The sequence below is a fragment of the Pseudoalteromonas sp. J2K-J979 genome (assembly GCF_058169715.2).
On sequence record NZ_CM200281.1, the window covers coordinates 3280001 to 3332500 of the forward strand.

The following is a 52500-nucleotide window of genomic DNA, read 5'->3' on the forward strand; positions in this document are numbered from 1 at the left end:
TAAGTAACTTAGCTGTTAGAACTCAACCTGTACGAGTGCCCACACAGATGATTGCTTTATATTGTTAAAGAACGTTGCAGCGCCAACTCTAGGAGCTTGCTGCGAAGTGGAGCGCCATAATAAACGTTTCACTTTTCAAGTCAACACTTAATTTTAAATTCTTTTTCAAAACCAAACTAAGTTTTATTTAACTCTCTGATTCGACCTTCGCCTCGCTAAGCGTTGCTGTCTGCCGTCTCAGTGGGGTCGCATTATAGGGAGATCCTTTTTTTGATCAAGCCTTTTTTTTTATTTTTTCAAAATAAATACTTCACTGAATAAAATACACTCTTTATGTTTATTTAATGACCTAAAACTCTCCAAAAATACACTTTATCCCATTAATATGGTGCTTTTCGTTTTGCTTATATAAGTGGGTGTGCGATCATTCTTAATGTGGTCAGGCCAGTATTTGGATCTGTACTATTTATTAATAGCTATTATTTGGGTAAATTTATGAAGTTTGTCACAGCCATGATCAATTTATTCGCAAAGTTAGGACACCGCTTCTTTGTAAGAACTAAACTACTGCCTAATGATCCCATTAGCCAATACCACTTAGATCCAACCCTGCCTACATTTTATATAAGCCGATTAAACTCAGCCGCTGATTTAGCTGCTTTGGCCAAATGCTGTGATGACTTAAATCTACCCAATCCGTTAAAGCATGAGCACTTTCATAATGATCTTGCTATACATCGCTTTATCGCTTTGCAAAATCCTACTCCTCTTTTCTCTAATCATGCCAATGCAACTAATGCATTAAAGCAAGGGGAAGCAATTTTCGATGTCTTGAAGCAAAACCCAGACCTAAAAATTCAAATCATCCCCGTTACTATTTTATGGGGTCGCAACCCTGGAAAGGAAAAAGCGGGTATTGGTACATTATTATCTCATTCTTTAGCGCCTAGTTGGTTACGGAAATTTTTTGTCGTGCTCTTTTCTGGTCGTGGCAACTTGCTAAAGTTTAGTCAGCCTCTCGACTTAGAAACTTTAATGAGAAGACGTGCTGAATCTGATGAATTACCGCAAACCTTACTAAGAGTTGCTCGCTTTCATTTTAAACGTCAAAAACTTGCTGCCACAGGTCCTAAACTCCCTTCACGTGAAGTGTTATTTCAAAGCTTGCTTGCAGCACCAAGTGTAAAGAATGCTATTGAAGATGAGGTCAAAGTTAAAAAGCTATCTCCCATTCAGGCAAAAGCAAATGCTCAGACATTACTAAATGAAATCGCTGCTAATTATAACGATGCGATGATAGGAATTGGTGATAGGGTTTTAACTTGGCTTTGGACAAAGCTATACAATGGAATAGAAGTTAAAAACGCACAAAGGATCCATGAGCTTACTGATAAAGGGCATGAGATAATATATGTACCTTGTCATCGCAGTCATATGGACTACTTACTTTTAACCTATGTCATTTTTCATCAAGGTCTAGTTCCCCCCCATATTGCTGCAGGTATAAACTTAAACTTCTGGCCTGCAGGTCCGATTTTTAGGCGTTCAGGGGCTTTCTTTATTCGTAGGACCTTTAAAGGCAATAAGCTTTATTCGACTATATTTCGAGAGTATTTATCTCAGTTGTTTATTAAAGGTTACTCTGTAAAGTTTTACACTGAAGGAGGTCGAAGCCGCACAGGTCGCTTACTTCCTCCTAAAACAGGCATGCTTGCAATGACTCTTCAATCAATGCTGCGAGGAATTGAACGACCTGTTTCGTTAGTTCCTGTGTATATTGGCTATGAGCATGTGATGGAAGTAAATACCTATTTAAAAGAATTAGCAGGCAGTTCAAAGACAAAAGAATCTGTATCAGGAATATTCAAAACGATTAAAAACCTCAAAAACTATGGTCATGGTTACGTCAGTTTTGGGGAGCCGATCAATATAAACCAGTACCTAAATAATCACCAGGGTGATTGGCGAGATAATATTCATCCGTACGAGGTTCAAAAGCCCCAATGGTTAGGTCAACAAGTGGCTAATATTGCAGATCAAGTTATGATAAACATTAATAAAAGTGCAGCACTTAATAGTGTTAATTTGCTTGCAATGGTCTTACTCATGACAGATAAACTTGCCTTAAACAAAAAAGAAACCCTTGAACAAATAGAGTTTTATCAAGCCCTCAATTTAGATGCTCCGTATAGTAAAGATATTTCTCAACCCTGTAATTCTGCCATCGAGTTATTAACACATGCCGTCAAGCTCTCTAAAGTCAATTTAGTTTCAGATCCTTTAGGGGAAATCGTCGAAATTGCTGAGAATGAAAAAGTTCTATTGAATTATTATCGAAATAATATCATCCACTTATTTGCTGTCCCTAGTTTATTAGCATCTCATATTCTTAGGTGCAGGCACACCAGCCAGCAAGCTTGTATTGATTTAACAAAGATCCTTTATCCTTTATTTGCAGCTGAATGGTTTATGCAAGAATTAGAAAGCGATTACATTGAAAGTATATTGACGCATTTCGCCAAACAAAACCTAATTGTTATTGATCCCCAAGGTAGTATTTCTCTTAGTTCAGAAAGCAAGAGTTACTTTAAGTTATCTTTACTTGCTAAAGTTCTTGATTGTACGCTACAAAGATACGCCGTTGTTATCGGTGTTTTAGATCATGAAAAACATATCGACCGCGCCAATTTAGAACTAAAGAGCCAATTACATGCAAGCCGTTTGAGTAAACTTCACGATATTAAAACACCTGAATTTTATGATAAAAAAGTCCTTTCTAGTTTTGTTTCAACCTTAAAAGACCTTTCATTCATTACTGTTAACGATCAAGGGCATTTAGATGCCACTGAACAGCTAGCCATATTAGACAAAACAATTAGCTCATTAATCAACCCACAAATCCTCGTTTCTATCGAACAAGATGTACTAAATTACAACGCTGCTATTTAGCAGTGTTGTAATTTCTAATCACCCCTTCTTGCATTGTAGAGGCGATAAGCTGACCACTCTGGTTAAAGAACTGCCCTCTTACTAACCCTCTAGCCCCACTTGCTGTTGGACTATCAACCGCATATAAAATCCATTCATCCATTCTAAACTCGCGATGAAACCACATGGCATGATCAATCGTTGCGACCTGCATATCGGGTTGAAGAAAAGACAATCCATGAGGCTGTAAAGCTGTCGGTAGGAACTCAAAATCAGATGCGTACGCTAATAAATATTTGTGAACACGTGGGTCAGCCGGCATTTCACCATTGGCTTTAAACCAAACATAGCGCTCAGGGTGAGTCACTTCTGGTTTAAATGGATTTTGAAAGTTGACAGGTCGCATCTCTATCGGCTTTTCACAAATAATTTTGTTTCGAATATTTTCAGGGATAAGATGAGCATTCTCACGATAAAACTCCAATGATGAGCGGAGTTTTTCTGGCCCAGGTACATTAGGCATTGCAGCTTGATGATCAACTCCTGGTTCATCACAGTGAAAAGAGACTGTCATGTAAAATATTGGTTTTCCGTACTGAATCGCACTCACTCGACGTGTACTAAAACTTTTACCATCACGGATTTTCTCAACGTCATAAACAATAGGCTTTGTAACATCTCCTGGACGTAAAAAATAAGAATGAAGAGAATGGACTTTGCGATCTTCTACAACTGTTTCTTTTGCAGCTGAAAGCGCCTGGCCCATTACCTGCCCACCAAAAACAGCTTTAAAACCTAAATCTTGGCTTGGCCCACGATATATCCCTTGTTCAATCGTTTCTAATTTTAATAATGCGAGTAAATCATCGAGTACTTGGCTCATAGTTGTGTTTCACTTTACTAATCATGGTAAATTTAATATATCAAGTCTACTCAATACGCTGCTACTAAAACTAGCACAATCTATAACTTAGGGCGAAAAATGGCATTTTGGCTTTTCAAAACAGAACCTGACGTTTTTTCCATTGATGATCTTTGTAAACAAGATATTGCTGATTGGGAGGGTGTTCGAAACTACCAAGCTCGTAATTTTTTACGCGATCATGTAGAAGTAAATGATGAAGTGTTTATCTATCATTCTAGCTGCAAAACTCCTGCTATTGCAGGCATTGCGACCGTCATAAAAAGCGCACACCCAGACCCAACACAATTTGATCATTCAAGCCCATACTTTGATTCAAAATCATCAGAGCTTAATCCTCGCTGGTATCAAGTCACAGTCCAATTTGACCAAAAATTTATCAAGCCAGTTCCGCTAGCTTTGCTCAAAGTTGATAAAGCCCTACATGACTTTAAGTTAACTCAAAAAGGAAGTCGGCTTTCGATTATCCCTCTCGAAAAAACTCATTGGGACCATATAATCGGTGCATACTTGAATAAAGAAAAACCTAAACTAGAATAGCATTGTTCGTTTTTATTTTAGGTTTTTCACGCCAGTTGTGTGTTGCTTCCATCAGCTAATGTACTCTGAACTATAGGTGTGAGTGAGCATAGCCAATCAAGCATTAATGACTGAGCAATCTCAATTCGAACATCATTTAACTGTATTAAAAAGTATCATTGAATCGGTCACATTTGTGATTATTGATAATCATTATGTTGTGGTCAATAATATAAGTGACATTAGATACAAGTCCGATTTGTAATTTACGAAATTAACGTAAAATATCGTCGAACTTTTAAATTTCAGGGAATAGCATGTCCGCTTTATTAAACGTACCACACCAAGAGCGCAGAAATGACACACTCAACTTTGATGCATTTTGGGATCTTTTAACGCTCGCCCAAAAACTTGCTTTAAATAAGCTAAATCAATATGGATACCAGTTAGCTTTTACTCGCGCTGAGTCAGGTACACATTTAGCAGTAGCTCAATGTGATACTGTATTTGCCACGATTGATTTCGAAGGTGAAGTTAACTTAAACCCAACTCTGACTTTAAGGTAACTACTTAATTAAATTGCTCCATTCAACTTCACCCGTTAATACACGTTCTGGTGCTATATAGTGTAAGATATCCCCTGAACTCACTGTATAGCCTAAAGGTGGATTCAACTCTAACTGATCAGCAATTCTTGAGTGGGCCACCCCTAATACGATTGCATCATGTGTATCTTTGAAATAATGAAAAATAGCTGAAAATGTCAAACCATTAACCCCATTAGGAATAACCAGACTAAACTGCGTATCCCCATATAAAGTTGACAATAGCTCTTCTTGTACTCTGCTTGAACCAGGATCTTGCATTGAACGAACGAGTATCTCTGCTGATTTAGAGCTACTGCATTCAACATTTTTACAATGATCTCGCAGCATCTCAATTTTAGAGTCATCGATAAAGTATGCACTAATATGGCACTGCGGCTTTACTAGTTTACTCACCCGCAGAGATGTCGTAAAAGTTTGATTATCATCCGTTCCATCAACAATAATTTTATCCGCTTGACTAATTGCAACCCTCTCTAATTCGTGCAAATCAGTAAAACTTGTCAATTTAGCAAAATCAACATAAGGATTGTTGTGAAATGGATGATGCATATCATCTGTGACAGCTAATAAAATACGTCGTTCTAAACGTTTGTTATCAGCCAAAATATGCTGAATAATTTTATTTGTACGAGTTTCATGCCAACCAAAAATAATAATATGGTCTTCAAAATGGCTAAAATTGTTTTCACCTGTCATAGAGCGCTTAATCGTTTGTGTAATTGATTGCCCAGTCTTCCCAAGAAAGACCCCAAATAATGCAAGACCAAAAGGTATTTGAAATAATGCAACACACCATTTGCCTAAATCTGTCGATGGACTGAAGTCACCATATCCTACAGTCGATGTTGTCACAATATAATAATAAATATAATGTTGAGCCTTAGTTAACTCAGTCTCACCTGCAATGACTAACATAACCCATGTTAATAATAAATGCCCGAGTACAGCGAGCATAACAAACTGCCAGCTCACTTTATCAATATGCGTTCTTACAACTAACACCAGCTTTTTTAATATCATACTCATTTAGTGACTCATAAAAATAACTGCCTACGATGGCAGAAGATGTTGCATATACTTATATAACAACATGATCCATTACATTTTAGAAAGCTTACAGCCCTAGCACTAATGACACAACCGCATTAAACAGCTAAACTCAATGTTGAACTGTTGAAAGTTCGACAAAGGCAAACTTAATGAAAGTTAAGGACGCAAAGCTATTGATCTAAGGGTGTTTTACCTATGATTGCAAAGCCGCCAACGATAACAGTATCGGGGGCTTGGCTGCTTCGAATGTACCTCCGAACTCATTTAAATCACTTGATTTCAAGCTTTTTTGAGTAAGGCGGAGCAGCCTATTTTCGACTCTATTTAGAGAGCAATGTTGTTTTCTCAATATACAAAGCTATTTGCTGCTCAAGAATAAAGAGTGGAACAGAACCATTTTTCAGTATTTCGTAATGAAATTCACGTACATCAAACTTATCCCCTAAAGCTTGCTCGGCTTGCTTCCTTAACCGCTTGATTGTTAGCTCACCGACTTTGTAAGAAAGTGCTTGGCCTGGCCATGAGATGTAGCGATCAGTTTCTGTTTTAATATTATGTAGCGAAAGTGCTGTATTTTCTTGCATAAATGCCATTGCTCGTTCACGACTCCAATCATACATGTGCATACCTGTATCAACCACAAGTCGAGCCGCACGCCACATTTCATAAGTTAAGCGACCAAAGTTACTATATGGGTCCTGATAAAAACCAGCTTCTAGTCCGAGCCATTCAGAATATAACCCCCACCCCTCACCAAACGCTGAAATATATGAATTGCGTCTATAACTAGGTAAGTGATCTAATTCTGCATTTAAAGAAATTTGTAAATGATGACCAGGAACCGCTTCATGTAACGTTAGTGCTTCAAGTACATAGAGTGGACGCTTATCTAAGCCATAGGTATTCACCCAATAATACCCGGGTTGATCATCTCGATTAGAGCCAACATAGCGGCCTGTTGTATATTTTGGCGCGATACTATCAGGAACCGGAGCCACACCATAAGGGGTTCTTGGTAAATATTTAAATAGTTTAGGTAATTGCGCATCCATTTTTTTAGCTATAAAAGAGGCTTCTTTTAACAGCTCTTCGGGTGTTTTTGCATAAAACTGTTCGTCGGTACGCAAAAAGTTTACAAAGTCAGCAAAACTCCCTTTGAAGCCTACTTGTGTAATCACCTCTTCCATCTCTTGCCTGATACGCGCCACTTCATCCAAGCCTAATTGATGGATTTGCGCAACCGACATATCTGTCGTAGTGTAATGCCCTGCGCGGTTTTCATAAAAAGCCCGGCCATTTGGTGTCGAGATTATTCCGATCTTTTTTCTTGCCGCAGGAAAGTATTCATTCACAAAAAAATCAAAATAGTTGTGCAGAGCCGGATTTACCTGCTCAGAAATGATGTGTTTAGCTCGCAGCTGTAATGCAGAAAAATCTGCATCGGATATATATGCTTTATTTTCTTTTAGTGGGGCAAAAAAGTCAGACTCTTCAACCTTATCATTAATCAACGCACTGATTGAAGATTCATAACCAACCAATACAGCCTGCGGTTGAGTGAAGCCAATTTTCATCCCTTCTCTCATCCAGCCGATATTTTGGTTAAAGAAACGAGGTACATCCGCTAAACGATTTAAATATAACTCGATACCATCACGAGAAGAAAAGTCAGAGCGTGCAACAATAAACGAGAGTTCAGAATGGAAACCAAATTCCGAAGTTAATGGCATCATATGCGCATTAAAGCGATATTCATCTATATTATTTTGTATTTGCGCTTTTAGAATTGCCAGATTGATTTGATTCTCAGCACTTAAGGCTGCTTTATTCAGATCATCAAGCTGCTGTAAAAACATGATTCGTTGCTGATTGGACTGCGCTAAAAAATCAGCCGATAAGTCAGCTAGAAAATATCCTTGTTGTTGTTTTTCATCAGAAGTCTCAAGACTATTTCTAAAATCAATAACTTGTTGTGCAACTTCTTCAAAAGATTGGTCTGCACTACGTGTCGTAGACTGACAAGCTGTTAAAGCTAATACAGCCGCCATTGCTAATAGTGATTTCTTCATTATGGTATTCATTTTATTTTTAATTCCACGAGGCTACCCCAGCGGTCTTAAATTGCCAACTAAATACGCTCAATCTAAGTAACAATTAGGCAACCTTTATAAGCAACCATCACTAGATTGCATCATTATTACCCACTTAAGTATGAATTTGATTGATATTCATCTAAAACAGTTTCAAATCGGGCTAATTTGTTTTTAAATGCAGGCACAGCCTAAGGATCAGGCTTGTCTTTTCGTGATACGGAAGTTGAGCATTTTTAAATTTATCGCTATTTCTCTCTCGGTGTTGATTATGAAATACCATGATTCCATGGCCATAGCCCAAGACAAAATGACACAAGTTTGTCTTTTTTTAGAACGTCATAACCTAGTTCCGATCCCTGCTAATTATCATGTTGCTTATGCTTATGTGTCCAACACCGAAGCAGCATTATCCAATATCATCGATAAAAATATTGCCAATAACATTTCATTAGACAACTTTTTGATGGAGTCTTGGTTTAATGAGTATTTATCATTTGATACAAAAAGCAACGATGCGTTGCTACAAGGGACGAAGAACGTGGTTGAACAAGTCAGTAAAGCAACTGAAGACAGCGCTGAGTCGGTAAACCAATACTTGGCTCAATTAGATTCGGGTTTAGTTGCCATTGATGAAACCAATATAGCCCAATCACGTCAAGTTATCTCTGAGTTAATCGAAGCAAGCTACGAACTAAAAGCTGAGCAACTCAAAATTCAAGAGCGCATCTTCCAAGCACAAGCTGAAGCGCTCAAAGCTCAACTAAAAATAGACGAGCTAAAAAAAGAACGATATAGCGATCCTTTAACTGGCCTATATCAGCATGCATATTTAAATCAGCAAATCACATTATGGCAACAAGATTCGCACTCTTTATGTGCGATCGCCATCAATATTGATCACTTCAACGAATTTAATCGTCGATATGGGCACCTTATTGGCGACATCGTCTTAAGTAAAGTAGCAAAAAAAGTACAATCTTATGTTCTTGAAAGCGGCTTACCTGTCAGAACAAAAAGCGAAGAGTTCATGGTGTTTTTGCCCGATATTGACATCAATACGGCCAGTGAAATAGCTGAAAAAATACGTGGAGGCGTAGAAAAACTCCGCTTTATAAGCTCGCGTAGTGGAAAAAGGCTCCCAACTATCACCGTTTCTGTTGGTGTTGCAAAAAATACCATTAAGGAAGACATCAACCACTTAACAACTCATGCCTCACAAGCCTTACAGCAAGCTAAGCTCAATGGCCGTAATACCGTTGTTAACTCTTTAAATTAAAATTAGTCATTGGATGAGCTATTTGAAACCCTTGTAGCCCATCCATCCCGAGCTGTCTTGCCCAACGCGCTTCTTTATCAGTCTCTATTTGCTCACATACAACTGTAATCCCCAAGCTATGCGCTAATTGCACGATTGTTTCTAAAAAAGACCAATTTGCTTGATCGGCATCCAAATCATGAATAAAACTGCCATCAATTTTTATGACATCGACATGCCACATACGAAGCATTTTAAGAGTATTGTCCCCCATTCCAAAATGGTCGACTGCAACTTTACTGCCCATTGACTGGAGACGATGGACGATCGCAGTCGCATTTTGAATTTGGCTTAAGGATGCCTCATCAAACTCCCAAATAACAGAACTAAAAAAGTCGCCATATGAATGTGATAATTCAGTCAGCCAACCACTGAATTTTTCATCTAACATACTATAAGGTGATAAATTAATACTGACTGGTAAAATTAGTTCGCTATTCAAATAAGCCTGTTTCACCATCTCAATGATTCGCTTATCAAAATATTCGACACAGTGAAATTTTTCAGCCTGGGCTTGAAGTAACCGAGCAGGTATAGCTTGATTTTGATATTCAAATGAACTCAATACTTCTGCAAACATATTATTTATCTCATCAGCTAACATCACTCTTTGCTGACAGAAATTTAAACTCGCCCCCTCAATCACGTTTAATACCGCAGTGCGTGATTTAAGTAGCGAGCTAACCTTACTTAACTCACTATTTTCACAATTAAAATGGTACAAATGAGGTTCTTTTGCTGCCAAACTCAATGCATCGTCGACACGAATTAAGATATCTGAGATGGACTCTTTTGGCTGAAATACAGTTGCACCTATCAAGACTTGCTTTTTGCGTTGATAGCGGTTTTGTAATTCTGTAAATTCAGCGGCTAATTGATGAATGCGATCAATCACATCATCTTGTAATACATCTTTTAAGATGCTTGCAAATTCGTACTCATTGACTCTATATAATTCAAAATTTGCATCTTGTTTAAGTGTTAACTGGCTGGTATGAATAATATCTTCAAGAAGAGAGCGGGCTATATTGAATCCTTCTTGTTGACGAATAAGTTCAAACTGATTCAATCGAATGAATACTAACGCACCATTATGGGCTTCTGTTTCAGATAACGCCTGGCTTAACTGGGCAATAAACAAACGTCGATTACCTAGCTGTGTTAACTCATCTTTGTATAGCGACTTTTTGGCATTTTCGAGTCGCTCACTCAATTCATTTATAAACGATTTCACCTGCTCAGTCATATCATTATGAACTTGCACAAGCCTCTCTACTTCTTTAACGCTCTTAATAGGCTTTAGGACGGGAAAGTGTTTATTTGTGACAGCATGTGATTGAGACTCTATCGCTGATAATGATTGTGTAATCGAACGCGAAAAGCGGCGAATATAAAAAGACAAACAAATAGTTAATAGTACATAGCCAGTAAAAAGCCCTACCGTTACTTGAGTTGCCAATTGCGTGAGACTGACATTTTGCAATTGAATTGTTAAAACGAATTTAATTCCTGAGCGGGTAGTAAATGGCTTTTTAATGGGTGGAGAGATTAGATTTAAGAATTTAAGCCCCTCAAGTCTCCCTGAACTTTGATTGCTCCGCTGGTAATATTGATGAATTAATTGATCATTGGATACGTCAGTTAGCGACAATAATTTTACCGGTCCTTTTGAGGCTGTACCGTTAATTACACTCGCTATATCAGTTGTAGACTCATCTTCAATACTATGCTGCACTTGGTTGACTATCATGTTCGCAATAAACTGCGTTTGCACAATATTATGTTGCTGAACGTGGTAGCGCGCTAAAAAGATAATCAGACACGCGCTGAGAAATAACAAGGTCAATAAAAATAAACTAAAAACACTCATCAAATGACGCGCAAGACCCATAGCCCCTCCAAAAAAAGACCAGTAACATAAATACACTCTATCCATAGTCTAGTGGGTATAAAATGAATCGCCTTAAAATGTGGAATTTTATAGGTAAATCAGTACGCGTCTCTGATCAGTTAATGGTATTGTGCCAAGCAATAAAGTAAACTAGCTAGGCAGCTAAATACAGAGAAAAACCATGGATAACAAGCAAGAAAACACCACTCACTTTGGTTATAAAACCGTTGAAGCAGAAAAAAAAGCCAGCTTAGTTGCTGATGTTTTTCATTCGGTTGCAGCCAAGTACGATGTCATGAATGACTTAATGTCGATGGGCATACATCGTTTATGGAAACGACAAACCATCGCAAGTTCAGGTGTGCGTAAAGGCCATAAAATTCTCGATTTAGCTGGCGGTACTGGTGATCTCACCGCCAAGTTTAGCCAAATAACTGGCGAAACAGGACAAGTTATTTTAGGTGATATTAATGACTCTATGCTCAAAGTTGGGCGAGAGAAATTACGCAATTTAGGGTTAGTCGGCAATATTGAATACGTTCAAATGAATGCTGAAGCCCTGCCGTTTCCTGATAATACATTCGATATCATCACCATTGCATTTGGTCTACGAAATGTAACAGATAAAGAAAAAGCACTTGCATCTATGTATCGCGTTTTAAAGCCCGGCGGCCGCTTACTTGTTTTAGAGTTTTCGAAGCCTAGCTCAGAAGCATTAGCTAAAGTATATGATTTTTATTCATTTAATATTTTACCGACCATGGGTAAAGTGATCGCCAATGACAGCGAATCTTATCAATACTTAGCAGAATCCATTCGGATGCACCCCGATCAAGACACGCTAAAAAGAATGATGGAAGATGTCGGCTTTGAACAAACAAATTATCAGAACTTAACTGGCGGGATCGTTGCATTGCACCGAGGTTTCAAATTTTAGGATTGCCATTTATGCTTTCGCAATTTTTAGTTGCCCTTGTTGAGCAAGCAATAAACCAAGTATTTAAACTGGATAATAAATTGCATCACTTATTACAGCCGACTAAACACAAGACGCTGTTAATTGAAGTACGCGACTGGCAACAAGCTTTTTCACTCACTTATACCGGTGAGAAAATACTAATATTTTGCACCGACGAACACCACGCCGAATGTGTAATAAGCTCAGATATGGCAACCCTGCAACAGCTTTCACAAGCGAATAAAATAACGCAACTTATCAGAGAAAATAAACTCGATTTAGATGGTGATTTACATCTTGCACAAGCCTATAGCGGTGCTTTTTCAAAAATTAATATTGATTGGGAAGAACATTTATCTGACTTTTTAGGAGATGCTGCAAGTCATAAGCTATTTAGTTTGATAACTAAAACCCAACAACAAGCAAACACCTCATTTGAAAAGTGTCAGCGCACTCTGACCTCTTTCATGCAAGATGAATTAAAGGTCGCCATACACCCCATAGAGCTGTCTCAATTCAAAGAGCAAAACCGTGCATTGAAAGCTCAATGCGCACACTTAGAACTTCGTATTGATAACTTACTCAAGCAAGTAAAAGGATAACCTTTCCGTGCGTACAGCCAGACTTTACAAAATAATCCACACTTTATTATATTTTGGCTTAGACACCCTTATCCCCAAGAAATGGCAACCCTGGTACTTAAAAGGATTCCGCTGGTGTTTTTTTTGGATTAAGAACCAACATAAAACAACACCAAATGGCCAAAAGCTGCGCTTAGCATTAGAGCACTTAGGGCCTGTGTGGATTAAATTTGGCCAAATGCTTTCTACTCGCCAAGATCTGCTATCAGTAGAAATGGCGCAAGAACTTGCCTTATTGCAAGATAAAGTACCGCCATTTTCTGGCTCCCAAGCACAAGCTATCATCGAGCAAGCTCTTGAGCTTAAAAGCATCAATGAGTTATTTGTAGAGTTCGAAAGTACCGCTCTTGCTTCAGCTTCAATCGCACAAGTTCACAGCGCTAAATTATTAAAAGACGATGGCTCAACTGATGATATTGTGATTAAAGTCATTCGTCCTGATATAGAAAAGACAATACATGCCGATCTACAACTGATGCACGATCTGGCCAAATTAGCGAACCACTTACTACCAGATGGTAAACGTTTACGACCCGTTGAAGTGATTAAAGAATATAAAAAAACACTGTTAGATGAGTTAGATTTAATGCGAGAAGGCGCTAATGCAATCCAGCTTAGACGTAATTTCGAAGGCTCAGAAAGCCTCTACATCCCCTATATTTACAGTGATTTAAGTCGTAAAAACGTATTGGTAATGGAACGAATTTACGGGATCCCTGTATCTGATTTAGCAGCCTTAAAAGCACAAGGGACAAACTTAGAACTGCTCGCTGAGCGCGGTGTCCAAGTCTTTTTTACCCAAGTATTCAGAGACAGCTTTTTTCATGCAGACATGCACCCTGGCAATATTTTTGTCTCCTACGATACCCCCAACAACCCAAAATACATTGGTATCGACTGCGGTATAGTCGGCACTCTTAACCGAGAAGATAAACGATATTTGGCAGAAAATTTCATCGCTTTTTTTAATCGAGATTATCGAAAAGTGGCCGAGCTGCATGTCGATTCTGGCTGGGTCCCTGCACAAACCAATGTTGAAGAGTTTGAATTTGCCATTCGCACAGTATGTGAACCCATTTTTCAAAAGCCTTTAGCCGAAATTTCCTTTGGCCATGTACTGGTTAATTTATTTAATACTGCGCGACGCTTCAATATGGAAGTACAGCCCCAGCTTGTTTTACTTCAAAAAACGTTACTTTATGTAGAAGGGCTTGGTCGCCAACTTTATCCTCAGCTCGATTTATGGAAAACAGCTAAACCATTTTTAGAGCAGTGGGTGAAAGACCAAGTAGGCCCGATGGCTGTCCTCAAGCATATCCAAGCTAATCTCCCATTTTGGGGAGAAAAGCTTCCTGAACTTCCTGATCTTATTTATAACTCTTTGAAAAATAACCAACGCCCGCACGCGAGCACCTCAGAGCGCAAACCGACATCAAGTAAGCCGATTTTGCTTGGGCTATTTGGATGCACAAGTTTTCTGACCGCCTGTTTATTTTACCTTGAGAAACAGCCTGTAATTGCACTCATTAGTTTAACCTGTTCAATTGGCTTCTCTTTAGGTGCGTGGTTAAAAACAAATGATGAAGTTTAAATAAATTGGGACGTGAACAGATCACACATTGCACAAATTAACACTACTGATTTTTCATATTTCGGGCGTATAATAATCAAAATTTTTAGAGGATAACATCATGGGTTTTGGCGGCATCAGCATTTGGCAGTTAGTGATTATTCTTGCAATCATTGTATTGCTATTTGGCACGAAAAAATTACGTAATATCGGCGGCGACTTAGGTAATGCAGTAAAAGGCTTCAAAAAAGCCGTCTCAGATGAGAATGCAACACCAGACTCAAGCACGCAAACACCCAACGTCACACAAAAAGAAGGTGAAGTAAAAGCAGTCAATACTCAAAAAGAGCAGGATAAGGTCTAACACATGGGAATGTGGGAGCTGGTTGTTGTTTTTGTCGTGGGCTTAATTGTGCTTGGCCCTGAACGTTTACCTGTTGCAGTTCGAACTGTTGCTCGCTGGTTTAAAACTGTAAAGCAATTTGGCAATACCATTCAAGCAGAAGTCAACGAAGAGCTCCGAGTGCATGAATTACATCAGAATCTCAAAAAGGCCGAAGAGCAAGGCATGGAGAATTTATCTCCTCAATTACAACGTTCATTAGACGAACTAAACCAAGCTGCACAATCAGTTACTCATAGTTTCAAACCGACTCCCCCTTCAGAACAAGATAAAAAAGATGACTAGCCAAGCGGCCCAATCCGGCTTTATTAGCCATTTAGTAGAACTTCGCAATCGCTTGATGCGTGCCCTTTTGTCTATTTTGCTAATATTTTTAAGCTTAGTTTACTTTGCCAACGATATTTATAGTTTCGTTGCTGACCCGCTGATCCAGCACTTGCCTGAGAATGCCAGTATGATCGCAACAGATGTCACAGCCCCCTTTTTTGCACCGTTCAAACTGACTTTATTTGCTGCGTTATTCCTCTCTTTCCCATTTATTTTGCACCAAATATGGGGGTTTATCGCGCCAGGTCTGTACCAAACTGAAAAAAGAATGCTCATCCCGATTCTGATCTCGAGTATATTGTTGTTTTATGGCGGAATAGCATTCTGTTATTTTGTTGTATTTCCGATAATTTTAGGTTTTTTTACAGGGATTGGCCCAGAGGTCATGACACTCACTCCTGATATTAGTAGTTATTTAAGTTTTGTGCTCAAACTCTTTTTCGCTTTTGGCATCGCTTTTGAAATCCCGGTTGCGATTATGCTGCTCTGCTGGAGTGGCGTAACCACGATAGAAAACTTAAAAGAAAAGCGCCCTTATGTCGTCGTCGGTGCGTTTGTTGTTGCCATGTTTTTAACACCTCCGGATGTACTATCACAAACATTGCTGGCTATTCCCATGCTTGCCCTATTTGAGTTAGGCTTAGTGCTGGCTTCTTTTTATTCAAAAAAGCCACAACCTCAAGAAACTGAAGAAATGGAATAAAAATGAAAAAAATAATTCTTAGTTTATCTGTACTCTCTTTATGTTCAACAGCCGCACTGGCAACAAGCACAATCGAAAATTGCCGAGCCGTTGAAAATGACCTACATCGTTTAATGTGCTACGACGCTGCCGTCGACTCACTCAATAAAAAGAAAGAGGTCACCCCTCCCGTTGTTAAAACAAACAGTGTAGAGCCAACAAAAATCCAAGCACCTCAAAATGTTGTTGTGCCGATAACGCCAGAAAAAGAAGTTGAGCAACATAACAATACGAACACTGAGTTTGGGCTTGAGCACAAAAATATTGCTAAAGATGATGATTCTCAAGAATTAGTGTCTGTAGTTTCAACGGTAAAAAAGGCCCCCAGAGGAGAGCTGATTTTAACTCTTGATAATGGTCAGGTTTGGCGTCAATTAGGCACAGATAGTTTTAGAGTTAAAGCTGGACAAACGGTGATTATTTCACGAGGAATACTCAACTCTTTCTTACTCAAAATTGTAGATAAGAACAAAAGCATCCGGGTAAAACGCACCTCATAATGAACGAGAAACTCATTGATGCAGGGGTAAATCTTACTAGCCATCAATTTTTGGCTGATTTACCCGATATTATCGCCAGAGCTCGCAACGCAAACATCGACAATATGCTGGTGATTGGTACGGATGTCGAACAAAGCACGATTGCACTGCAACTGGCTCAGCAGTACCAACTGTTTGCATCTGCCGGGGTGCATCCTCATTATGCGAATGATGTAGCTGATGATTTTATAGAGCAATTACGGCTACTTGCACACAACCCTTGGTGTAAAGCTATTGGTGAGTGTGGTCTCGACTTTAACCGTAACTTAAGTTCACCAGCCCAGCAAGAATTGGTATTTGACGCGCAATTGTCTCTAGCTGAGTCACTCGACATACCGGTATATATGCATGAGCGAGATGCCAGTGACGCTTTGCATCATTGTGTAAAAGCGCATTCAATCTCTGGCGTTGTTCATTGTTTTACGGGTAACAAACACGCACTTGAACGTTATTTAGACTTAGGTCTCTACATTGGCATAACTGGATGGGTGTGCGATGAGCGTCGTGGCGTACCGTTACAACAACTCATTCAGTATATTCCGGATGATCGCCTCTTGATCGAGACTGATGCTCCTTATCTAATCCCCAGAACAATCCAACCTAAGCCAAAAAAACATCGTAACGAACCTGCATATTTACGCTATATCTGCGAATTGATTGCACATTTAAAGCAGTGCAGCTCAGCACATATTGCTAAAACAACCTATGCTAATACCCAGCGCTTATTCAAATTGGAGCAAGACTGTTAATGTTGGCTCGTTATTGGGTGTGTATATTCGTTTGTATATTCATTATGCCAATCGGATCTGCTGCAGATCTAATTATTGATCACCAGTTTTCATCTGCGAAGCCACTTCATTTTTACTATACCCAATCAAATGCCACCATCAATGAGGCTATTCATCTCGATAGGCAATCTTGGCTGCAATCAACAGATGGCGCGCTTAATTTAGGCTTACAAGATCAGACAACTTGGGCCTATTTTTCACTTACAAACCCAACAAATACCGACAAGCAACTCTACCTGCTGCTTGCCCATCCATTAATTGATAGCGTGACACTTTTTCAATCTCACCTAGATTCGATACATCAATTTGACAGCATCGGTGACCGTGAGCCGCTTATAAATAGGCAGATCAAAGATGAAGCACTCATTTTTTCTATCACCCTTAAAGCAGGATCTGCAGACCAATTTTTTATTCAAATAAACAGCGAAGGCAACATCAAGCTACCACTTAGCCTGTGGACTCCTGAAGCTATGGTGCAAAGTAAAAGTAAAAACAATTTAATTACTGGGATATTTTTGGGTTTTTTACTTGCACTTGTTTTTAGTAACGCTTTGCTATTTGCACTCACACGTAAATCGCGATTTTTGCTTGGCGCATGTTATATTGCCAGTCTTTGGGCATTACTTACCGTAGTACTCGGTTTCAGTTATCGTTATTTCAACTTTAATAACCAATGGTTTCAAACAATCAATATTGCGTTACTCTTTTTATCCGCCACGCTTTTACTTAACCAGTTAACTGAAAAGCTGCTTCAACTCAAAAGTGAATTTAAAAAGTTACTGCGTATCCTACGAGTTATTTTTGTCAGCTGCTGTATTGCCTTACTATTTTTACCTTGGATGAGCTATGCCAATGGCTTAGCTCTGAGCTTATACGCAAGTGCGATTAACTTAGCAACTTGCTTCATAGTGTGTGCTTACTTAGTTTTCAAACAACACCACTATGCACGATTGCTTGCAGTCTCATTAGCGAGCTATCTTTTTGCGGTTATCTTTAGTCTGGCCGTTTTCAATGGTCATGATGCTTTTCTTCCCGAGATGGCAAAAATGTTAATAGGGACTTTTTTAATCAGCAGTATGCTAATTTCATATTTGTTAATTCAGCAATTTATTGATCGTAGAGATTTCAAAATGCATCGCCAGCAAAAGTTACTTGCTGAAGCCAAAATTAAAGACAATTTACAACTTGAAACCATAAAATTACAGCAAGATATGGAAGAGGATTTAGAACGTAGAATCCAAGAGCATACATTTGAGTTACAAGTTACATTACGCGAGTTAGAAGATAAAAATCGTGAGTTAGAAGAAAAAAATACCCTTGATGCATTAACCGGGATCCGTAATCGCAGTTATTTCGATAAAAAACTCACGATGGAGTTTAGGCGCTCACACCGCGAAGAGACACCTCTTGCAGTGATTATGCTTGATATCGATCACTTCAAAAAAATAAATGACAGTATTGGTCACTTAGCCGGTGATGATGCAATTCGTTTTGTCGCAAATAGCATCCAGTATTGTTTAAAACGCCCGTCTGACGAAGTCTGTCGCTATGGTGGAGAAGAGTTCGCCATTATTTTACCCAATACAGATACTAAAGGAGCAATGTTAGTTGCACAGGCCATCCGACAACGGATTAGCGCTCAACCAGTACAAACCGTCGCTGGCGTCGTTAACATGACCATCAGTGCCGGTGTATTTAGCGCTATCGCTCAACGCGATCAAGAGCCTAGTCAATATACCGCTTTTGCTGACAAGGCATTATATCAAGCTAAACATCAGGGGCGAGATCAAGTATGCAGCTTTCAATCCCCTTTTCCAAATCAATCTGAGTAGGATTTCATATGTCACAATCTGGTTTAGATCTTTTCCCATACACTCGCATGCGAAGAATGCGTCGTGATGACTTTTCACGCAGACTGATGAGCGAAAATCAGTTAAGTGTTAATGATCTCATTTTTCCTGTCTTTGTTCTTGATGGCAACAATCGCCGTGAAGCGATTGATTCGATGCCTGGTATCGAACGCCTTTCAATTGATTTACTCATCAAAGAAGCAAAAGAGCTAGAACAGCTTGGCGTTCCAGCTATTGCTATTTTTCCAGTAACCCCCAGTGATAAAAAGTCACTTTTTGCAGAAGAAGCATTTAACCCAGAGGGGTTAGCACAACGCACGGTCCGTGCATTAAAACAAGAAGTGCCAAATATGGGGGTGATAACTGATATCGCCCTTGACCCATTCACGACTCATGGTCAAGATGGCATCATCGATGACGAAGGCTATGTAATCAATGATACCACTGTCGATATCTTAATTAAGCAAGCATTATCTCATGCACAAGCTGGAGCAGATGTTGTCGCCCCATCTGATATGATGGATGGTCGGATTAGCGCCATCAGAGAGGCTTTAGAAGAACACGGTTTTATCCATACTCGAATCATGGCTTATTCCGCTAAATACGCTTCTAGTTATTATGGCCCATTTAGAGATGCCGTCGGTTCAGCTGGTAACCTAAAAGGGGCTGATAAAAAAACTTACCAAATGGATCCTGCCAATTCAGATGAAGCATTACGTGAAGTAGCGTTAGATTTACAAGAGGGAGCCGATATGGTCATGGTCAAACCAGGTATGCCTTACTTAGATATCGTCAGAAGAGTCAAAGATGAATTTGGTGTTCCGACTTTTGCTTACCAAGTAAGCGGTGAATACGCCATGCATATGGCAGCGATTAACAATGGCTGGTTAGCTGAACGCCCGTGTATAATGGAGTCACTCCTTGCATTCAAACGGGCTGGTGCTGATGGGATCCTCACCTATTTCGCTAAACAAGTGGCGATTTGGCTAAACGAAAAATAACACCGCATACCGCATTCAGTGCTGTCAAATTAACGGCATCACTAATGCGGCTTTTTACTGTTCAAGCAACACGATAACCAGTAAACTCAAACCGATCATGCACACACACGCTGTTGCTCTAATTAACCACTTTGGCTCAATCTTTTGCTGCAACCAAAAACTATAAAAAAACCGGACGAAATAAGTCGCAGTCATACCAAACAAAGCAAAAATTAATAAATAAATGACTAGCAAACTCTCTCCCATGCTTATTTGAAGTTAGTCAGGTTGACATCACATTATTAAGCATAGCAAGTAAAGGAATCGGCAGATAGATCTTTAAAAGGAAGGAAGTGTTGATAAGATTTTTAACATTCAGTTGGTTGCGGGAGCCGGATTTGAACCGACGACCTTCGGGTTATGAGCCCGACGAGCTACCAGGCTGCTCCATCCCGCGCCTGAATGTGTAAGAGTTATTTTAATTCTGTCTTAACATCAGAATACAGTAACCAAAGAATTGGTTGCGGGAGCCGGATTTGAACCGACGACCTTCGGGTTATGAGCCCGACGAGCTACCAGGCTGCTCCATCCCGCGCCTGAATATGTAAGAGTTATTTTAATTCTGTCTTAACAGCAGAATACAGTAACCAAAGAATTGGTTGCGGGAGCCGGATTTGAACCGACGACCTTCGGGTTATGAGCCCGACGAGCTACCAGGCTGCTCCATCCCGCGCCTGTAAAAAAGCTTTAAATCAACAACTTAAAAGCCCTTCTCTAAAAAAGTAAAATTAAGTAAACCTTAGATTTATTAACTTCCTCCCTAAGAGAGAGCGCTATAATATAGAAAAACTAAGATTATGCAAGCTAAATTTAACTAAGCCGCTAAAAATCACATTTTTATCAACGATGGTGGGGTTTTATCAAATTCGACCAATCCCAATCAGGGTGCCCCATAACAATGAAATCAGGGTTTTCAGTAGATTCTCGTTGATTGTATGAAAGAGGGTTAAACTCTGCATCAACAATCGAGCCCCCCGCCTGCTCAATGATTACTTGTGATGCGCCAGTATCCCACTCACCTGTAGGACCTATTCGCATGAAGAAATCAGCTTTACCTTCAGCTATTATGCATGCTTTCAATGAGCAAGAGCCCAATGGGATAGTATCAAATTGCGCTTCGATAAAGCAGCTCACAGCTTCTAGCTTTTGCCTTCGGCTGACAGCTAAAGTTAAATTATCAGGCTTTGCAACTGAAATTGCTTTATCATGGCCATTTTTTCGCTTAAATGCACCATGAGTATCAGCAGCAAAATAAGTTACCCCTTTAGTCGGCCAGTGTATCACCCCTAAAACAGGTTTATTGTTTTCTATCAATGCAATATTTACTGCGAAATCACCACTTTTTAGAATGAACTCACCGGTTCCATCCATCGGATCTAGAAGCCAATAACGAGACCAATCTTTACGTTGAGATAAAGGAGGGATAGGCGTTTCTTCAGACATAATAGGAATATTAGGCGCTAGTAATTGCAGGCCCGCCACAAGCACTTCATTTGCAGCCAAATCTGCTTTTGTCACCGGAGTATGATCACCCTTTTCTTGTTGACCAATATCATCTAAATCGTAAATAGCTAAAATGGCTTTACCTGCTTGCTCCGCTAAGGTAATACAAGGCTCAAGGAGTGACTTCATCTTATTCTCCTAGTTTGTCAAAATAATGTGTTGCCATCATCAAAGCAGCGACACTTCGCGCTTCAGTAAAATCAGCCTGTTCAAGTAAAGTTGGCCATTGAGCAATGGGCCAGTACACGACTTCTAAAGGCTCAGGCTCATCACCTTCTCGTTTCTCTTCATATAAATTTTGTGCAATTAAAATGTGCATAGTTGCATTGAAATAACTTGGTGCCATGCTCACTTGTTTTAAAGGCTGGAATAACTCCGCCCCAAAACCGACCTCTTCCATTAATTCTCTATTTGCAGCTTCCATAGGTGTTTCACCAGGGTCAATTAAGCCTTTAGGAAAACCTAATTGATAATCATGGGTACCAGCGCAATACTCTCGCACTAAAATAAGCTGATCGTCTGCAGTAATTGGCACAATCATCACCGCTCCACGACCAGACCCCTTAATCCGCTCATATTGGCGACGTTGGCCATTTGAAAAATTTAAATCCAATGACTCTATTGTAAATAACCGGCTCTGAGCAATGTTTGATGTCGCCAGTATTTCTGGCAACGGGTGATCCTTTTTCTGTGCCATCACACTTCTTTTGTTATCATGCTGCTAATATCTTAATCATAATAGTTTTATGGCTAAAAACCTATGTTAAATTGGCAGCAAATCGACACCGTATTATTAGATATGGATGGCACTTTACTCGACCTTCATTTTGATAATCAATTTTGGCTGGAGCTCATCCCGAAAAAGATATCAGAGCAAAAAGGGATCAGTTTTGAACAAGCAAAAGCTGAGCTATTTGCAAAATATCAAAAAGTAGAAGGGCAAATAGAGTGGTACTGTTTAGATTATTGGCAACAAGAGCTCAACCTGCCAATTGTCGCGCTAAAAGCAGAGATACAACATTTGATTAGTATCCGCCCTGACGTCCCTGAATTCTTAACTGCATTAAAAATGGCAGGAAAAGAGCTAATCATGTTGACCAATGCACACCCTGATAGCCTAAGTTTAAAAGTAGAGCGTACAAACATTGATAGATACCTCGATAAACTCATTTCTACCCATGAATTTGGAGTCTCAAAAGAGCATCAAGATCTTTGGTTAAATGTACAGAAAAGAATCGGGTTTGATCCTCAAAGAACTTTATTTGTCGACGATAGTCTGACAATTCTAAGGGCAGCTAAAGAATTTGGCGTCGCTCATTTACTTGCGGTTGCAAACCCCGATAGTCAAAAACAAGAAATACAAACCATGGAGTTTTTAGGCATTACCGACTATCGAGACTTACTGCCTATCGCGTAACGTTTAAATTTGACGAGCGAATTGAGAAGGAGTGTGTGGTGCAGTCGCAGAAAAATAGTGATTAGCAATACGCTCTGCACGCTGTTCGATTTCAGGGTCTCGCGGAACTTTTGTTTGTTCCATTATAGCTGAAAACTCCTCAAGCTCAGTTGAGCGACTCGCCTTAGCGGGTGAGTCTGTTTCGCTATCTTGACTCGTGTTTTTTGATGCTTGCAGCTCAGATTCTGTAGGATCTTCTTTTGATTCTTCAGCTTTATTTTGCTCTTGAAGCAACTCACTAGTTGCTTTGCTTAAGATCTGCGCAGCCTGAGCAGCAACTTTACGGTCTTGTGTAGAAGGCTCAGCAGGTGCCAACGCTGCTGCTTGAACTTGCTGCATTTTTTCAATAGTTGCCTGTGGGTCATTAGGCACTTCCGATACATCAATAGGCACTTCACCAGCAACTGCATAGCGATTACCATCAGGGCCTTTTTCATATTCATAACTTGGCGAACCGGCATAGCTACCACCCACAGCGGCATGTGCCTGTTCATGGGCTCTCACCTCTAAATCTCGAGATTTAAGTTGCTTGATCTGCTCTAACTCTTTTTGCTCTAGCTCTTGCTGCACTTCCTGTTGAGCTTGTTGCTGTTGCTCTTCTTTTTCTTGCTCTGCGTTTTGCTCACCTTGTTCAGGGCTTTGCTCTTGCTTAGCATTAATCGTTTTCGATTCGTTTTTATCAGTATCAGGGCTAAGAGATTCTTGATTTGACGCAACAGACAAGCCTGGTGTTTTAGCTTTTTCAGTGTCCGCAACCAAGCGCGCCTCAGGCGAAATAGCCGTCAGCTCTTTTGCTTGAGGAATTAACTCTCTATTTTGATTATCTTTTTTCGCGACCTCGGTTTGAACGTTCGCAGTGTTAAGATTAATCGTTGGGTAGCTAGTTACAATGTTCAAAATTAAACTCTAACATCGATTAATGTACCGAGCACCTCATCCGCGGTCTGGATGGTTCGCGTGTTTGCTTGTGCATTGAATTGCTCAACCCTTAAATTGACCACAGCCTCATCAACACGAGCCGGCGCTTGCCCTGTCGCAGCTTCAGGTGGTGCCGCTTGCAAAGTTTGAGATTCAGTGCGCTGTGGTTCAGTTATGGCTCGGCTAATATCAAGGGATGCTTTCTCAACACCTTGATTAGCACTATTAAAGCCTTGAACACCGGTATTAAAAGCGGAGTTAACATTCATAATAACTCTCCAAATGACCTGTGGATTACACTTTCATTATCGCTCAATAAACAGACAAAATAAAGTTTATAACAAGGATAACCAGCTGGAAACACAAGCTTAAAAGCTAAGCTGATGTTACACATACCTTTTCAGTGCAGTTATAAATTCATCAGGATGCGAAATAAAAGGTGCATGTGATGCTTTATCTAAAATTTGACTCTCAAAATATGGATTCAACTCATGCATGCAATCAATCGCCCCCCGCGGGACAAGTGAGTCCAAGCGGCCAAAAATACCATAAATTGGTTGTTTTAAAATCGAAAAATCAACTCTCAAATCATCATTTAGTAACATGGCTAAGCCCGCGTTTAATGCCTCGGGGTTAGGAACTGGTAAAGCATTAATACTTAATTTTAAAGTCTTAATATCTTCTTTGGCATGCTCACTACCTAATGCTTGAATAGCCAAAAAACGTTCAATTGTTTTTTGTGTATTATTCTGTAGTTGAACAACAAAATTTTCTAATACTTGAACTTTAATTCCTGGCCAGCCCTCACATTGAGTAAAATAGGGTGACGATGCCACCAAGACTACCTTTGACACTTTTTCAGGCCAATGTTTTGCAATATACAATGCCACGAGCCCACCAAGAGACCATCCAACAATACATGTTTGATCAGCTAACTTTTCGGCAATGCTTTTCGCAATACTCTCTAATGAATAAGGCTCGGGCAAAAAGTCATTTTCTCCAAAGCCGGGTAAATCAAGAGCTTTAAAAGCATAGTCAGACTTTATAGACGCCAATTTAGGTAATAATTGATTCCACACTCCCTGATTCATTCCCCAACCGTGTAGTAACACACATTCTTTTTGCATTTATTAACGCCTTTGCTATTAATTAGTGCACCATTTTAAATGACTGTGAATCACAAAGGAATGATCGATGTATTCAGGATTTTTTGATTGGCTTTTCCCCACTCGGTGCTTGCTGTGCCAAAGTGAATTGCAAAACAACCAACAGCTGTGTAAATATTGTCTAAATGACATCGATACAATCGCACTGCCTGAATCAAGAAATTTACTCCATAGACCTGATATATCTGGGTTATTTGACCCATGCTCTTTTGATTCGTTATTTGCTCTATCATGGTACAAGCCCCCAGTTGAGCACTGGATTACAGGGCTAAAGTTTCATGACAAGATCCACTATAAAACAGCGCTGATGCAATTGATTGACAAGCATTTAGCCGAACTTATAAAGCAAGAAGGGTTTGAGTGGCCCGATTTTTTTGTTGTTTTACCTCTTCACCCGAGCAGATTTAAACAGCGCGGTTTTAATCAAGTTGCTCAAGCTTGGCAATCAATTCTCCCCCAGCAGCTTGTTTCTAATAAGCTTTTAATCAGAAACAAAGCCACCCAAGCCCAAACAACCTTAACTAAACAGCAGCGACGAAAAAACCTAAAATCGGCCTTTAAATGTACTTCAAACCTTAGCGGAAAAAAGATCATCATCATTGATGATGTCATCACGACGGGTGCAACGATCAATTCAGCAACCGATTGCTTAAAGCAAGCTGGCGCAACCCATGTCAGCGTGTGGGCAACCAGCATTACCCCCTTAAAAAGTTAATTATTCTGCTTTCGCACTAAAGGCATGCCCAAAGAATAGCGCATTACTCAATAGTCGGCTCGTACCATACCAATACCCACGAAATACAGGGTTATCTGTCATCGCGATCACTCGTCCCTGTCCATAATTATGAGCAACAAGAGCAAGCCCACCAGCAATTTGAGTCACGTTGCGTTCATCTGCAAACCCTGCCAATAATGGCGTAGATTGATAGGTTGCGACATTTACAAAAGGTACATCCATAGGCTCAAGTAAAAAAGTACTATTTTTAAACATAGGTAAGGTATCACGCTGCAACGAAAAGCTGAGAGGGTGTGATAGATCAATTTGAGTATTAAAGATCGCACCAGCAATACGCTGCTGACCTGCTAACGAGTCTTTATCGCCGTAAGTCAACCCTTCGCGACTAAAGTTGTCGGCCATATCCTTGCTAGAAATATAGTTTGCTTGCAACAACTTATTTTGAGCCAGATACTTTGCCCCTCCTTTATGACCCCATATCACCCCGCCTTGCTTTACCCAATTGCGAATTTTATTTTTTACCGAATCGACAACATTACTATAGCGTCCATCAGCCAGAATAATATGGCTATAGCGTGATAAATCAACACGACCTAAGTCTGCCAAATCAATGATTGTAGGTGCTAATCCAACATGTTGATCTAAGTAAAACCAAACCTCACCCACTTCATATTGACTGGTTCTCTCACCACCAACTAACAAAACTTTTGGTTCCTTAATTGGCACTAACTGTCGAGAACCTAAGTCAACCCCACTTGGTGTTAAGCCTGACTCAATTGCCATCACTGGGATCGCATGTTTAGATGCTAAACGTTGCAGATCTTCAAACCAATTATTTGTTGTTTGCAACCCTGCAGGAATCACAATTGCTCCTGCGGCTAGTTGCTTATGACCAAAAGAGGTCTTTGCGGTCATCGGTTTTAAAGCGGCCCTAACTTTAATATCTTTAGCTAAAAGTGAACTGAGTAATTTAGGTGCTAGAAAATCATTCCACTCAAAAGCATATGCATATTTACCAGGTGAGATATCTATCGGTTCAATCGGCTTCAACTGCCATTCGATTGACGTAGTTTTTAGTCCTCTTTTTGTGTCAAGTGCGCTGAATGGTAAATTAAATGCATGTGCTAACGTCCAACCAGACACATCATAAAACGTATTATCTTCAAAAGTTTTTTGCTCGCTAAAAATAGCCTTGATCAATCGATACTGGGATTGTTCAAATGGAATATAATAACTGGTTCGTGCCGGGTAAACTTGCCCATCAACACTTAATTCTTTTGTTAGTGGATAAACATTAATTTGATGTTGCTTTAAGATTGAGAGGAACGCGTGTGCACGACTGCTATCTTCAGAGCCATCAACAAGGTAGCCATTGAAAGAATCGTTATCAGCTTCAATTAGCGCACTTTCATAAAAGTTTGTTTGATAATTTAACAACGCACCTTTATTGACTACTGCAGCATCAAATGTTGATAAAGAAGTGATCAACTGATTTTTAATTGTTTGTGGGAATGTCAGCAGACCATTGATTGTTTCTTGCTGATGCCCTCTGCTACTTGCCTGCTCAAAAAGAATCCCAACACTGCCATTGATATCTGGATAGGTCGAACCTTTACCATAATAAAAGTCATCAAAGCTTTCCTGTGTGAAATATAAGGACTGTTGATCATCAAGCATTTTTGCATGAAATTGGGCAATATTTTCTGTCAAAGTGACATTTTCAATCGGGGTTAGCGGGTGCTTTCGACTTGGGATCCCTGGCTGAAAAAAGAAAGTACTATGTGGTCCCATTTCATGAAAGTCCGTCAATATATTAGGCTTCCACTGATGGAACTGCGCTATTCTAGCTTTAGATTCGGGGTGCTGGAGCAATAACCAATCACGATTTAAATCAAACCAATAATGGTTGGTTCGTGCACTTGGCCATGCCTCGTTGTGCTCTATATGATTAGGATCTGGGTTCAATACTGAACCTTTATGCATATTTGCCCACTGAGAAAAACGAGCTAGCCCATCAGGGTTTAATGATGGGTCTAATAAAATAACTGTATTCTCTAATAATTGCTGAATTTTAGGGCCGGTCGCGGCCGCTAAATAATATGCGACAAGTAGGGCAGCATTACTACCTGAGGATTCGTTACCATGAACACTGTAACCCATCCACACAACAGCCGGACCTGAGTTATTTGGCTTTTTTGCATTAAGGCGATTCACATGAGCAGCTTGTATTTGCTCAATATTAGCCATTTTGTCTTCAGATGAAATTGTTAATAAAAGCAATGGCCGTTGTTCATGACTGTACCCCATGGTTTGTATTTTCACCCGGTTACTCGCTTGAGCTAACACATGTAAATATTTCACCAGCTGATCATGTCGAACATGCCATTCGCCCACTTCATAGCCTAATACTTTATCAGGCGTAGGAATCGCAGGATTAAATACAGTATCTGCTGGGAAATAAAAATCTATCGGTTTAGCATGCAAACTGTTTACGAGGCTTGCTATCGTTATAATAATAAATTGAAACAAACGCATAGGAGGGTCATTTAAAAATTTTAGTGATGTCTAAAAATTAACACTGCTCACTTTTATTACCAACTTTTTTCGGTGAGCACTAGCGAGAATAGGATGAGCGGAGTATGATACCTGAGTATTTTAGTCAACTATACCGTCTCTTATGATCACAATTTCAGAAACAGCTCAAAGTCACTTTGCTAAACTTCTTGCCGATCAGGCTGAAGGCACAAATATCCGCGTTTTCGTGGTTAATCCTGGCACCTCAAAAGCAGAATGTGGCGTCTCATATTGTCCAGCCGATGCAGTCGAAGATACTGATATTCATTTAGAATTTAACGGTTTTAACGCCGTTGTCGATGCCGAAAGCGCACCTTTTTTAAGTGAAGCCGAAATCGATTTTGTTACCGATAAAATGGGTTCGCAGCTCACACTCAAAGCGCCGAATGCCAAAGCGAAAAAACTATCAGATGATGCATCACTAGCAGAACGCGTTCAGCATATGATCGAAACTGAAGTTAATCCGCAGTTGGCGAATCATGGTGGTCAGGTGAGCCTAGTTGAGATCACTAAAGAAGGCATTGCTGTACTCCAGTTTGGCGGAGGCTGTAATGGTTGCTCAATGATTGACGTTACGCTTAAAGATGGTATTGAAAAAGAAATGCTAGCCAAGTTTGATGAAATCAAAGGCGTCAGAGATATTACCGACCATGATCATGGCGATCACTCTTATTACTAATCATGGGCGACTAACTTGTGCGTGTTAAGCATTATATCTACCGCTTGGGCAGTACGCCCAAGCTAAGCTTAAAACGCTTTTTGATAGGCTTGTGTCTATTTATACTTTCTGCTGTATTTATCATATATGGCTACTTTGAAGAACCTTTGTACCAACTCGTTGGTTTAGTCATTTTAGTGCCGGCATTATTTTTTGCAATTTATGGGTATATTGGGCTATTTGCTAACCGTTTTTCGCAAGTTATTTCAATAAATGACCTTGTCGAGACAAACGACTATACACAAAAATAAGTGTGACTCCTCTTAAAAGCATAAAGCAACTCATTGCAGCCCACAACGCATGATTTCCTTGATCTTTAAGTATATAAAAAACCGCAGCAAAGCCAAATAATGCAGAAACCGCCATTGAATCTCTCATTACTTTCGTTTTCATTAAGCCAACAAACACTCCATCGAAGATAAAGCTCATTGCAGCTAATATCGGCAATAAAATCAGCCAGGGTAAATACGAAATAGCCGTAGCTCTCACTACTGGAATATCAGTCAAAAGTGAAATCAAACTAGCGCCACAAATTAAAAAGAAAAGACTATAAACCACTGCGAATACAATGCCCCAGCATGCGCTAACCCGCACCCAAATATGAATGTCTCCTACACTTTTTTGCCCACTGGCATGGCCGACTTTAGACTCTGCCGCATACGCAATTCCATCTAACGCGAAGCTCACTAACATTAAAAAATTTAACAAAACTGCATTAGCCGCTAAATAGTGGTCGCCCATAACACCACCATAGTAAGTCATAAATCCAAAACAAAGTTGCAGACACAAAGAACGTAAAAAAATATTACCATTTGCTTGTAGTAGCTCCGAAACATTCGAAAGCGGCACTTGCAACGATCGCTTGAGGTTATAACCATGCTGTCTTGCCACTTGATTAGTTAAATACAAAGCAAAAAACAAGGTTAAATAATCAGAGATCGCTGAAGCGAGTGCAGCCCCCTCGACCTGCCATTGGAACAAAACCACAAAGACAATATCTAGAATAATATTGGTTATATTGGTAAATAAAACTAAATAGAAAGGGCCTCGGCTAAATTGCATCCCCAACATCCACCCTAATAAAACTAAGTTTATTAAGGCTGCTGGCGCACTAAACAAACGAATAGCCACATAGCTTTTAGCATGCTCAATTGCTTGAGGGCTGGCCTTGAAAAGCTCAACAATAAGAAGCTGAAACATGGGGAATAATAAAATTAAAATCACCCCCAAGACACATGCTATCGCTAATCCCTGTTTAAGAATTTGCATCTGGCGATTTACATCATTCGCACCATAAGCCTGAGCTATCAGGCCTGTAGTGCTCATCCGCAAAAACCCCACCAGCCAAAACGCGATACTGATTAACATTGATCCCAGCGCAACCCCCGCCAAAAAAGAACTATTATCAAGGTGACCTATGACGGCTGTATCGACTAATCCTAACAGTGGAACACTAATATTTGATAAGATCATGGGCCAAGCGAGAAACAATAGGCTTTTATGATGCTGCCAATCAGTTTTAAACAGTTTTATCATGCAATATTTGCTACCTTTGTATTATTACCACTCAATGTGACTGCTGCCGTTATTTTACAATACCACCATGTCAGCGACACTTTACCAAAAGTAACCAGCATTAGTGCATCTGATTTTGAACAACACTTATTGTATCTACGGAACAATCAATTTGAGGTTGTCTCACTTCCAGAATTAATAACCGCTCTTCAAGCAAACAAAAAGCTCAGTGATAAAACCGTTGCTATCACATTCGATGATGGTTTTCAGAATAACTACGAGAATGCAGCTCCGCTGCTGGAAAAGTATCAATTTCCATACACTATCTTTGTAAACCCCAAGTTGATAGATGAAAAAGCAGCGCATGTAATGTCATGGGAGCAATTAAGAGTTTTAACTAAAAATGGAGCCACCATTGCCAATCACAGTGCCTCGCATGATTATCTGCACCTTAAACAGGTTGGGGAATCTGATGCAGATTGGTTGACTCGGATACGCACTGACATCCTCGAGTCCGAACAACGCATCGCCGAAGAGACCGGGCACAATTTTAAATACCTTGCGTACCCTTATGGTGAATTCAGTCTAGACCTACAAAACTTAGTTGAAGAGATTGGGTTTGTCGGCATTGGTCAGCACTCAGGCGCACTTGCAAGTACGAATGACTTTACACGCTTACCTAGATACCCAGCGTCAGGAAACTACAGCGAGCTAACTACATTAGCGACAAAATTAAATTCCCTTGCCTTTCCTTTAAGTCAAAAAATTGCAGCGGACTCAGTGACAAAGATGCAAAACCCTAGTATTACACTACACTTTTCAAAGCTTGATTTTTCTCCTAATCAATTTCAATGTTTTATTTCTGGAGGGAACAGCGCTGAGCTTCAATGGAGTGAAGATAAAAAAAACGTAACAATTAAAGCTGTAAAACCACTTAAAAAAGGCCGGACACGTTACAATTGTACTGCGCCATCAAAACAAAAAAGTGGTCGCTATTACTGGTTTTCACAACCTTGGGTCGTAGTTGCAACACCTGATGGCTAGCGTTTAATCATTGAGCGCATTAAAACATCTGCAACCTGCTCTAAAGGAACTGTTTTTTCTGCAGCCCCAAGCTCAACCGCCGCACGGGGCATCCCCCATACAACCGATGTTTTTTCATCTTGAGCGAACGTTGTGGCCCCGGCTTCTTTCAAATTCAGTAACCCTTTAGCACCATCGGCCCCCATACCTGTTAAAATAATCGCGGTCGTTTTCTTCGGGGCAATGTTTACCAAAGAGTTAAACAAAGCATCAACTGCAGGGCGGTGACGATTAATTGGTGCACCTTTATCTAACCGGCATACTAATTTTGAACCTTCAGATTGTAATCTCAAGTGAAAATCACCTGGGGCGATATAAACAAAACCAGCTCTCAGAATATCGCCATCTTGTGCTTCTTTCACTGTCATTTTTGAAACTCTATCCATCCGCTCAGCAAATGACGTACTAAAGACTGGTGGGATATGCTGTGTAATAACAACGGGAACAAAATGTGCGGGTAAACGAATTAATACTTCTTTGATTGCCTCAGTACCACCAGTAGAGGCTCCAATTGCAACTAAATGATTCACTTTAAATTCTAAACTTTCAGGTGCATTGACTTTATTTGCATGTGCAGCAGTCGAAGCTGGCGAATAAATTCGGACCCTAGCCTTAGCTGCAGCACGAATTTTATCGTGTAGAATTTCAGCATACGCATTGAGCTCTGCTGCTACATTTTTAGTTGGCTTAGCTACGAAGTCTATCGCTCCTAATTCTAAAGCTTCTAATGTAGTTGGTGCGCCTTCTTGTGTTAATGTTGACACCATTACGACTGGCATAGGCCTCAATCGCATAAGGTTTTTTAAAAAGCTAATACCATCCATTTTAGGCATTTCTACATCCAGAGTTAGCACATCCGGATTTAACGATTTAATTAACTCTCTTGCATGAAAAGGATCTTCAGCTGCACCGACAACTTCAATATCATTTGCCTGCCCAAGGACTTGTGTCATTAAAGCACGAATTAAAGGAGAGTCATCAACAATCAATACCCGAATCATATTTTTCACTCCTAAAATAGCTCAATATCTGTATGCGACTTTTGCTGTTCAATTTCACTAAAGTAACGGATTTCGCGTTCTTTAATTGTATCGTTATGCATACTGCGTAATTTTTTAACTTGCGCTTTTCCTGTTGTAGGGTTGAACAACACTTTTCTTGGCCATGGCCCACCCACATCATGAGACTCGACTTTTAAACCTTCTTGCTTCAAAAACTCAGAGACAAAGCGAATATTACCTTCACCAACATCTGTCATTGAACTAATGATTTTACCACCACCAAACAACTTAACTTTCAGATTGTCACGGCTCCCACCATTTTTCAAAATTTCATTAATCAGAAACTCCATCGCCCAGTTTCCATAGCGACAACTGAGTGGGTCTTCAAAATCTCCCGCATGCCCTTTTTTGATTGGTAGCATAAAATGATTCATCCCACCTATACCCATCTTATAATCATAAATACACGCGGAAATACATGAGCCTAAAACCGTTGAAATTACTTCATCTTGTTTAGTCACATAAAATTCGCCTGGCAAAATTTTCGCAACGACACGATCACGTTGTCGATCCCAATATCGTTTAACGTGTTCAAAGCCTGTTAAGACGGGTTTAAAATGTTCGTGCAAGCTATACCTTCCTGTACATAGTTTTGCCTAAACTTTTGAATCGCTTTTGCTCTTTTCCCATACTTTCTGAGTGACCCAAAAATAAGTAGCCATCAGAAGCAAGAATATCAGCGTAACGGTCGAACAAATTTTCTTTTGTCGGTTTATCAAAATAAATAACCACATTTCGACAAAAAATGAGGTCAAAAGGGCCTTTCATTGGCCATTCCTGCAATAAATTTAGACGCTTAAAATGAATTTTGCTTTTCATTTGGTCTTTAACTTTGTATACATCAGCTGATTTACTTCTTAGAAAAAAATTCTCTAAATGAACTTTATCTAAACCTGTCACTGATGAAGCTGAATATTCACCTGTACTCGCTTTTTGTAATACATTTGAGTCTAAGTCTGTTGCTAAAATTTTCACATCCCAATTACTTGGAAATAAGCCTGAGAGAGTCATCGCTATCGAATAAGGTTCCTCACCCGTAGAGCAGCCTGCAGACCAGATACGGATTCGCTTAATCTTTTGGTTTTTTTGAATTAATTCGGGAATAATCGTGTCTTTTAAGAATTGAAAATGGTGATTTTCACGAAAGAATGATGTGAGATTCGTTGTTATTGAGTTTATAAAGTGGCTGAACTCCTCTTCTTTATGCGAATCCAAATAGCTCAAATACAATGAAAAAGAATCAAACCCTAGTTTTCTGACTCGTCTAGCTAAACGCGAGTAGACCATTTCTCGCTTATGCTCTCCAAGAACAATGCCACATGCTTTATAGACCGTTGCGACAATCTGTTTAAACTCATCATCTGTTAATAAAAATTCTTTCGCCACAATTTGGTCCTTTCTGTCCAGATACAGAAATAAAAGCCCACCACTTGGATGGGCAAATCATTTCTCAGTGCTTAAAACTCTTCCCACTCCTCAGAAGAATCAACGAAGTTATCGCCTACAGGAGGACTATTCAGCCGTGACGAACGACTTGGAATAGCTGGACGTTGTGGTTTTGAAGCTGGATAATCCATTTTTGTGGCAACACTTAATTGACTGCCAGCCACTATATTGAAAAAGCTTAATAGTTGCTTCATTCCATTTGCTTGTTCTGACATCGACTCACTCGCAGCTGACGCTTGTTCAACTAAAGCGGCATTTTGTTGTGTCATCTCATCCATTTGCGTAATGGCTTTATTGACCTCCTCAATGCCCGAGCTTTGTTCTTCTGAAGCTGTAGAAATATCACCGATCATTTCAGTTACTTTCTGCACCGCTGCGACTATTTCTTGGAGTGTGCTGCCTGACTCATTAACTAAAAGTGTACCATCCTCAACTTTACTGACACTGTCTCTAATCAACTCTTTTATTTCTTTTGCAGCAGCTGCTGAGCGTTGCGCTAAGTTTCTGACTTCACCAGCAACCACTGCAAAACCTCGACCTTGCTCTCCCGCTCTAGCCGCTTCTACTGCAGCATTGAGTGCGAGTAAATTAGTTTGAAATGCAATTTCATCAATGACTCCAATAATATCTGAAATCTTTTTACTCGACTCATTGATCTCAGCCATACTCGATACCGCTCGTTCAACCACTGCTCCACCCTGCAATGCTTTATCACGAGTATCAGCCGCTAACTCATTGGCAATTTTCGCATTATCGGCATTTTGCCGTACAGTACTGGTCATTTCTTCCATACTGGATGCAGTCTCCTCTAAAGAGGATGCTTGCTCTTCTGTACGCTGACTTAAATCTGCATTTCCTTGAGATATCTCTTCCGCACCACTTGCAACTAAATTAGAAGAAGAGTTAATTTTATCAATAACTTCTGTCAACTTATCAGCCGTAGTATTAATATCGCGTTTTAATTTATCAAATGAACCGTGATAGTCTTTTTCGATACGCTGAGTTAAATCTCCGTGAGCCATAGAATCAAGCATTTTGGCAGTTTCAGAGACGGCATCATCGACTATATCAACTAAAGTATTTAACCCTTGCGCTAGATTTAACGAGAACCCATCCTTGCCTTGCTCTTCAATCCGAGCATTTAAATCCCCTCGACCTGCGGCAGAAATCAACTCTGCTATTTCTTGTTCAATCACGACCTCAGCAGTTCGATCAACCCATTCCACTACGGTCCCAATCCGCACATTCTCATCTGAACGTATTGGATTAGCTATTAATCCAAAGGTACGTCCTCCAACTTCGATTTCTGTTTTATAGGTCGTTTTTAATTTATCTAACATCCCCTGCTGGTGAGACGGGTTTTTATGGAATTGATCAATATTTGCATTTAAGAGCTTTTGACTATCGAAGTTAGGTAAATCTTTTTTGAGATCACTCTCCGCATTTTGCATCATATTCAAGACGGCTTTATTCATGTAAACAATTGTATTTGTCGCATCAGCAATCATAGTATTCGTTGCGACAGTATCTAGCGCTTGCCTTACTCTTAAGTTTTCTTCCGCAATAGCCTTTGCTTGTTGCTCCTGGAATAACCGCTCGGTTTTATCTTCCCACTCAACAACCGTTCCTAATCTACTTCCATCTTCAGAAAATACTGGGGTTGCTGTCAGGCCAAACGTAAACCCTGCCAACTCTAAGTTTGTTGTATAAGTTGTAGTTAATTTTTCCAGCATTCCACGCTGATGACTTGGGTTTTTATGAAAGTCATCTACACAAGTTCCAATTAAGTTCGCAACACTGAATTTAGGTAGAACAGTACGAAGCTGAGCCTCATTAGCGCTTAACATTTCAACTACTGCTTTATTCGTATAAACAATATTGAGATCTGCATCCGCCATCATTACATTGGCTTTACAAACTTGAAGTGCACTAGCAATTCGAGCATTATTCGCTGCCTCTTCTTTAGCCAATGATTCAGCTTTTAGGCGTTCAGTTTTATCATCCCACTCTACAACAGTACCTAATCTGTCTCCATCATCAGAAAATACGGGAGTCGCTATTAATCCAAAAGTAAAACCTGCTACCTTAATGTCTGTTCTATACACAGAGTTAAGCGATTTGAGTAACCCTCTTTGATGTGCTGGGTTGACATGAAAATCATCAATACACGTGCCTATTACATTATCGATATCAAATTTTGGTAGAACCGTTCTGAGCTTCTCTTGATTTCCTCGCAGCATTTCCTCTACAGCTTGGTTTATATAAACAATATTTAAATCGTTATCTGCCATCATCACATTTGCTTGACAAACATCCAATGCGCTTGAAATTCTAGCGCTCTTAGCAAGTAGTTCCTGCTCGCGATTTTGTGCTGCAACTTCTTCGGTAAGATCTTGCCATTCAACGACCGTGCCTAGGCGCTCACCAGCGTCAGAAAACAAAGGAGTTGCAATTAAGCTAAATGTAAGGCCTGATAGTTCAAGCTTAGTTTTATATGGCTGTTGTAAGGACTGTAATAGACCTCTCTGATGACTGGGTGTTTTATGGAATTGATCTACGCATGTCCCAACTAGTGAAGAGACATTTAAGCTCGGAACGACTGTTCGCAATTGGCTTTCGTTGCTTTGCAGCATATTTACAACTGATTTATTCACATAAGTGATCGTGCAGTCACTATCTGCTAGCATCACATTTGCTTGGCAAACATCTAGTGCTTTTAACAAACTTTCAACTGATGCCTTTGTATCACTCGGTTTATCAGCGATAACTTGGCAGAATGGTTTCATCGCTTTAAAAAAAGCAGGAAATGGGCTGTGGTTAAGCTCGCTCAAAGATTCGAAATCTTTCTCTTTCAAAAGTGGAATAGCCTCTTCTACTACGCCTAGCTTTTCAGTAATTTGCTCAACTGTTTTATACAAAAACATCATTGCACCAACCGTAGCTATACTGAATACAAGTATTGCAATAATTGATGATTGTCCCATTACCACACCAGCAAGCTGCAAACTCACAATAAATGAGATCAATACAACCGAGGTCGCGATCAGCAGCTTATTCAACACTTTTGCCTTTGAATTGACAGTTTCCATCTTGCCCCCTTGCGGAAAGATCAACTAATTAATAACAACTTCTTGTTTTATTTCATTTGTGAGGTTTAGTACGCGCTCTAACTTAAGTAGCACGACCATTTTTTCTCCAACATTAACTAAGCCATGAACAAATTCTGCATTGTCACTGCGGTTAATATCGGGTACATCCGTTGCTTGCTCTTCCGCTATGCTATAAACATCTGATACCGCATCTACTACTAAACCCATAATTTTAGCTCCCTGCGCAAGCTCTACTTTAACTACGATGACGACAGTTAAAGGTCCGTAGTCAGCGACTTTTAAACCAAATCGTAATCGCAAGTCGATAATAGGCACTATAGTCCCTCTTAAGTTAATCGCGCCTTTTACATAACAAGGAGAATTCGGAATGGCGGTAATTTCTTCCCAGCCTCTTATTTCTTGTACAGTTAAGATATCCACACCATATTCTTCTTCATCCATAATGAAAGTTAGAAACTGACGAATTGACGTATCTTCTTTTGATAATGCATCCGACTCTAAAGTAGAATCATCCATTTAATGCGCCTCCACACCATCAATCACTAATTCTTGTCTTCCTGCTTTTTTTAATCCAGCAAGCTTAATAAGGCCTGTAATATCAACAATCAGTGAGACTCGCCCATCACCCAAGATAGTCGCACCAGATACTCCTTCAACTTTTTGATAGTTAGCTTCTAAACTTTTTATAACAACTTGTTGCTGAGCTAAAAGATCATCGACTAACAAACCTACTTTTTGGTTATCACTTTCAACAACAACAAGTAACCCTTTTTCTAAGTCTTCGATGGCACCACGGTGATTGAAAATTTGATGGAGACGTAAAATAGGGACGTATTCATCACGAAGTCTGAGTACATCTAATCCCCCCCCGACACTATTCACTTTTTTGATATCAACTTGCAGAGATTCAACAATAGAAATTAGCGGTATGATATAAGTATGCTGCCCAACCGTGACTAACTGACCATCCAAAATAGCTAATGTTAGCGGTAAGCGGATAGTGAATGTTGAACCGACCCCTTGCTCTGAAGTGACTTCGATCGATCCATTTAAAGCTTGAATATTCCTTCGAACGACATCCATCCCTACACCGCGCCCTGAAATATCACTTACTTCATCAGCTGTTGAAAAACCAGGCATAAAAATAAGCTCATTTATTTTGTCATCACTAAGCTCATCAGTTTCTGAAATTAGGCCATTTTGGAGGGCTTTACTGCGGATTTTGTGGGTATTTAAGCCATTACCATCATCCATGATTTCGATAACAATGTTGCCACCTTGATGAAAAGCATTCAGGGTGACCTTACCTACAGGATCTTTTCCTGCCTCTTCTCGCACATCTGGTTTTTCTAAACCATGGTCTAGAGAATTCCTAACTAAGTGAACCATTGGGTCAGAAATTTTCTCCATCACTGTTTTATCTAATTCAGTTTGCTCGCCAAGCAATTTAAGCTCAACTTGCTTACCTAATTTTTGCGATGTGTCCCTTACTAGTCTTGGGAATCGGCTAAAAACAAAACTAATTGGAAGCATTCGGATCCGCATAACACTCTCTTGCAGATCGCGAGTATTATGTGCAAGCTGCGCTAATCCTTCTTGAAGGGCCATCAACTTATGATCTGTCATCTCACCTTCACCAAGCTGAGTTAGCATGGCTTGTGTAATCACTAACTCACCAACCATATTGATCAAGGAGTCAACTTTATCAATACTGACTCGAATTGATGTAGATTCAGCTGTTTTTGCGACAGGCTTAGCTATTTCAACTTCGGCCTTAACTTCTTTTTTGCCTTCGGTTTTTTTCGTTGGCTGTGACTTTCCTTCTGGAACTGATGCTACAGGTACCTCGACCTGATCATCATCTTCAAACAACCCACCACATACCGTAATAGAAATTTCTGCATCATCTTCAACCCACTCAAACACTTCCTTTATTCTACTTTCCGATTCTGTCGTTTCTAAATAAAAAGTCCACGCGAGATAACAATCATCAGGCTGCATATCATGAATATCAAAAATACCATCGAGATTTGCTTTTACTTCAAGCTGACCCAGTTCTGATAGTTCACTAATCATAAATAAAGGCTCGTTTCCTGTTTTAAACAGGTGGTGAAGTGGTTTAAATATGATCTCAAAAGTGTCTAGTGATGAAGGCCCGCCTTGAGCTTGTTGCAAAAGCACTGAAGGTGCGGCAGACTGAGCTGAGGGTTGCTCATTATTAAGTATACTTTCAAACTCCTGCCTTAAAGCAATAGATTGAGATAAATCAGGTTCTTGCTCAGCTTGCAGAGCAGATAAAAGTAAGCGAAGGCAGTCTACAGACTGTAAAAGTAGGTTCACATGTTCCGGTTCAAGTGCACGCCGGCCATCGCGGATCTGATCTAATAAAGTTTCAAGAACATGTGTAAAATCAGCAACTGAAGAAAATCCAAACGTACCACTGCCACCTTTAATAGAGTGAGCAGCTCTAAAAATAGTATTGATAGTTTCTGAGTCTAGATCTCCGGGCTGTAAATTTAACAGCTCTGATTCCATGCTATCTAACCCTTCAAAGCTTTCTTCAAAAAAAACTTCAAAAAATTGGCTGAGATCGATACTCATAACATCTCCTTGTTAACGAATAACTTTCTTAATAACCGCCAATAACTGCTCTGGGTTAAATGGTTTGACAATCCAACCTGTGGCGCCAGCGGCTTTACCCTCTGTCTTTTTGTCTAAACCTGATTCTGTCGTCAGCATTAACATCGGGGTAAATTTATATTCAGGTAAACCTCTTAACTCTCTGATCAAAGTGATGCCATCCATAATCGGCATATTGACGTCTGAAATAATCGCATCAAATGAGTTTTGCTTAGCAATCGCTAAAGCTTCACTGCCATCTTTAGCCTCTGTAACATCAAAGCCTGCTTTTTTTAACGTAAAGCCAACCATCTGACGCATTGACGCAGAATCATCGACTGCCAAGATTTTTTTCATATCGACCTCATTTATACGTGTTCAAGTGATAAAAACTCATTTACCCCTAGGGTCTTAGCTGAGGATAGTAACGCTTTACTATTACCATGCCATTGAATGTGATGATCTGTGGAGTGCAAATGTTTTTGAAGAGCGCATAACATTTGTATTGAAGCAGTGTCAGCTTGAGTAACCTTGCTGATATCTAAAACAATATCACCACCATCATTCAACAAGCCAATTATTGATTGATAGAAAGTACTGATATTGTTAATCACAAGCTCTTCTGGCAACTGATACATATATGTTCAATCCTTGGATATCATCTAATAAAAAGCTTAGCCGCAGTTAACCGATTTGCCACATTTAGGCATGCTTTTTTTAATTTAATTAGAAGATTAGCTTTGAAGAGGAACAAAAAACCCAGTTAGAAATAAACTTTCCTAACTGGGTAACAAGCAGTGAAATCGGTTAATTTATTTTACTATGTGTTTAAAGTCAGTAATTAGAGAAGCTGTATTAATGGTGGGGATCTCACCGGCTTTGAATTCAGGTTTAAAAATAGCTTTTAATTTCCCTTCTGGCGAAACTAACGCTATGGAAGCACTATGATCAACGCTGTAATTTGTTAAATTTTCATCTGCCATCGCATACATTAAACCGAGATCTCTAACGAAGGGGAAAAGAGCTTTATGCTCCGCAGTCGCACCAATAAATTCAGGATCAAAATAATCGGTATATTGGCGCAACTTTTCTGCTGTATCTCTAGCTGGATCAACCGATATTAACCAAACTTTAATGTCATATTCACCTTGAAGTGACGACTTTACATATTTTAGTTTTGAAAGCGTCATCGGGCAGATATCTGGGCAGCTTGTGTAACCAAGAAACAATAAATTCCACCCGCCTAAAAACGCATCATTACTAATTTCTTCTTTATTTTTATTTATCAAAATAAAAGGTTTAAGCGTTCGTGGTTGCTCATAGACCAACGCATCTGTTTTGATCTCATCTTCTTTACAACCCAAAAGAAAAAGCAATAAGGTTAGAATTAAAACAATTTTTTTCATTAAAGGAACCATTTATCTAAAAATAAACCTATAAATAATAACATCAATTGCACAATTGAATATTTAAATAAATTCATTGCAGTCCCTTGATTAGCAAACCATTTCAATTGGATGGCCTTGAGGATAAACACCCCATTTAACATAATGGAGATAACCAGATATAGCCAACCTGACATACCGATTAAATATGGAATAACGCAAACCACACTAAGTAGGATTGAGTATAATAGTACACATGTTTTGCAAAAATCGATCCCATGAGTAACAGGAAGCATGGGGATATTAGCCCTTGCATAATCATCTTTGCGATGGATAGCTAACGCCCAAAAATGCGGAGGAGTCCAAGTAAAAATAATCATTACAAGTAACCAAGGTTCTGCTGCTAGTTGGCCAGTCTCAGACACCCAACCTAGTAACGGTGGCATCGCTCCTGCCAACCCACCGATTACGATATTTTGTGGTGTCGCTCGCTTTAAAAACATTGTATAAACAAAAGCATACCCTACTAAAGCCAATAAAGTTAAAACAGCAGCTAATACGTTTGAGAAAATACATAAAGCGAAAAATCCAACAGTGCCTATTAAGATAGAAAATAACACTGCATGTACTTCTGATATTCGCCCTTTAACTAAAGGTCTATGGCGAGTCCTAGCCATTTCGCTATCAATCCCACTATCAACAACATGATTGATAACAGCGGCACTACTAGCGAGTAAGCCAATACCAAATAAACTCATAAATTGTTGAAAAAGTGTTCTTTTAGAGATTAATTCTGGCGCCAGAGCTATTCCTACGAGCGCTGTTAAAACCAATAATGCAACGACTTTAATTTTACAAAGCACCAAATAATCTTTTGCTAAATCAATAACTTGATAGATGTTTGTTTTTACTTTTTCACTATACGATATTGCAGCCATCAAATATCCCCTTCTAACAACGTGACTTAACGTAATAACACAGACGAACAACACTTAAGAGCAAAAAAGCAGCCATAATATTATGCGCCAATGCAATTGAGATTGGGAATTGCCACATAATTAATAAAACCCCCAAAGATAATTGGGCGCTCAATGCAATCAGAACGGTTAAAACACAATCCTTTATTTTCCTTGAGTAACAATTTCGCCATAACTGAAACAACGTTAATAAAATCACAACACTTGTAATTACAGCCCAAATTCTGTGCAGAAAATGAATTGACATCCGACTATCTGCCGATAGAACACCATATTCATAAGTACTTTGCGCCAACGGTAAGTGAAAGACATCAAAAAATGAAAAACGCACCAAGGTATCGGGACCACATAATGGGAAATCAGCACAATGAGGAGCAGCATAATTAGCAGCCAGCCAACCTCCTAAAGCGATTTGTATAATCAACACCCAGAGAGCAATTATGCACATGCTTCCAAATCGCTTCGCTCCTGCATCGCCGCCCGGTATAGATTGACTAGTTATTCGCAGATAAAGCAAACCTGTCAGGCTGAAAATAGCAAACCCACCAAGTAAATGCCCCATAACAATTAATGGCTGTAATTGCATCGTGACGGTCAGCATCCCAAGCGTAGCCTGAAATATTACAAGTAAGACCAAAAAAATAGGCAAACGCAGCGGTGTAAGTTCTTTTTTATTAATGTGCGCGGCCCAAATAGCAATAGCCAAAATAAAAAGCCCTAATGCACCCGCAAAATAACGATGAATCATCTCTTTCCATGCTTTTGCCGTTTCAATTACCATCCCTGGGAAATTTTCAGCCACGATGTCAGCATGAATTTCATGGTGTGGAACGCTCAAAAATCCATAACACCCAGGCCAATCTGGGCAGCCTAACCCTGCGTCACTCAAACGAGTATATGCACCTAAGCCAACAACGCAGATTGAAAATAAACAGCAAATCAACACTAATTTTTTATATTTTTTTATCATGTTAATGATCCCTATTTAACTACTTCGCGCAAACTTCAATAACTTCTTAATATCTGTCAGTAACCCTTTAAATACGACTTCTTCACCACTGCCACTCGATAGTGGGTACTCCAAAACAATTAACCCCATATGGTCAACCAAGTAAATTGAGCCTTCACTTAAATTACGGAATGGTGCTTGAACTACCTCAACTTTATTAGTTATTGTTTGTTCATTACTTAAGAGAACTACACCTACATACTCATTATGCTTTCCTAATGCTAGATGAACTTTATTAACTGAATCAACCACCAATGAGCACTGCTCTTGGCATCCTTCTGGCGCCATGACGGCAATAGACCAAAGTTTCCTTTCTGGAACTTGCCAATCACTTATTATGATATTTTCTTTAACTAGCACACCATTATTGACTGTTGACTGAGGGATCCAATTACTTTGTAGAAATAAAAAAGCACTGATAATTGGGGTGATAAAACAAATACAGAATAAATAAACCACCACTTTTTTACTCATGTCTGTCCCTTACTTTTGATGCAAACACAAAAACTATTATTGCCGCTATACCAATTAAACCCCATTGCAATGCATAAGCTTTATGCTTTTGTGGAGTCATCACTACAGGCTTATAATGTGGCTTAATGTTAAGAATTGACTCTTCAGCGTATGCCATAAATGGTAATAAGAGTTCGCTCGATTGTTTTGCCAGTTTATCAAGATCAATATATTGAATTCTTTTTGGCCAATACAGTGATATTTCTTGCTCATGCGCCAGATAAAAACCAGCGAGATCTCCTTGTTTAATTTGAACTCTGATGCTGATATCTGTATCGGGAAGCTCTACAGACGGTAAGGAATTTCGATTAAAATCAGTAGGGATCCACCCCAAATTTACTAGCAGTTTTTTAGGTTCATTCGCTATTTCTATCATAGCCAAAACGTCATATCCCACCTGACCATTGAGTACCCGATTATCTAACAACCAATATTTATTCTGAGTTAAAGAGCCCTTCAGATGAACAATGAGCCCTGTTTTATTCCAATCTGCAGGCATCAACTGAATAGCTTCCCACTTCAACTCCCCTAAACTTGCCTTATCTGCTAGGTAATTCAATGTCAGTTGCTTTTCGGATGCGCGATAATATTGCCACCTAGCAAGTCCACCACAAGATAAGGCTATTAATAAAGTGATTAATAGTGCTATAAATGAGAAGTGAAATGACTGATGAAGCAATCTTATATCCATAAACACCTTTGGAAAGCCCATGGTAATCAAGCTAATTATTATTTTGTTATTATTGTTTATTCTATTTAGTCTTTTTAAAGCACTGCTAATAATGATACGCGCCGATCCAAAAGCACCTTCAATGTCCAAATACCTAGGTCGGCGTGTATTTACATCTGTTTTAATTTTAGTCGGTATTTTAGCCGCGATATCTTTGGGTTGGATAAGCCCTAATCAAAATCCATTTATAAAACATAAACAAACACAAACAGACATAACCACACTACGTCCACAAAATGCCAATACCAAGCCGCAGCTTGGAAAGCAAAATGGTTCTCGCAAGTGAAGTGCCCCTTATAAATACGTAATAACACAATAAATAAAATGAGCGTACCTAGAGTTACATGCAAGCCATGAAAGCCTGTCAATAAAAAGAAGGTATTTCCATAAATACCCGCATCAAGAGTCAGCCCTAAGTCTTGATATGCATGAACATATTCTTCTATTTGTAAGCCTAAAAAAATCACACCTAATACAACCGTTAGAGCTAAAAAAAGTTTTAATTGAGTGCGATTGTCTTTTTCTAAAGCTTGATGAGCAAAATGAATCGTTATTGATGAAGTTAGTAAGATAATGGTATTTATCAATGGTAAACCTGTCCATGGCATTGCCTGAGTTGTCTCGCCTGCTGGCGTTGTCACTAAAGGCCAAACAGCCTCAAAAGTCGGCCAAAGTAGTTCATGGGTCATTGCATTATTACTGGCCCCACCCAACCAAGGGACTGACAATACTCGGGCGTAAAATAAAGCCCCAAAAAATGCAGCAAAAAACATCACCTCAGAAAAAATAAACCAACTCATACCTTGTCGGAAAGAGCGATCCATCTGTTTCGAATAAAGCCCAGAAGCAGACTCATCAATCACATTTTTAAACCAACCGTATAGCATGTAAATGATGGTCGCTATACCTACATATAGCAGATACTGAGTTAACCCTGACGCTTCTTCTTTTGTCGAATTGATGACCGTACTCGCTGCACCAAGCGCGATAAAAAACATCCCAACTGCACCGACTATCGGCCAATGGCTTTGTGATGGGACGTAATATGTTTCATATTCTGGTTTCATTCACAGTCTCCTTAGTTGAGGCAGTTACTGCTTGCTGAATTTGCTCGCTGATATCAAAAACAGTATAGGATAAAGTTATTTCTTCAAACTTGTGTGGTAACGCTGTATCAACATAAAACATAAGTGGAAGCTCCGCCATTTCACCTGCTGATAAGGGCTGTTGATTAAAACAAAAACACTCAATTTTATGGAGGTATTTAGCTGCTAAGCCTGGGGAGACTGATGGAACCGCCTGTAAAACACGATCTGTATCACTAATATTTTTAGCCTTAAATACAACCTTATGCATCGCTCCTGGTTGGACTGTAATTCGCTGAGTTTCAGCTGATACTTTAAATGGAGCAGAACCCTGAATATGAGTAATAAAGCCCACATCAACTAACCGTTTATTATCAATCTCCGCGCTTTGCTCTGCCTCTTCTAAAGACGGTTTGCCATTCAATCCAGTAATGTCACAAAACACGTCATATAGAGGGACGAGAGCAAATGCAAACGCAAACATTCCCGCACATGTAATCAGCAGCTTAAATAACAATTTATTATGTAAAGAAGCCATTATTTTATAACCGGAGGTTTATCAAACGTATGATACGGAGCTGGTGAAGGCACTTCCCATTCGAGTCCATGCGCACCCTCCCATACTCTCGCAGTCGCTTTTTCTCCCCCTTTAATACACTTAATCACAACCCATACAAACAGTAGCTGCGATAGACCAAAAGCAAAACCACCAATACTGATGATTGCATTAAAATCAGCAAATTGAAGAGCGTAATCAGGAATACGTCTTGGCATACCAGCTAGACCAACAAAGTGCATAGGAAAGAAAAGTACATTAACACTTATAAGTGAGAGCCAAAAATGCGCTTGTGCCCACCCTTGGTGATACATGTTGCCTGTCCATTTTGGCAGCCAATAATACGCAGCTGCCATGATAGAAAAAACAGCACCAGTTACGAGAACGTAATGGAAATGCGCAACAACAAAATAAGTATCATGATATTGAAAATCTGCAGGGGTGATTGCCAGCATCAAACCTGAAAACCCTCCTATTGTGAATAGCACAATAAAAGCGATACTAAACAACATCGGGATTTCGAAACTAATTGAACCACGCCACATAGTGGCGACCCAGTTAAAGACCTTAACACCTGTAGGTACCGATATCAGCATCGTGCTATACATAAAAAATAGCTCTCCAGCTAAAGGCATCCCCGTGGTAAACATATGGTGAGCCCATACAATGAAAGATAAAAACGCAATTGAGGCAGTTGCATAGACCATTGAAGCGTAGCCAAACAAAGGTTTACGAGAAAAAGTAGGAACAATGGAAGAGATAATACCAAAAGCGGGCAAAATCATAATATACACTTCTGGATGACCGAAAAACCAAAAGATATGTTGAAACATGACTGGGTCGCCGCCACCCATAGCATTAAAGAAGCTAGTCCCAAAATATTTATCCGTGAGAACCATTGTTACTGCTCCTGCTAAAACAGGCATCACAGCAATTAATAAAAAAGCAGTGATCAACCAAGTCCACACAAACAATGGTAATTTCATCCACGTCATGCCTGGAGCGCGCAAATTTACAATCGTCACAATGACATTAATCGCCCCCATGATAGAACTAATCCCCATAATGTGAACAGCAAACACAAAAAATGCTGTACTATCATTGCTATACGTTGTAGATAGAGGTGCGTAAAAGGTCCAACCGAAATTAGGTCCACCACCTTCCATAAAAAGTGACATGAGTAAAATAGAAAATGCAAAAGGGAGTATCCAGAAACTCCAGTTATTCATTCTAGGAAGCGCCATATCTGGTGCGCCAATCATCATTGGGATCATCCAATTTGCCAACCCCGTAAAAGCAGGCATCACAGCGCCAAAAACCATAATGAGTCCATGTACTGTTGTCATTTGGTTAAAAAAATCAGGTTCAACCAACTGTAATCCAGGCTGAAATAGTTCAGCTCGGATAACCATAGCCATCGCACCGCCGACTAAAAACATAACCAAAGAAAAGATAAGGTACAATGAGCCAATATCTTTGTGGTTTGTTGTAAATAGCCAACGCTTTATTCCACTTGGGGTAGCGTGAGAATCCGAATGTTCATGAGTAAGCGCGGTCATATTATTATTCTTCCTTCATTCTATTCTTTACGTCACTTGGCTGAACAAGATCCCCAGTATTATTTCCCCAGGCATTTCGCTCATAGGTAATAACGGCTGCAAGCTGTTTTAAAGAAAGTTGTTTTACGTAGGCTTGCATAGCCGTACCTGGTTTACCATGCAAAACTATGTCGATATGATCAATGATATCGCCCTTTGCTATAGGACTATCCTTGAGCGCAGGGAATACGCCACCTAGACCTAAACCGGTAACCTGATGACATGCTGCACAACTTGCGATATAAACTTGCTCGCCCAATGTCATTAACTCCTCTTCTGATAATGTCTGGTCTAATAGCTTCAGATCAGCTTGAGCTGCTTGCGCATTTTCTTTTTTCGCATTGTTAAGCCAAGAGTCAAAAGCATCTGGCTCGACGGCTTCGACCACCACTGGCATAAAGCCATGATCTTTCCCACAAAGTTCAGCACATTGACCTCTGTATATTCCAGGCTCGTTTACTCTAGTCCATGCTTCATTTATAAAACCTGGATTCGCATCTTTTTTAACAGCAAAATCAGGGACCCACCATGAGTGGATAACATCATCAGAAGTCATCAAAAAACGAACTTTGCGATTAGTTGGGATAACCAGTGGTTTATCGACTTCAAGTAAATAATTTTCAGTTTTAGTTATATGGTTATTAATTTGGTCTTGTGGTGTAGATAAAATGGAGTAAAAACTTAAGTCATGTTCGATATACTCATAGTGCCATTTCCACTGTGACCCCGTTATCTTGATGGTAATGTCAGCCTTAGATGTATCTTCCATCGCAATAAGGGTTTTCGTCGCAGGAATAGCCATTAAGATTAGAATCAAAAATGGAATGGCGGTCCATAATATTTCAACTTTGGTGCTTTCATGAAACTGTGAAGCAGTCACACCTTTAGACTTACGATGATTGAATAAGGCCCAAAACATAATAGAGAAGACAATAACTCCTATCACACAACAAATTATAAAAATTGTCATATGTAGGTTATAAACATTCTCGCTGATGTCAGTTACACCTGTAGTCATATTGTATTTGCTTTGTGCAAAAACATTAGACGATGTAACAAACATAACGAGCAAGGACATAAAGACCTTACCCATAACACACTCCTTTAGTGAAGAAATTTAAGCACGCCAAATTATTTCTTCATTATTATTATTAACTAGAATCCAATAGATGATTTTTCAATCAGCTGTAGTTGAAAACTAGTCAAGGATGGAGTGTTAAGCAAGAAAGGGGGTGAGAAATATAGCAATAAAAAATAAAGTGCGACAAGCGCACTAAAATAAATACAATTAAATCAGATTGTTAAATATAAATCGAAACAAAAATAACATTAACATCTTTTTTACATCCAATCAGCATTACGAATAACGCCAACCGCAAGCCCTTCAATATCAAGAGCTTCTTCAGACAAATCAACAATTATCGGATTGAACTCTTCGTTTTCAGCATGAAGGTAAACTTTTTTGCCCTTTTGCTCAAAACGCTTGACCGTCACATCCTCGCCGACACGAGCAACAACAACTTGGCCATTTAGTGCAACAGCACATCGATGAACGGCTAACAAATCACCATCCATAATACCAATATCTTTCATGCTCATCCCATCGACTCTTAACAAGAAGTCTGCGGCTGGTTTAAATAACATCGGATCAACTTGGTAATGACTTTCTACATGTTCTTGAGCCAAAATAGGTTCACCAGCAGCAACTTTACCAATTAGTGGTAAACCAAGTTGTTCAGGCTCATCATCTTCGACCAACCTTAAACCTCGACTTGCACCAGGCACCATTTCGATAAAGCCTTTTTTTGCAAGGGCTTTGAGGTGTTCCTCTGCTGCATTTGCACTTTTAAAGCCTAGCGTATTAGCTATTTCAGCGCGTGTAGGAGGCATGCCTGTATCTTTAATAAATACCTTTATTAGCTCTAGTATTTGAGCCTGACGTTTTGTAAGTGGACGCATACACTGGATTTCCATACAGTAAAGATAACTGTAATTATATACAGGGTAAATGAAAGCGCAATATATTATCGACTTTCTCAAACAGATAGTTAAAATAAAAACTCAGACAGCAAAAAGCCCGACTCATTGAGTCGGGCTTTTCTTAATAGGAGCCTGGCGATGTCCTACTCTCACATGGGTAATCCCACACTACCATCGGCGCTGTTTCGTTTCACTACTGAGTTCGGAATGGAGTCAGGTGGGTCCAAAACGCTATTGTCACCAAGCAAAATTTTGCCGCTTTACCGCTTTCGCCGTAAAACTAAATTCGGAAGGCTGATTTTAAAATTGTCTACTTCAGTCTATCTAACTTCTTGCTTATTTATCAGTGCTTCATACAAACCACTTTGGCGTTGTATGGTTAAGCCTCACGGGTAATTAGTATAGGTTAGCTTAACGCCTCGCAGCGCTTCCACATCCTACCTATCAACGTTGTAGTCTCCAACGGCCCTTTAGTGGAGTTAAACTCCAAGTGAGAACTCATCTCGAGGCTCGCTTCGCGCTTAGATGCTTTCAGCGCTTATCGATTCCGAACGTAGCTACCGGGCAGTGCCATTGGCATGACAACCCGAACACCAGCGGTTCGTCCACTCCGGTCCTCTCGTACTAGGAGCAGCCCCTCTCAATTCTCAAACGCCCACGGCAGATAGGGACCGAACTGTCTCACGACGTTCTAAACCCAGCTCGCGTACCACTTTAAATGGCGAACAGCCATACCCTTGGGACCGACTTCAGCCCCAGGATGTGATGAGCCGACATCGAGGTGCCAAACACCGCCGTCGATATGAACTCTTGGGCGGTATCAGCCTGTTATCCCCGGAGTACCTTTTATCCGTTGAGCGATGGCCCTTCCATTCAGAACCACCGGATCACTATGACCTACTTTCGTACCTGCTCGACTTGTCCGTCTCGCAGTTAAGCTTGCTTCTACCATTACACTAACCGTACGATGTCCGACCGTACTTAGCAAACCTTCGTGCTCCTCCGTTACTCTTTGGGAGGAGACCGCCCCAGTCAAACTACCCACCAGGCACTGTCCGCAACCCCGATTAGGGGCCTACGTTAGAACATCAAAACTACAAGGGTGGTATTTCAAGGACGACTCCACAACAACTAGCGTCGCTGCTTCAAAGTCTCCCACCTATCCTACACATGTAGGTTCAATGTTCAGTGCCAAGCTGTAGTAAAGGTTCACGGGGTCTTTCCGTCTAGCCGCGGGTACACAGCATCTTCACTGCGATTTCAATTTCACTGAGTCTCGGGTGGAGACAGCGTGGCCATGGTTACACCATTCGTGCAGGTCGGAACTTACCCGACAAGGAATTTCGCTACCTTAGGACCGTTATAGTTACGGCCGCCGTTTACCGGGGCTTCGATCAAGAGCTTCTCCGAAGATAACCCCATCAATTAACCTTCCGGCACCGGGCAGGTGTCACACCGTATACGTCATCTTTCGATTTTGCACAGTGCTGTGTTTTTAATAAACAGTCCCAGCCACCTGGTTACTGTGACTGCCAACAGCTTAAGGAGCAAGTCCTATCACCGTCAGCAGCGTACCTTCTCCCGAAGTTACGGTACTATTTTGCCTAGTTCCTTCACCCGAGTTCTCTCAAGCGCCTTAGTATTCTCTACCTGACCACCTGTGTCGGTTTGGGGTACGATTCAGCATGAACTGAAGCTTAGAGGATTTTCCTGGAAGTATGGCATCAACAACTTCACTACCGTAGTAGCTCGTCTCGTATCTCAGTCTTAAGAACCCGGATTTGCCTAAGTTCTCAACCTACTTACTTTCACATGGACAACCAACGCCATGCTTGCCTAGCCTGCTCCGTCTCCCCATCGCATTCATGCCGAGTACGGGAATATTAACCCGTTTCCCATCGACTACGCGTTTCCGCCTCGCCTTAGGGGTCGACTCACCCTACCCTGATTAACATGGGATAGGAACCCTTGGTCTTCCGGCGTGCGGGTTTTTCACCCGCATTATCGTTACTCATGTCAGCATTCGCACTTCTGATACCTCCAGCAAACCTCCCGGTTCACCTTCAACGGCTTACAGAACGCTCCCCTACCCCGCATACATAAGTACGCAGCCGCAGCTTCGGTGGTATGTTTAGCCCCGTTACATCTTCCGCGCAGACCGACTCGACCAGTGAGCTATTACGCTTTCTTTAAAGGATGGCTGCTTCTAAGCCAACCTCCTGGCTGTCTGGGCCTTTCCACATCGTTTCCCACTTAACATACACTTTGGGACCTTAGCTGGCGGTCTGGGTTGTTTCCCTCTTCACGACGGACGTTAGCACCCGCCGTGTGTCTCCCGGATAGTACTTTACGGTATTCGGAGTTTGCAAAGGGTTGGTAAGTCGGGATGACCCCCTAGCCTTAACAGTGCTCTACCCCCGTAAGTATTCGTCCGAGGCTCTACCTAAATAGATTTCGGGGAGAACCAGCTATCTCCCGGTTTGATTAGCCTTTCACTCCTAGCCACAAGTCATCCCCTAACTTTTCAACGTTAGTGGGTTCGGTCCTCCAGTTGATGTTACTCAACCTTCAACCTGCC

The 52500-nt window shown here is 40.1% G+C and carries 49 protein-coding genes, 3 tRNA genes, 2 rRNA genes and 1 riboswitch (1 of these 55 running past the window's edge); of the genes, 20 read left to right on the top strand and 34 right to left on the bottom strand.

Annotation, left to right across the window (positions count from 1 at the left end; genetic code table 11):
* Window positions 1-495: 495 nt before the first annotated feature.
* Complete coding sequence (gene plsB / locus AC3KVK_RS14970; RefSeq protein WP_490313669.1) at window positions 496-2949, top strand: glycerol-3-phosphate 1-O-acyltransferase PlsB; 2454 nt, start codon at window positions 496-498, stop codon at window positions 2947-2949.
* Here the strand turns inward: plsB and tesB are convergent.
* Window positions 2942-3811: an acyl-CoA thioesterase II gene (gene tesB / locus AC3KVK_RS14975; protein WP_490313670.1), complete on the bottom strand. Its 870-nt coding sequence runs from the start codon at window positions 3809-3811 to the stop codon at window positions 2942-2944. The genes plsB and tesB overlap by 8 nt on opposite strands.
* 99 nt (window positions 3812-3910) lie before the next feature.
* Between tesB and AC3KVK_RS14980 the strand changes: the two genes are divergently transcribed.
* Both AC3KVK_RS14980 and AC3KVK_RS14985 read left to right on the top strand, forming a co-directional pair.
* Window positions 3911-4390, top strand: a complete 480-nt coding sequence (locus AC3KVK_RS14980; RefSeq protein WP_490313671.1) for an EVE domain-containing protein — start codon at window positions 3911-3913, stop codon at window positions 4388-4390.
* Window positions 4391-4686: 296 nt separating this feature from the next.
* Window positions 4687-4935, top strand: a complete 249-nt coding sequence (locus AC3KVK_RS14985) for a hypothetical protein (protein ID WP_490313672.1) — start codon at window positions 4687-4689, stop codon at window positions 4933-4935.
* Here the strand turns inward: AC3KVK_RS14985 and AC3KVK_RS14990 are convergent, their stop codons facing one another.
* Together AC3KVK_RS14990 and AC3KVK_RS14995 are read right to left on the bottom strand one after the other, a co-directional pair.
* Entirely contained in the window at window positions 4936-6003 is a 1068-nt protein-coding gene (locus tag AC3KVK_RS14990; protein WP_490313673.1) for an ion channel, read from the bottom strand.
* A gap of 153 nt (window positions 6004-6156) precedes the next feature.
* Window positions 6157-6242: riboswitch (cyclic di-GMP riboswitch) on the top strand.
* A gap of 105 nt (window positions 6243-6347) precedes the next feature.
* Entirely contained in the window at window positions 6348-8096 is a 1749-nt protein-coding gene (locus AC3KVK_RS14995; protein WP_490313674.1) for a DUF885 domain-containing protein, read from the bottom strand.
* Between the two features lie 292 nt (window positions 8097-8388).
* On the opposite strand from AC3KVK_RS14995, the gene AC3KVK_RS15000 reads away from it, so the two are divergent.
* Window positions 8389-9396 carry a GGDEF domain-containing protein gene (locus AC3KVK_RS15000; protein ID WP_490313675.1) on the top strand — a complete coding sequence of 336 codons (1008 nt, stop codon included), beginning with the start codon at window positions 8389-8391 and terminating at the stop codon, window positions 9394-9396.
* On the opposite strand, the gene AC3KVK_RS15005 is transcribed toward AC3KVK_RS15000, so the two are convergent.
* Window positions 9380-11326 (bottom strand): EAL domain-containing protein, encoded by a 1947-nt coding sequence (locus tag AC3KVK_RS15005; protein WP_490313676.1) that lies wholly within the window; start codon window positions 11324-11326, stop codon window positions 9380-9382. The genes AC3KVK_RS15000 and AC3KVK_RS15005 overlap by 17 nt on opposite strands.
* Before the next feature lie 181 nt (window positions 11327-11507).
* On the opposite strand from AC3KVK_RS15005, the gene ubiE reads away from it, so the two are divergent.
* From ubiE to hemB, 10 genes are all read left to right on the top strand, one after another.
* Window positions 11508-12263: a bifunctional demethylmenaquinone methyltransferase/2-methoxy-6-polyprenyl-1,4-benzoquinol methylase UbiE gene (gene ubiE / locus AC3KVK_RS15010; RefSeq protein ID WP_490313677.1), complete on the top strand. Its 756-nt coding sequence runs from the start codon at window positions 11508-11510 to the stop codon at window positions 12261-12263.
* 11 nt (window positions 12264-12274) lie between these two features.
* Window positions 12275-12886, top strand: a complete 612-nt coding sequence (locus AC3KVK_RS15015) for a ubiquinone biosynthesis accessory factor UbiJ (protein WP_490313678.1) — start codon at window positions 12275-12277, stop codon at window positions 12884-12886.
* Window positions 12887-12893: 7 nt separating this feature from the next.
* Window positions 12894-14516, top strand: a complete 1623-nt coding sequence (ubiB, locus tag AC3KVK_RS15020) for a ubiquinone biosynthesis regulatory protein kinase UbiB (RefSeq protein ID WP_490313679.1) — start codon at window positions 12894-12896, stop codon at window positions 14514-14516.
* Between the two features lie 100 nt (window positions 14517-14616).
* Window positions 14617-14859, top strand: a complete 243-nt coding sequence (gene tatA, locus AC3KVK_RS15025) for a Sec-independent protein translocase subunit TatA (RefSeq protein WP_490313680.1) — start codon at window positions 14617-14619, stop codon at window positions 14857-14859.
* A 3-nt stretch (window positions 14860-14862) separates the two neighbouring features.
* The gene (tatB, locus tag AC3KVK_RS15030; RefSeq protein ID WP_490313681.1) at window positions 14863-15183 is read left to right on the top strand and encodes a Sec-independent protein translocase protein TatB; all 321 of its coding nucleotides are present in this window, start codon (window positions 14863-14865) and stop codon (window positions 15181-15183) included.
* Window positions 15176-15928 (top strand): twin-arginine translocase subunit TatC, encoded by a 753-nt coding sequence (gene tatC, locus AC3KVK_RS15035; protein WP_490313682.1) that lies wholly within the window; start codon window positions 15176-15178, stop codon window positions 15926-15928. Before tatB ends, tatC begins: the two co-directional genes overlap by 8 nt.
* A 2-nt stretch (window positions 15929-15930) precedes the next feature.
* Window positions 15931-16467: a hypothetical protein gene (locus AC3KVK_RS15040; protein ID WP_490313683.1), complete on the top strand. Its 537-nt coding sequence runs from the start codon at window positions 15931-15933 to the stop codon at window positions 16465-16467.
* Complete coding sequence (locus AC3KVK_RS15045; protein ID WP_490313684.1) at window positions 16467-17255, top strand: TatD family hydrolase; 789 nt, start codon at window positions 16467-16469, stop codon at window positions 17253-17255. The genes AC3KVK_RS15040 and AC3KVK_RS15045 overlap by 1 nt, the downstream gene beginning before the upstream one ends.
* Window positions 17256-17299: 44 nt before the next feature.
* Window positions 17300-19126 carry a sensor domain-containing diguanylate cyclase gene (locus AC3KVK_RS15050; RefSeq protein ID WP_490313685.1) on the top strand — a complete coding sequence of 609 codons (1827 nt, stop codon included), beginning with the start codon at window positions 17300-17302 and terminating at the stop codon, window positions 19124-19126.
* A gap of 8 nt (window positions 19127-19134) precedes the next feature.
* A complete protein-coding gene (gene hemB, locus AC3KVK_RS15055; protein WP_490313686.1) occupies window positions 19135-20145 on the top strand; it encodes a porphobilinogen synthase in 1011 nt (336 codons plus the stop codon).
* A gap of 359 nt (window positions 20146-20504) precedes the next feature.
* Here the strand turns inward: hemB and AC3KVK_RS15060 are convergent.
* The 5 genes from AC3KVK_RS15060 to nudE form a co-directional block, all read right to left on the bottom strand.
* Window positions 20505-20581, bottom strand: a tRNA-Met gene (locus tag AC3KVK_RS15060).
* Window positions 20582-20642: 61 nt separating this feature from the next.
* Window positions 20643-20719 (bottom strand) — tRNA-Met (locus AC3KVK_RS15065).
* A 61-nt stretch (window positions 20720-20780) separates the two neighbouring features.
* Window positions 20781-20857 (bottom strand) — tRNA-Met (locus AC3KVK_RS15070).
* A gap of 167 nt (window positions 20858-21024) precedes the next feature.
* Window positions 21025-21816 (bottom strand): 3'(2'),5'-bisphosphate nucleotidase CysQ, encoded by a 792-nt coding sequence (cysQ, locus tag AC3KVK_RS15075; RefSeq protein WP_490313463.1) that lies wholly within the window; start codon window positions 21814-21816, stop codon window positions 21025-21027.
* A gap of 1 nt (window position 21817) precedes the next feature.
* The gene (gene nudE / locus AC3KVK_RS15080) at window positions 21818-22384 is read right to left on the bottom strand and encodes an ADP compounds hydrolase NudE (protein ID WP_490313464.1); all 567 of its coding nucleotides are present in this window, start codon (window positions 22382-22384) and stop codon (window positions 21818-21820) included.
* Between the two features lie 63 nt (window positions 22385-22447).
* On the opposite strand from nudE, the gene yrfG reads away from it, so the two are divergent.
* A complete protein-coding gene (yrfG, locus tag AC3KVK_RS15085; protein WP_490313465.1) occupies window positions 22448-23104 on the top strand; it encodes a GMP/IMP nucleotidase in 657 nt (218 codons plus the stop codon).
* A gap of 3 nt (window positions 23105-23107) precedes the next feature.
* Here yrfG and AC3KVK_RS15090 read toward each other — a convergent pair whose 3' ends face one another.
* The 3 genes from AC3KVK_RS15090 to bioH form a co-directional block, all read right to left on the bottom strand.
* Complete coding sequence (locus tag AC3KVK_RS15090; RefSeq protein ID WP_490313466.1) at window positions 23108-24040, bottom strand: putative metalloprotease CJM1_0395 family protein; 933 nt, start codon at window positions 24038-24040, stop codon at window positions 23108-23110.
* Window positions 24041-24042: 2 nt separating this feature from the next.
* Window positions 24043-24330, bottom strand: a complete 288-nt coding sequence (locus tag AC3KVK_RS15095; protein ID WP_490313467.1) for a hypothetical protein — start codon at window positions 24328-24330, stop codon at window positions 24043-24045.
* Between the two features lie 117 nt (window positions 24331-24447).
* A complete protein-coding gene (gene bioH, locus AC3KVK_RS15100) occupies window positions 24448-25188 on the bottom strand; it encodes a pimeloyl-ACP methyl ester esterase BioH (protein WP_490313468.1) in 741 nt (246 codons plus the stop codon).
* Between the two features lie 67 nt (window positions 25189-25255).
* Between bioH and AC3KVK_RS15105 the strand changes: the two genes are divergently transcribed.
* Window positions 25256-25942, top strand: coding sequence for a ComF family protein (locus tag AC3KVK_RS15105; RefSeq protein ID WP_490313469.1), 687 nt, complete (start codon window positions 25256-25258; stop codon window positions 25940-25942).
* Here the strand turns inward: AC3KVK_RS15105 and AC3KVK_RS15110 are convergent, their stop codons facing one another.
* Window positions 25943-28498 (bottom strand): M14 metallopeptidase family protein, encoded by a 2556-nt coding sequence (locus tag AC3KVK_RS15110; protein WP_490313470.1) that lies wholly within the window; start codon window positions 28496-28498, stop codon window positions 25943-25945. It abuts the gene before it with no gap.
* 142 nt (window positions 28499-28640) lie between these two features.
* On the opposite strand from AC3KVK_RS15110, the gene nfuA reads away from it, so the two are divergent.
* On the top strand, window positions 28641-29216 hold the full coding sequence (gene nfuA, locus AC3KVK_RS15115; protein ID WP_490313471.1) for a Fe-S biogenesis protein NfuA: 576 nt from the start codon (window positions 28641-28643) through the stop codon (window positions 29214-29216).
* 17 nt (window positions 29217-29233) lie between these two features.
* Window positions 29234-29506, top strand: a complete 273-nt coding sequence (locus AC3KVK_RS15120; protein WP_490313472.1) for a hypothetical protein — start codon at window positions 29234-29236, stop codon at window positions 29504-29506.
* Here the strand turns inward: AC3KVK_RS15120 and AC3KVK_RS15125 are convergent.
* Window positions 29457-30728 (bottom strand): MATE family efflux transporter, encoded by a 1272-nt coding sequence (locus AC3KVK_RS15125; protein WP_490313491.1) that lies wholly within the window; start codon window positions 30726-30728, stop codon window positions 29457-29459. The genes AC3KVK_RS15120 and AC3KVK_RS15125 overlap by 50 nt on opposite strands.
* Window positions 30729-30755: 27 nt before the next feature.
* On the opposite strand from AC3KVK_RS15125, the gene AC3KVK_RS15130 reads away from it, so the two are divergent.
* Window positions 30756-31814: a polysaccharide deacetylase family protein gene (locus AC3KVK_RS15130; protein ID WP_490313473.1), complete on the top strand. Its 1059-nt coding sequence runs from the start codon at window positions 30756-30758 to the stop codon at window positions 31812-31814.
* Here AC3KVK_RS15130 and AC3KVK_RS15135 read toward each other — a convergent pair.
* The 13 genes from AC3KVK_RS15135 to AC3KVK_RS15195 all read right to left on the bottom strand — a co-directional run bounded on the left by AC3KVK_RS15135 (window position 31811) and on the right by AC3KVK_RS15195 (window position 44793).
* A complete protein-coding gene (locus AC3KVK_RS15135) occupies window positions 31811-32854 on the bottom strand; it encodes a protein-glutamate methylesterase/protein-glutamine glutaminase (RefSeq protein ID WP_490313474.1) in 1044 nt (347 codons plus the stop codon). The two genes, AC3KVK_RS15130 and AC3KVK_RS15135, sit on opposite strands and share 4 nt — an antisense overlap.
* Window positions 32855-32865: 11 nt before the next feature.
* A complete protein-coding gene (gene cheD / locus AC3KVK_RS15140) occupies window positions 32866-33483 on the bottom strand; it encodes a chemoreceptor glutamine deamidase CheD (protein WP_490313475.1) in 618 nt (205 codons plus the stop codon).
* Window position 33484: 1 nt separating this feature from the next.
* Complete coding sequence (locus tag AC3KVK_RS15145) at window positions 33485-34300, bottom strand: CheR family methyltransferase (RefSeq protein WP_490313476.1); 816 nt, start codon at window positions 34298-34300, stop codon at window positions 33485-33487.
* Between the two features lie 71 nt (window positions 34301-34371).
* Window positions 34372-37449 (bottom strand): methyl-accepting chemotaxis protein, encoded by a 3078-nt coding sequence (locus AC3KVK_RS15150; protein ID WP_490313477.1) that lies wholly within the window; start codon window positions 37447-37449, stop codon window positions 34372-34374.
* 24 nt (window positions 37450-37473) lie between these two features.
* Entirely contained in the window at window positions 37474-37986 is a 513-nt protein-coding gene (locus AC3KVK_RS15155; RefSeq protein WP_490313478.1) for a chemotaxis protein CheW, read from the bottom strand.
* Entirely contained in the window at window positions 37987-40071 is a 2085-nt protein-coding gene (locus AC3KVK_RS15160) for a chemotaxis protein CheA (protein ID WP_490313479.1), read from the bottom strand.
* 12 nt (window positions 40072-40083) lie between these two features.
* A complete protein-coding gene (locus AC3KVK_RS15165; RefSeq protein WP_086743116.1) occupies window positions 40084-40446 on the bottom strand; it encodes a response regulator in 363 nt (120 codons plus the stop codon).
* Between the two features lie 11 nt (window positions 40447-40457).
* The gene (locus tag AC3KVK_RS15170) at window positions 40458-40727 is read right to left on the bottom strand and encodes an STAS domain-containing protein (protein ID WP_490313480.1); all 270 of its coding nucleotides are present in this window, start codon (window positions 40725-40727) and stop codon (window positions 40458-40460) included.
* Between the two features lie 174 nt (window positions 40728-40901).
* Window positions 40902-41495, bottom strand: coding sequence for an SCO family protein (locus AC3KVK_RS15175; RefSeq protein WP_490313481.1), 594 nt, complete (start codon window positions 41493-41495; stop codon window positions 40902-40904).
* Window positions 41495-42412, bottom strand: coding sequence for a heme o synthase (gene cyoE, locus AC3KVK_RS15180; protein WP_490313492.1), 918 nt, complete (start codon window positions 42410-42412; stop codon window positions 41495-41497). Before cyoE ends, AC3KVK_RS15175 begins: the two co-directional genes overlap by 1 nt.
* Window positions 42413-42425: 13 nt before the next feature.
* A complete protein-coding gene (locus tag AC3KVK_RS15185) occupies window positions 42426-43421 on the bottom strand; it encodes a COX15/CtaA family protein (protein ID WP_490313482.1) in 996 nt (331 codons plus the stop codon).
* A 15-nt stretch (window positions 43422-43436) separates the two neighbouring features.
* Window positions 43437-43934, bottom strand: coding sequence for a redox-active disulfide-containing membrane protein (locus tag AC3KVK_RS15190; RefSeq protein ID WP_490313483.1), 498 nt, complete (start codon window positions 43932-43934; stop codon window positions 43437-43439).
* Window positions 43927-44793 carry an SURF1 family protein gene (locus AC3KVK_RS15195; protein WP_490313484.1) on the bottom strand — a complete coding sequence of 289 codons (867 nt, stop codon included), beginning with the start codon at window positions 44791-44793 and terminating at the stop codon, window positions 43927-43929. The genes AC3KVK_RS15190 and AC3KVK_RS15195 overlap by 8 nt, the downstream gene beginning before the upstream one ends.
* Between AC3KVK_RS15195 and AC3KVK_RS15200 the strand changes: the two genes are divergently transcribed.
* Window positions 44684-44989, top strand: coding sequence for a DUF2909 domain-containing protein (locus AC3KVK_RS15200; RefSeq protein ID WP_490313485.1), 306 nt, complete (start codon window positions 44684-44686; stop codon window positions 44987-44989). The genes AC3KVK_RS15195 and AC3KVK_RS15200 overlap by 110 nt on opposite strands.
* On the opposite strand, the gene AC3KVK_RS15205 is transcribed toward AC3KVK_RS15200, so the two are convergent.
* The 7 genes from AC3KVK_RS15205 to AC3KVK_RS15235 form a co-directional block, all read right to left on the bottom strand.
* Window positions 44889-45770, bottom strand: a complete 882-nt coding sequence (locus AC3KVK_RS15205) for a cytochrome c oxidase subunit 3 (RefSeq protein ID WP_490313486.1) — start codon at window positions 45768-45770, stop codon at window positions 44889-44891. The genes AC3KVK_RS15200 and AC3KVK_RS15205 overlap by 101 nt on opposite strands.
* Window positions 45754-46326, bottom strand: a complete 573-nt coding sequence (locus tag AC3KVK_RS15210; RefSeq protein WP_490313487.1) for a cytochrome c oxidase assembly protein — start codon at window positions 46324-46326, stop codon at window positions 45754-45756. The genes AC3KVK_RS15205 and AC3KVK_RS15210 overlap by 17 nt, the downstream gene beginning before the upstream one ends.
* Window positions 46326-47903 (bottom strand): cytochrome c oxidase subunit I, encoded by a 1578-nt coding sequence (ctaD, locus tag AC3KVK_RS15215; protein WP_490313488.1) that lies wholly within the window; start codon window positions 47901-47903, stop codon window positions 46326-46328. Before ctaD ends, AC3KVK_RS15210 begins: the two co-directional genes overlap by 1 nt.
* Window positions 47904-47907: 4 nt before the next feature.
* Complete coding sequence (gene coxB / locus AC3KVK_RS15220) at window positions 47908-49035, bottom strand: cytochrome c oxidase subunit II (protein WP_490313489.1); 1128 nt, start codon at window positions 49033-49035, stop codon at window positions 47908-47910.
* A gap of 248 nt (window positions 49036-49283) precedes the next feature.
* Complete coding sequence (gene lexA / locus AC3KVK_RS15225; protein ID WP_490313490.1) at window positions 49284-49901, bottom strand: transcriptional repressor LexA; 618 nt, start codon at window positions 49899-49901, stop codon at window positions 49284-49286.
* A 151-nt stretch (window positions 49902-50052) separates the two neighbouring features.
* Window positions 50053-50167 (bottom strand): 5S ribosomal RNA (rrf, locus tag AC3KVK_RS15230).
* 130 nt (window positions 50168-50297) lie between these two features.
* Window positions 50298-52500 (bottom strand): 23S ribosomal RNA (locus AC3KVK_RS15235); it runs 681 nt beyond the window's last position.

Excerpts from the sequence above, each read along its gene's own strand:
- plsB (WP_490313669.1), top strand. The coding sequence starts at position 496 with ATGAAGTTTGTCACAGCCATGATCAATTTATTCGCAAAGTTAGGACAC.
- tesB (WP_490313670.1), bottom strand. The coding sequence starts at position 3,811 with ATGAGCCAAGTACTCGATGATTTACTCGCATTATTAAAATTAGAAACG.
- AC3KVK_RS14980 (WP_490313671.1), top strand. The coding sequence starts at position 3,911 with ATGGCATTTTGGCTTTTCAAAACAGAACCTGACGTTTTTTCCATTGAT.
- AC3KVK_RS14985 (WP_490313672.1), top strand. The coding sequence starts at position 4,687 with ATGTCCGCTTTATTAAACGTACCACACCAAGAGCGCAGAAATGACACA.
- AC3KVK_RS14990 (WP_490313673.1), bottom strand. The coding sequence starts at position 6,003 with ATGAGTATGATATTAAAAAAGCTGGTGTTAGTTGTAAGAACGCATATT.
- AC3KVK_RS14995 (WP_490313674.1), bottom strand. The coding sequence starts at position 8,096 with ATGAAGAAATCACTATTAGCAATGGCGGCTGTATTAGCTTTAACAGCT.
- AC3KVK_RS15000 (WP_490313675.1), top strand. The coding sequence starts at position 8,389 with ATGAAATACCATGATTCCATGGCCATAGCCCAAGACAAAATGACACAA.
- AC3KVK_RS15005 (WP_490313676.1), bottom strand. The coding sequence starts at position 11,326 with ATGGGTCTTGCGCGTCATTTGATGAGTGTTTTTAGTTTATTTTTATTG.
- ubiE (WP_490313677.1), top strand. The coding sequence starts at position 11,508 with ATGGATAACAAGCAAGAAAACACCACTCACTTTGGTTATAAAACCGTT.
- AC3KVK_RS15015 (WP_490313678.1), top strand. The coding sequence starts at position 12,275 with ATGCTTTCGCAATTTTTAGTTGCCCTTGTTGAGCAAGCAATAAACCAA.
- tatA (WP_490313680.1), top strand. The coding sequence starts at position 14,617 with ATGGGTTTTGGCGGCATCAGCATTTGGCAGTTAGTGATTATTCTTGCA.
- tatB (WP_490313681.1), top strand. The coding sequence starts at position 14,863 with ATGGGAATGTGGGAGCTGGTTGTTGTTTTTGTCGTGGGCTTAATTGTG.
- tatC (WP_490313682.1), top strand. The coding sequence starts at position 15,176 with ATGACTAGCCAAGCGGCCCAATCCGGCTTTATTAGCCATTTAGTAGAA.
- AC3KVK_RS15040 (WP_490313683.1), top strand. The coding sequence starts at position 15,931 with ATGAAAAAAATAATTCTTAGTTTATCTGTACTCTCTTTATGTTCAACA.
- AC3KVK_RS15045 (WP_490313684.1), top strand. The coding sequence starts at position 16,467 with ATGAACGAGAAACTCATTGATGCAGGGGTAAATCTTACTAGCCATCAA.
- AC3KVK_RS15050 (WP_490313685.1), top strand. The coding sequence starts at position 17,300 with ATGCCAATCGGATCTGCTGCAGATCTAATTATTGATCACCAGTTTTCA.
- hemB (WP_490313686.1), top strand. The coding sequence starts at position 19,135 with ATGTCACAATCTGGTTTAGATCTTTTCCCATACACTCGCATGCGAAGA.
- cysQ (WP_490313463.1), bottom strand. The coding sequence starts at position 21,816 with ATGAAGTCACTCCTTGAGCCTTGTATTACCTTAGCGGAGCAAGCAGGT.
- nudE (WP_490313464.1), bottom strand. The coding sequence starts at position 22,384 with ATGGCACAGAAAAAGGATCACCCGTTGCCAGAAATACTGGCGACATCA.
- yrfG (WP_490313465.1), top strand. The coding sequence starts at position 22,448 with ATGTTAAATTGGCAGCAAATCGACACCGTATTATTAGATATGGATGGC.
- AC3KVK_RS15095 (WP_490313467.1), bottom strand. The coding sequence starts at position 24,330 with ATGAATGTTAACTCCGCTTTTAATACCGGTGTTCAAGGCTTTAATAGT.
- bioH (WP_490313468.1), bottom strand. The coding sequence starts at position 25,188 with ATGCAAAAAGAATGTGTGTTACTACACGGTTGGGGAATGAATCAGGGA.
- AC3KVK_RS15105 (WP_490313469.1), top strand. The coding sequence starts at position 25,256 with ATGTATTCAGGATTTTTTGATTGGCTTTTCCCCACTCGGTGCTTGCTG.
- AC3KVK_RS15110 (WP_490313470.1), bottom strand. The coding sequence starts at position 28,498 with ATGCGTTTGTTTCAATTTATTATTATAACGATAGCAAGCCTCGTAAAC.
- nfuA (WP_490313471.1), top strand. The coding sequence starts at position 28,641 with ATGATCACAATTTCAGAAACAGCTCAAAGTCACTTTGCTAAACTTCTT.
- AC3KVK_RS15125 (WP_490313491.1), bottom strand. The coding sequence starts at position 30,728 with ATGATCTTATCAAATATTAGTGTTCCACTGTTAGGATTAGTCGATACA.
- AC3KVK_RS15130 (WP_490313473.1), top strand. The coding sequence starts at position 30,756 with ATGATGCTGCCAATCAGTTTTAAACAGTTTTATCATGCAATATTTGCT.
- AC3KVK_RS15135 (WP_490313474.1), bottom strand. The coding sequence starts at position 32,854 with ATGATTCGGGTATTGATTGTTGATGACTCTCCTTTAATTCGTGCTTTA.
- AC3KVK_RS15150 (WP_490313477.1), bottom strand. The coding sequence starts at position 37,449 with ATGGAAACTGTCAATTCAAAGGCAAAAGTGTTGAATAAGCTGCTGATC.
- AC3KVK_RS15155 (WP_490313478.1), bottom strand. The coding sequence starts at position 37,986 with ATGGATGATTCTACTTTAGAGTCGGATGCATTATCAAAAGAAGATACG.
- AC3KVK_RS15160 (WP_490313479.1), bottom strand. The coding sequence starts at position 40,071 with ATGAGTATCGATCTCAGCCAATTTTTTGAAGTTTTTTTTGAAGAAAGC.
- AC3KVK_RS15165 (WP_086743116.1), bottom strand. The coding sequence starts at position 40,446 with ATGAAAAAAATCTTGGCAGTCGATGATTCTGCGTCAATGCGTCAGATG.
- AC3KVK_RS15170 (WP_490313480.1), bottom strand. The coding sequence starts at position 40,727 with ATGTATCAGTTGCCAGAAGAGCTTGTGATTAACAATATCAGTACTTTC.
- AC3KVK_RS15175 (WP_490313481.1), bottom strand. The coding sequence starts at position 41,495 with ATGAAAAAAATTGTTTTAATTCTAACCTTATTGCTTTTTCTTTTGGGT.
- cyoE (WP_490313492.1), bottom strand. The coding sequence starts at position 42,412 with ATGGCTGCAATATCGTATAGTGAAAAAGTAAAAACAAACATCTATCAA.
- AC3KVK_RS15185 (WP_490313482.1), bottom strand. The coding sequence starts at position 43,421 with ATGATAAAAAAATATAAAAAATTAGTGTTGATTTGCTGTTTATTTTCA.
- AC3KVK_RS15190 (WP_490313483.1), bottom strand. The coding sequence starts at position 43,934 with ATGAGTAAAAAAGTGGTGGTTTATTTATTCTGTATTTGTTTTATCACC.
- AC3KVK_RS15200 (WP_490313485.1), top strand. The coding sequence starts at position 44,684 with ATGGTAATCAAGCTAATTATTATTTTGTTATTATTGTTTATTCTATTT.
- AC3KVK_RS15205 (WP_490313486.1), bottom strand. The coding sequence starts at position 45,770 with ATGAAACCAGAATATGAAACATATTACGTCCCATCACAAAGCCATTGG.
- AC3KVK_RS15210 (WP_490313487.1), bottom strand. The coding sequence starts at position 46,326 with ATGGCTTCTTTACATAATAAATTGTTATTTAAGCTGCTGATTACATGT.
- ctaD (WP_490313488.1), bottom strand. The coding sequence starts at position 47,903 with ATGACCGCGCTTACTCATGAACATTCGGATTCTCACGCTACCCCAAGT.
- coxB (WP_490313489.1), bottom strand. The coding sequence starts at position 49,035 with ATGGGTAAGGTCTTTATGTCCTTGCTCGTTATGTTTGTTACATCGTCT.
- lexA (WP_490313490.1), bottom strand. The coding sequence starts at position 49,901 with ATGCGTCCACTTACAAAACGTCAGGCTCAAATACTAGAGCTAATAAAG.